Here is a 55,595-nt window from a genome sequence, read left to right on the forward strand (position 1 = left end):
CCACTTCGCCAGAATGAGCTGCCCAAGCTGCGCCCACAAGAACCCTGCGGGGAGCGTCTTCTGCCAGAACTGCGGCTTTCGACTGCCAGCGGAGCCGGCGCCCGTCGCTGTGGCGGCGCCCGCCACCATCGCCTGCAACCGCTGTGGGGCGCAGCAGTCGGCGCACATGCGCTTCTGCACGGAGTGCGGCAACTCGCTTCCGGGCTTGCCCGCTGGGCCGCAGCCGCAGCCCATGCCCCAGCCGGCGCCCATCATGCAGCCCGCGCCCATGCCGCAGCCCGCGCCGCAGGCCAGGCCCCAGCCGGCAGCGCAGCCGCCTGCGTCCATTGGTCAGGCCGTCGCCGAGCAGATCTCGGGCGCCATCGGTGGCCCGCTCTGCTGGCGCTGCCGTGGTGTGGGCGACAACGGCTCGGAGTTCTGCAAGTTCTGTGGCGCGCGCTATAGCGATGCGCCCGGACATGCGCCGGCGCCCCAAGCGGCCGCCCCGCAGCCCGCGCCCTACGCCGCCCCGCAGCCCGCGCCCGTGCAGGCTTATGCCCAGCCGGCGCCCGTCATGCATGCGCCGCAGTCGGCGCCCTTCGCCACGGCGGCCACCGTCGGCCCCGGCGTCAGCCCCGCGGCGTCTGTCGGGCGTCTGGTGTCCATTCTCAAAGACGGCTCCGATGGCCAGGCCTTCTCGCTCAAGGAGGGCAACACGGACATCGGTCGCACCGAGGGCGACATCGTGCTCGCCGACGACCCGTACCTGTCACCACGCCACGCCCGCGTGCGCTCGGGCAGCGGCCGCTTCTACGTGCGGGACCTCGACAGCGCCAACGGCGTCTACATTCGGCTGACTGCGCAGGTGGACCTGACGTCCGGCGACTTCATCCTCATCGGCCAGCAGGTGCTGCGCTTCGAGGTGCTGCAAGACGGCGAGCTGCCGCTCGGCCCCGCCAGCATCAGCGGCGTGCTCGCGTTCGGCACGCCCGAGGTGCCCCGCTTCGCGCGCCTGGTGCAGTACACCACCGAGGGCGTGGGGCGCGACCTGCACTACCTCTACCGTGACGAGACGGTGATGGGCCGCGAGAACGGCGACATCGTCTTCACCGACGACCCGTTCCTCTCGCGCCGTCACGCGGCCATCGAGATCGAGCGCAGCAGCAAGCGTTGCCGCCTCAAGGACGTGGGCTCGTCCAACGGCACCAGCCTGCGTGTCCGTGGCGAGCGCGAGCTCACGCACGGGGATCACTTCCGGGTTGGGCGACACCTCTTTCGCTTCGACGCGAACAGCGGGGCTGGCCGATGAGCGAACAAGGCCAGAATGCGGCGCCAGGCGCGCCGACAGATTCAGAAGGGCGCACAGGCAACGTGGAGCAATCACCGCAAGCGACGGGCGAGTCGATCCCCAGCGGCACCGAGGACGCCATGAAGACCCCGTCTTCCGTGTCGCCGTCTCCCGTGCCGAGCGGGCCCATCCACGTCCGCTTCTTCGGGGCCACCAACGTGGGCCTCATCCGCGAGCACAACGAAGACAACCTGACGGTCGGCAACCTCACCACCAAGGTGCGCGACCTGCCCGATGGTCAGGTGCAAGAGGCGGTGGTGCAGGCCGACGGCATCCTGTTGGCCGTGTGCGATGGCATGGGCGGCGCGGCGGCCGGCGAGGTCGCGAGCCAGATGGCCGTGGACACCATCTTCGAGATCATGGCCGGCGGCACCACGTGCGCCACACGTGACGACCTCGCGCGCCGGCTCGTCTACTCCATCGAGGATGCGGGCGGACGCATCTTCGGCTCGGCCAAGATGGACCGCACGCGCCGCGGCATGGGCACCACGGCCACGGCGGCAGCGCTCATCGACAAGGTGCTGTTCGTGGGCCAGGTCGGCGACAGCCGTGCCTACGTGCTGCGCAACGGGCAGCTCTCGCTCATCACCAAGGACCAGAGCCTGGTCAACCAGCTCATCGAAGCGGGCCAGCTCACCGAGGAGGAGGCCGAGTCCTTCGAGCACTCCAACATCATCCTGCAGGCCCTCGGCACTACCGAGGACGTCTCCGTGGACCTCACGTTCCTCGAGCTGCGCCAGGGCGACCGCATCATGATGTGCTCGGATGGCCTGAGCGGCATGGTGCACGCCGAGATCATCCGCGAGGTGCTGGCGGAGGTGAAGGACATCCCGGCGTGCTGCGCCCGCCTCATCGAGATGGCCAACGCCGGCGGCGGTCACGACAACATCACCTGCATCATCGCCGATTTCGATGGCCCTGGGCTCGGGCCCGCCGAGACCGCTCCGAAGGCCGCCTATCAGCAGTATCCGCTGCCGGACCTCGAAGACGACGACGAGCGCTCCGCGCGGCGCATCACCATGAAGACCGGGCCCAGCAAGCCCGGCAGCGACGTCAAGCGCGCCCCCATCGAATACGAGGACCCCGCGCCCACGCTGCCCACCGGCGCTTCGCTGCCTTGGTCGCTCATTGCCCTCGGCGCCGTCCTGTTGGGCGCGCTGGTGCTCTTCGCGTTCTTCATCGCCTACGGGCTCTCCACCTCCGCCGATGACGAGACGCTGCCATCGCCCGCGGCACCCATCGTGGGCACCGCTCCCGTGGAGCTGCGCATCCGCACCGACATCCCCAATGGGCACCTCTTCGTGGATGGCGAGGACTACGGCCCGGTGACCTCCGGGGCCGACGTGCAGCTCGAGCTCCCGCCCGGGCCTCATCGCCTCGAGATCCGCGTCGCGGGCGCCCCCGTGGTCAGCTCCGAGCTGACGCTGCGTCCCGGCATCCCCGGCGACGTGTTGCTGAGTGGACCCGAGGCTCCTCCCCCCGGCGACGACACCCCCGGCGCTGCGCCCGCCCCGAGCCCGAGCGGCGCAACCGAGATGTCTGCCTTCTAGGACTTTTCCGTTGCGAGCGACCGCTTGATCCGCCTTCACCAGACGTTCGGAGCCCACACAGGCAGAACGCTCACGTTCGACGGCGGGCCGATTCGCTGTGGGCGCCAGCCGGAGAACGAGCTGGCCTTCGACCCCAACGCGGACCTGGACGCTTCGGGCTTCCACGCAGAGCTGGTGCTGACAGGGACCACCTGGCGGCTGACCGACACCAAGAGCCGCAACGGCACGTGGGTCAATGGCGAGCGCGTCACCGAGGCCACCCTGGCGGACGGCGACGAGATCGAGTTCGGCGCAGGGGGCCCGCGCGTGCGCGTGGAGCTCTTCTCGCCGGACGCGCCCACCATGCGTCCCGCCAGCGGGCACGGCTCCATCCGGCCCCCGCCGCTGGGTGACCGCGCAGTGCTGTTCGTCCCCGTGTCTTCGCCCACGCCACCTCCGCCCGACGCGCCGGTGGCGTCCAGCGTGGTGCAGACAGCGCGCAGCCTGCCCGCCGACGAAGTGGCCAAGCGTCCTTCGTATCCAACGCCTCCGGTGCCACCTGCGCGCAAGGGCGTGCGTGGCTGGGTGGTGGCGTTGCTGGGCTGCAGTGGCCTGCTGGTGGCCGGCCTCGCCGTGGGTGTGGGGCTCTGGTGGGTCCAGCGCGTGCGCACGCCACCGCCCACTGCGGCCGACGCCACGCGCATCGCCACCGCCCACGCCGGTGCGCTCTTCACCGTGCTGCACCGCGACCCGCTCGGGCGCGAGCACGAGATCTGCGCGGGCTTCGCCGTGCGCCGGGACCTGATCGCCACGTCGGCGCGCTGCATCCACGCACTGCAGGCGGCGGCCGAGAGCGGGCATCGCGCCTTCGCGCGCCCGCCGGGCGGCGTGCTCCAGGACGTGGCCCACATGTACCGTCACCCCGGGATGCCCGCAGGCGCGCAGGTGGGCCCCGACGTGGGTCTCTTGCGGGTGACGGGGAGCGCGCCGGCGCTCACGTCGCTCGCGCCGGTGGACGAGGTGTCCGGGCTGCCCGACGGCACCGCCATCTTCGTGTGGGCAGCGGCCGGCAGTGGCGGTGGCCTGCGTGGTGGCCGCGTCACCAACGTGGCGGACCTGCCCGGTGCCGGCCCCGACCAGCAGCTGCTCCACGGGCTCGTGGGCACACCAGGCTCACCCGTGTTCGACCGTGAGGGCCGCGTGGTGGCCGTGCACGCAGGCACGGTGGGACAAGACGCCGTCCCGGGATACGGCGTGCGCATCGACGTGCTGCACGGGCTGCTGGCCGGGCTCTAGGCCCCGCGCCTGCTGCACGCACGGGTGGTCACGGGTCGTCGCGCAGGATGGCGTCCGCCACGGCTCGCCAGCGCACGGCGGCGTCGGCGTCGCGCTGGCCACGCTCACGCAGCTGGGCGCGCACGGCGCTCTCGGTGCGCGTGGGCGGCACCTCGGGCAGCTCCAGCAAGATGCGCTGAGCGCTGCGGCGGTGCTGCTCGGCGATGGCGCGCCCCACCACCACCACGCCGGCGGTGTCGATGGGCGCATGGAAGTCGTCGGGGAGCTCGATGTACCGGCGCACGCTCTCGAGGTCCGTGCCCGTCAGGAAGGTGGTGCGGCGCAGGTCGCCCAGGGTGCGGAAAGGCAGCACCTCACCGCGGTCGAGATCCACGCGAAAGCGCCGCGCGTCGAGGATGATCTCCCGCATGAGCTGGCCGTCTTCGAGGTCCAGCACCAGCTCGCGCACGGGCTCTTCGAGGCGCGCGCGGTCTCCGCCGCGGCGCTTGCCTGCTGCTGCCGTGAGCGCCGCGACCGCGCGTCGCCAGCGGAACTTGTCCGGATCGCGGCGGCGCACCACGCGCACCGCGCCGCGGTCCTGCCCCTGCTTCCCGTAGTATTCGATCGCGTCGGTGATGCGTGCGCCAAGCATAGGTCCTCGGCGAAGGTTGTCGGCCGACGCGGCCGGCGGGTCAAGAAAGCGGGGCGCCCCCCAGGTGCTCCACCAGGTCGTCGCGGATGGCCCGGGCCGCCACCTGGGCCCGCTTCCGCGCGTCGGCGATGCTCTCACCCACGCGTGGCTCGGCGCGGGCGTCGAAGTAGAGCTTGAGCTTGGGCTCCGTGCCGCTCGGGCGCAGCATGGCGCGCTGCCCACCGGTGAGCTCGATGACCAGCAGGTCGCTGGGCGCCCACCCGAGCGCCTCGGTGCGACCGTCCACATAGCGGCGCACGGCGTCGCGCCCGGAGAGGCGCGCCACGACGGGCACTCCGCCCAGCGACGTGACGTCCAGTCCATCGGCGCGCTCCACGAGCGCGCGGATGGTGGCCTGCCCGCTGCTCCCGGGCAGCACCCAAGACTCCTGCACGCTCACGTAGGCGCCGTGACGCCGCAGCAGCTCGTCGCGCGCGCCCAGCACGCTCACCCCGCGCGCCGCGCAGCGAGCCGCCAGGTCGCAGAACAGCAGCAGCGCCGAGATGCCGTCCTTGTCTCGCACCAGCGCGCCAGCGGCATAGCCCAGCGCCTCTTCATAACCGAACACGAAGCGCCTCCCGCGCGCCTCTTCCTCCATGGCGCGCGCGTGGATCCACTTGTGACCCGTGAGCGTCTGCGCGAAGGCCGCGCCGTGGGCGGCCGCGATCACACCCAGCAGCGGCGAGCTGACGATGGTGTTGATCACCACGCGCGGCTCGCTGGGATCGCCCGCCGCCAGCAGGTAGTCCGCCAGCAGGCAGCCGATCTCGTTGCCGCTCAGCGCCTCGTAGCTGCCGTCTTCTCGCGGCGCGACCACGGCCAGTCGGTCGGCGTCGGGGTCGTTCGCCACGCCGAGACTGGCGCCCACCTCGCGCGCCAGCGTGATCAGCGCGTCCAGCGCGCCGGGCTCCTCCGGGTTCGGAAAGCGCACGGTCGGGAAGCTGCCGTCCGGCTCGGCCTGCGACGCGACCACGTGCACGTCGTGGAAGCCCGCGCGCTCGAGCACCTCGTGCACGGTGGCGAGGCCCACGCCGTGCAGTGGCGTGTAGGCAATGCGCAGCGCGCGCGGGCCGTCGCCGGCTGGCAGGCTGGCCAACACCCCCTGCACGTAGCGCTCGCGCACGCTCGACCCGAGCGTGATCCGGTGCCCGTGCTCGCGCGCCTCCGCCTCCCCGGCGAGCTGCACCTCCGCGGCCGGTGGCGCGGCGTCGATGGCCGCCGCGATGCCGTGATCGTGCGGGGGGATGATCTGCGCGCCGTGTTCCCAGAACACCTTGTAGCCGTTGTACTCCGGCGGGTTGTGGCTGGCGGTGATGACCACGCCCGCCGCGGCGCGCTGGTCGAGGACGGCAAACCCCACCAGCGGCGTGGGCGCAAAGTCCTCGAACACCCGCGCCACGATGCCCGCGCCCGCGACCACGGCCGCCACGTCTTCTGCAAAGCGGCGGCTGTCGGGGCGCGCGTCGAAGCCGATGCACACGCCGCGCTCGGCCGCTCCCGGGACCTGCGTCTTCAGCCACGCGCACAGCCCGTGCGTGGCGCGGATGACGGTGGCGCGGTTGAGGCGCCCCGGCCCTGCGCCCACCAGCCCGCGCAGGCCCGCGGTGCCGAACTCGAGGCGCTCGCTCATGCGTACTGCGAGCGCGTGGTCCACGACACTGCCCGTGGTGAGCGCCTGCACATGAACTCCGCGCAAGTCGCGCAGCTCGTGCTGGGTGGCCGGGTCGGGGTCCCCCGCGATCCAGGCGTCGGTCGTGGCCAGCAGTGCGTCGTGGGTCATGAGACCGCCGGAGTGTACCGCCACGCGCGCCACCGGTCCCGCAGCCAGTCGCTCGCGCGCACCAGCGCGTAGGTCAGCGCCACCAGGCCCAGCACCCAGGGTGTGGCGGCGGCCACGCTGGTGTCGGTCAGCGCGCGCACGGGCTTGCCCAGCGCCCCATAAGCGAAGGGCAGGTGGAACGCATAGACCCGCAGCGACCGGGTGCCCAACGTGAGCAGCACGGGCACGGCGAAGCGCGTCGCGGCCACACGCGGGTACGCCACCAAGGCCGCACCGATGACGAACAGCGCGCGTGCTCCGAGGTCGAGCGCGTTCAACCACACCGCGGGGTGGGTGCGTGAGAGCGGAACGCCCGCGGCGCTCAGCCATGCCTGCATGCCCCAGCTCGAGACCACGGCGACGCCCAGCGCCACCAGCGCCACGCGCCCGGGCCAGCGGACACACACGGGCGTGATCGCCGCGCCCAGCGCGCACCAGACTGCCAGCGGGAAGACTGGCATCACGGTGAAGGGCGGAACGTCCACGAACGGCACCAGCGCGAAGCGCAGCGGGCTCTCGAGGTCCGCTGCGGCGCCGTTCAGCCACGGGCTGGGCAGAAGCACTAGCAGCGCCACCACGAGCGCTGTCCGCTGCGGCCGCGCGCGCCCGGGCAACACCAGCCCCAGCAGCATGGAGCTCGCGCCGATCACGTGCAGCACGTCGAAGCGCAGGTAAGACCCGAGCTCACGGGCGCCATCCATCAGGCCGTAGATCACGTTGAGTGCAAAGCCGGCCAGCACCACCCGAAATCCGCGCCACACTAGCTCACGGCGAACGTCGTGGGGCGCCTCTCCGCGCGCGAGCCCGCGCTGCACACGCAGCGCCACGCCCATGCCCGCCAACGTCAAGAACAGCGGCAGCGGCAAGAGCGCGATGAAGCGCGTGAGCGCGAACGCTGCCGTCACCCGATCAGGCGCGTCCACGTACGCGTCGTAGGCGTGCGCCTCGATCATGCCGAGACACGCGAGCCCGCGCGCCAGGTCGAGACCGCCCAGCCGCTTCATGCGCCGGGCAGGTAGCTGCGCTCGCGGACCTGGCGCGCGTAGGGCACGAACAGCAGCGCGCCCAGCAGCATGATCCCCGCGTACAGCACGAACGACGTGGTGGTGCTGACCGTGGCGTGGCCCTGCGCGTTGGTGGTCAGCCGCGTGATGCCCACCGTGAACAGGTTCCCGAGCGCGGCGCTGGCCAGGTAGAGCGACATGACCATGGACTTCATGCGGGGAGGGGACTGCGTGTACGCGTACTCGAGCGCGGTGACCGACACCAGCAGCTCGCCCGTGGTGAGGATGGCGTAGCCGATGAGCTGGAAGAAGATGGTGGGCTTCGCCCCCGCGTCCAGCTGGGCCTCGAGCCCCGCCGAGTACAGGAACGCCAGCGCGGCGATGACCATGCCGACGCCGATCTTGCGCATGGGCGTGAGGGCCACGTGACGCTCGAGGCGCGGATACACATAGAGCGCGAAGAGCGGCGTGAGCAGCAGGATGAAGATGGGGTTGGCCGACTGCATGTTGTCGGCGAGCCAGTTGTGACCGTGCAGGTCCATGCGGCGCCCCTGCGCGACCCAGCTGGACGCGGTCTGGTCGAAGAGCGTCCAGAAGAGCGCCACGAACGTGAAGAGCAGCACCAAGCGGCCGAACACGCGCAAGCCCTCTGCGCCCAGCGCCTCCTGCACGAAGGCCTTCCCACCTGGTGGGATGTGGGCGAAGCGGTGCCGGCCCAGCCAGAACACGAACGTGGCGATGACCATCAGCACGCCCGGTAGCCCGAAGGCGGCGTGAGGTCCGTAGGTGTCCAGCAGCCACGGTGTCAGGTTCATGGCGATGGCGGCGCCCACGTTGATGGCGAGGTAGAAGAACGCGAACGCCCGCGTGACGAGGTGCGCGTTCCGCTCGCCGAACTGGTCGCCCACGTGGGCCGACACGCACGGCTTGATGCCGCCCGCCCCGATGGCCAGCACCGCCAGCCCCAACACCAGGCCCAGCTGCGTGGTGTTCACCGCCAGGATGACGTGCCCCGCGCAGTACACGGCGGAGAGCGCCAAGATCACCCGGTACTTGCCGAGCCAGGCGTCCGCCGCGATGGCGCCCAGGATGGGCAGCGCGTAGAGGGCCGCTACGAAGGTGTGGATGAAGGCCTTGGCCTCCGGCTCGGTGAGGGTGTCGGGCGCTCCGGCCGCATCCACCATGTGCGTGGTCATGAAGGTGAAGAGGATCGCCTTCATTCCGTAGAAGCTGAAGCGCTCGGCGGCCTCGTTCCCCACGATGAACGGGATCCCGGAGGGCATCGTGTCGGTCGCTTCGGGCACGCTCCGGTAGGCCATGGCGCCATCTATAACAGGAAGGCCGTGCCTGCGATGCCCCACCCTTGATTTCCACAAGGAAGGAAGATTTAGCTGTATCTGGAATGCAAGTGTGTGGCAGACTTCGAGAAGATGTGGTAGCTGTCCCCGAATAAGGACACTCCGCATCGGTGTCCTATTTCACGTTGCGGGTGATATCCTCGCGACCGGAACAGCACGCAGACTGCACACGGCAAGCTGCGCGAATCCTCAGGAGGCTCAAGTGACAGACTCGAAGACACGCGCGACCACGCTCCAGCGACTCGCCATACGCCTGGCGGCGCTGACCATCGTGGGCGGGGCTTCCGTGGTGGGCGCGCAGCCCAGCGTTCAGCTCAGCCGGTTCACGCCCTCGGAGCAGACCAACGACGGCTTCGCCGTGAGCTCGGCCGAGGTCCAGGGGGACATGCGCTTCGGCGCACAGTTCTACATCGACTACGCGAACGACCCGCTGGTCTACGAGCTCACGCGCGGCGACGCCGGCAGCGAGCAATTCTCGGTCGTGGAGCACCAGCTCACCGGCAACCTCAACGCGTCGCTGGGCATTCGTGACCGGCTCACGGTGTCCATCGGCCTGCCCATCGTGTTCCTCCAGAACGGCGAGGACATCCCGGCCGGCCTCGGCGTCGTGGACGGGGATGGCCCTCCGAGTGCCACGGGCGTGCCCATCTACCTGGCGGACGGCTTCGCCCTCGGCGACCTCTGGGTCGGCGGTCGCGTGCGGCTCTTCGGGGATACCGAGAGCGTGTTCATGCTCTCCGCCGAGGGGCGCTTGATCATCCCCACGGCCTCCATCTTCGACGATGGCCAGCACTACGCGGGTGAGCGCGGTGTGGCTGGGGCCGCCGGCCTGATCGCGCAGATCAACGTCGGGCGCTTCCGCTTGATGGCGAACCTCGGCGCGCACTTGCGTTCCGACAACGCCGACTGCCGCGACCTCCCCGGTCCCTCCGGCCCCGGCGCCAACTGCTTCTACGGCGCGCGCCAGGGTGACGAGTTCACCTACGGCATCGGCGCCACCGTCCGCCTGCTGGACGATACCGACCTGCGCGCCATCCTCGAGGTGCACGGCCGCACCACGTTCCAGAACTTCTTCGATCGCGAAGAGACGCCCTTCGAGCTGCTCGCCGGCCTCAAGTACACCCACACCAGCGGCCTGACGGCCGGCATCGGCGGCGGCCCCGGTCTGGTGCGCGGCTTCGGCTCGCCCGACTTCCGCGTGTTCGCGATGGTGGGCTACACGGAGCCCACCGCGGGCACCGTCATCCGCCTCGACACCGACGGCGACGGCATCTACGACGACGAGGACCAGTGCGTCAACGAGCCCGAGGACGTGGACGGCTTCGAGGACACCGAGGGCTGCCCGGATCCCGACAACGACGGCGACGGCATCCTGGACGGCAGCGACCAGTGCCCGATGGAGCCCGAGGACGCCGACGGCTTCGAGGACGAGAACGGCTGCCCGGACCCGGACAACGACGGCGACGGCATCCTGGACGCGTCCGACGCGTGCCCGATCGACCCCGAGGACATCGACGGCTTCGAGGACGAGAACGGCTGCCCCGAGCCCGACAACGACGGCGACGGCATCCCCGACAGCGCCGACCGCTGCCCGAACGAAGCTGGCCCGACGGCGAACAACGGCTGCCCGTGGCCCGACCAAGACGGCGACACGGTGGTGGACCCGGTCGACAGCTGCATCACCGTGCCCGGCACCGTGGAGTTCCACGGCTGCCCCGAGCAGACGGACGTGGTCATCGGCGAGGGCGGCATCGAGATCCTCCAGACCATCTACTTCCGCACCAACCGTGACGTCATCGAGTCGCGCTCCTTCGGCCTGCTCGACAACGTGGCGCGCCTCCTGAACGAGCACCCCGAGGTGCGCCTGGTGCGCGTCGAGGGTCACACCGACACGCGTGGCCGCCTGGCCAACAACATGCGCCTCTCGCAGGCGCGCGCCGAGGCCGTCATGCGCTACCTCGTGGAGCACGGCGTCAGCGCCGCGCGCCTCGAAGCGCAGGGCTACGGTCCCACGCGCCTGATCGTCGAGAACGCCCGCACCCCGGATGAGCACGCGCGCAACCGCCGCGTGGTGTTCACCATCGTGGGCGACGACTCGGGCATCCAGCGCGAAGACAGCGGCCCCGGCGCCGACACCATCGACCGCTGAGCCGCGGCGGCACTTGCCGCGCGCACCCTAGAGCGAGAGCCCTGGCCCCTCACGGAGCCAGGGCTTTTTCGCGTTTGCGGGAAGGGGCTTGCCACGCCTCCCCGGACGCTGTAGAAAATGAATGCACATTCATTCAGCGCGCCGAGGGCTTCCCGGCGACGCGCCACCGGAGAGCACGAATGGTTTTCAATCCCTTCACCGAAGAGCACGAGCTCTTTCGCCAGCAGGTCCGCAACTTCGCCGAGAAGGAGCTCGCTCCCCACGCGGACGCATGGGAGGAGGCGGAGCTCTTCCCCAACGAGGTGTTCAAGTGGGCGGGCGACCGCGGCATCCTCGGCGCGCACTTCAGCGAGGAGTTCGGCGGCGGCGGCGGCGACTTCTGGATGAGCATCGTCAAGGCCGAGGAGCTCCCGCGGAACAACTCGGCGGGCGTCACCATGGGCCTCTTGGTTCAGTCGGACATGGCCACGCCGGTCATCCACGACATCGGCACGCGCGAGCAGAAGGAAGAGTTCCTGCGGCCTGCCATCGCCGGCGACCGCATCGCCGCCCTCGGCGTGAGCGAGCCCGGGGCCGGGTCGGACGTGGCCGGCCTGCGCACCACCGCGCGCCTGGTGGGCGACGAGTACATCATCAACGGCAGCAAGACCTACATCACCAACGGCACGCGGGCGAGCTTCGTCACGTGCATGGTGAAGACCAACCCCGAGGCGGGCGCGCGCGGCATCTCCATCATCCTCGTGCCCACCGACGTGGCGGGCTACAGCGTGAGCCGCAAGCTCAAGAAGGCGGGCAACTGGGCCAGCGACACGGCCGAGCTGTTCTTCGAAGACGTGCGCGTGCCCAAGCGCTACCTGCTGGGCCAAGAGGGCATGGGCTTCATCTACCTCATGCAGAACTTCCAGTCGGAGCGCCTGGTCGGCTGCGCCAGCGCCATCGCGGGCTCGAAGCTCGCGCTCGACCGCTCGGTGGCCTGGGGCCGCGAGCGGCAGGCGTTCGGCAAGCCGCTCATCAAGCGCGAGTTCTGGCAGCAGAAGTTCGTGGAGCTGTACACCAAGCTCGAGGCCGCCAAGGCGCTCACGTACAAGGCCGTTGACGCATACAACGACGAGAAGTACGTCAAGAAGACCATGCTCTCGATGGAGACCACCAAGCTCGTGTCCATGGCCAAGGCCTACGTCGGTGACGTGAACGGCGAGATCATGGACCAGTGCGTGCAGTTCCACGGTGGCATGGGCTACCTCGAAGATCTCTGGGTGGCGCGCGCCTGGCGCGACTCGCGCTTGCTCCGCATCGGCGGCGGCGCGACCGAGGTCATGCGCTACACCACCGCGAAGATCATGGGGCTCTGAGCCTGAGCGCGCCGGACGTCATCATCGTGGGCGGGGGCATCATGGGATGCACCGCCGCGCTGCGTCTGGCGCAAGCCGGGCTCTCGGTGTGCGTGCTGGAGCGCAGCGTGCCGGGAGCCGAGGCGTCCACCGCAGCGGCCGGCATCTTGGCGCCCTTGATGGAGGCCGAAGACGTGGGCCCCGCGCTGCGCCTGGGGCTGCGCTCGGCGGCGTTGTATGCGCAGCTGGCCAGTGAGTTGCGCGAGGGGCACGCGCTCGAGATCGGGCACCGGGTCACGGGGCTGCTGCGCCTGGCGCTCGCCCACGAGCACGACGGCGTGGCGGCGCTCGAAGAACACGCGGCGCGCCTGCTGGGTAGCGGCTTGCCGGCAACGCGCGGGGTGGCGCTCATCGATGGCGACGAGGCGCGCCGACGCGAGCCCGAGCTGTCGCAGGACGTGCAGGCCGCGCTCGAGCTGCCGGGGGAAGGGCAGGTGGACCCGCGCCTGCTGCTGCCCGCGCTGAGCATGGCCGCCGAACGCCTGGGCGTGCGCTTCGTGACCGACTGCGTGGTGCGCGAGGTGCTGACCGAGGGCGGCCGAGCGCGCGGCGTGCGGCTCGACGCGGAGGTCCTCCATAGCGAGCACGTGGTGGTGGCCGCAGGCTCGTGGACCAGCTTGGTGCCGGGCGTCCCGCTGCCCAGCGTGACCATCCTGCCGGTCAAGGGGCAGGTCATGCGCACCCACGCGCGGCCGCGTCTGCTGGAGCGCGTGGTGTTCGGTGCCGGCGGCTACCTGGTGCCGCGCGCCGCGGGCGATGTGCTGGTGGGCGCCACCACCGAGCGTGTGGGCTTCGTGCGCGGCGTCACGCTCGCGGGGTTGGCCGAGCTCATCACCATCGCCACGCGCATCGCGCCGCGCTTGGCGGGCTGCAACGTGTTGGACCACTGGGCCGGGTTCCGCCCGGGCACACCCGATGGGCTGCCCTTGGTGGGGCCCACTCCGGTCAGCAACTTGTGGCTGGCGAGCGGTCACTACCGCAACGGCATCCTCTTGGCGCCGGTCACCGCCGAGATCCTGTGTGCCCAGCTGCTGGGCCAGCCGCTGGGTGCGTTGGCCAGCGACGCACGCGCGCTCGACCCGCGGCGGTTTCCCCCAGGCGAAGCACGGAGCCAGGCATGAGCGACGAGAGCCACACGCGCAGCGGTCACGCTGCCTTCTTGGACATCGAGGCCGCCGTGGACGACGGTGCGCCGCGCTCGTTCTTCGTGGACGCGAACGGCATCCGCCACCACGTGCTCGAGTGGCTGCCGCCGGCGGGGGTCACGCCGCGCGGTGAGGCGGTGCTGCTGTGCCACGGCTTCCTCGACTTCGCGCACAGCTACGTGCTGGTGGCGGTGCCGCTCGCGGCGCTGGGCTACCGCGTGCTGGCCTTCGACTGGCGCGGACACGGGCAGAGCAGCTGGGTGGCTCCGAGCGGCTACTACCACTTCCCAGACTACGTGCAGGACCTCGAGCGCCTCTTGCCGCAGCTGGTGGCGGCCGACGAGCCCGTGCACCTGGTGGGCCACTCCATGGGCGCCACGGCCTGCGCCATGTTCGCGGGCGTGCGCAGTGAGCGGCTGCGCTCCGTGTCGCTTCTGGAGGGCCTCGGGCCGCCCAGCTCACCGCTCGAGAGCGCGCCGGACCGCTACAAGAGCTGGCTCACGTCGTGCGCGCGCGTGGAAGAGAAGCCCGAGACGCTGATCGCGGATCTCGACGACGCGTTGCGCCGCATGCGGGTGCAGAACAGCCAGCTGGGCGGCGCGTTCGGGCGCTTCCTGGCGGGCAAGGCCACGCAGCCGGCGGCGGAGGGGAAGCTCACGTGGCGCTTCGACCCGCGCCACCGGACCATGTCGCCGCTGCCCTTCAGGGCCGAGATGTTCTGTGCGTTCCTGGCACGCATCAAGGCGCCCACGCTGGTGCTGCTGGGCGAGAAGGGCTACCGCCTGGCCGACGAGGCCGCGCGCTTGGCGGTGATGCACGAGCCCACGGTGCGCGAGATCGCGGCCACGGGGCACATGCTGCACTGGTTCGCGCCGGAGGCCGTGCTCGAGTCGCTGACAGCGCACTTCGCGCGAGCCACTCAGGCTGCTCAGTCGTCCAGCTGACCGAGCGCGCTGCGCATCATGATCCGCAGGGCCGTGTAGGCGGCCAGCGTGCGGATCTGGTCGCGCTCGCCCGGGAAGAGGCGGTGGCGCGTGACCGTGGGCTGACCGTCCATGGCGATGCCGAACCAGACGGTGCCGATGGGCTTGTCCTCCGACCCGCCACCCGGGCCGGCGATGCCGGTGATGCTCACGGCCAGGCTGGCTCCCGAGATGCGGCGCGCGCCCTCGGCCATCTCGGCGGCGACCTCGGCGCTCACGGCGCCATGCGCGCGGATGACCTCGGGGTTGACGCCCAGCATGCGTGACTTGGCGGAGTTGGCGTAGGCCACGGCGGAGAGCAGCACGTAGTCGCTGCTGCCAGGAACGTTGGTGAGCATGGTGGCCGCCAGGCCTCCGGTGCACGACTCGGCCAGCGCCACGGTGAGGCCCTTGTCGCGCAGCGCGCGCCCCACGGCGTCGGAGAAGGTGTCGTCACGCTCGCCGAAGATGCAGTCGCCCAGGCGCTGCCGCACGGCGGAGGCGGCCTCGTTCGCGATGCGGACCGCGTCCCCCTCGGTGGCCGCGCGCGCGTGGATCTTGACCTCGATCTCCGGGAACGAGGCGCGGTAGCCCAGCGTGACGCCGAACTCTTCGGCGATGCCGCCGAGCAGGCCCGCCACGCGCGACTCGGTCTTGCCGAACGTGCGCAGGTGCACCTGGTGCGTGTTGCGCTCCGCCTGCGAGGCGATGGCCGGCACGATGGACTCGCGGAAGAGGTGCCGCATCTCGCGTGGCACGCCCGGCATGAAGTAGCAGGTGGCGTCGCCGAGAGGCAGCGCGAAGCCGGGCGCGGTGCCCACCGGGTTGGGGATGACGCTGGCGGTCTCCGGGCGGTCCGCTTGCTTCGCGTTCTCGTCCGGCATGACGCGCCCGAACGAGGCGTACTTCTTCTTGATGGCGTCCAGCACCACGGGGTCGCGCAGCAGTGGCTGGTTGGCCGCCTGCGCGGCCGCCGCTGCGGTGAGGTCGTCCGACGTGGGCCCGAGGCCGCCCGTCACGATGACCACCGAGGCCTTCGTGGCGAGGCGCCGCAGCGCGTCCACGATGAGCGGGATGTCGTCTTCCACGGTGGCGTGCTCGTGCACGTCGAACCCGAGCGTGATGAGCTGCTCGGCCAGCCAGGTGGCGTTGGTGTCGACGAGCTCGCCCCGGGTGAGCTCGGTACCGATGGACAGGATCGCGGCGGTCATTGGGGTCGCAGAGAGTGCCAGCCCGTCTTGGGTAGGGCAATAGCGGTGCTGGGCGGGGTCCGGGTGCCTCCTCCTGCTGTCTCCGGGTGGGATCACGGTGGCGTCGTCGATCGGAGGGGGACGGGCACCCTGGTCTGCGGGGCCGGTCGCGCTGGCGCTCCCTCGGGTGCCTCCCCCATTTCCGTGCGTCCTGCGGACGCTGAAATGGGGCCCCCCCCACCCCCGCTGCCCAGGGCGCCCGTCCCCCTCCTGCGGTGGCGTCTCGTGGGAGCACGCGGGTGGGCTCGACGGAGGAGGCACCGGGCCCTTTTTCGCCGTCGGGGCTCGACGGAGACGGGTGGCACCCGTCTAGCTCGGCGTGGGGTCAGCTGGGCTCGGGGTGCGGGTGTGCGTCCACCGGGGGCGTCCGCCTGGTCCGGTACGACGGGGCGCGGCGCTGCTACCGGCAGACCACTCCTGGGTACTGGTCCGTCGATTGCCTCCACGGTGTCCATCCAGGCGGAACCTGCACGCTGTGGCCTTCGATGTTGGACACCATCCGCAATCCAGGTGACGCCGCACGCTGATTTGGCCCGGTTCGCTCGTCCGCCTGGCAGTGGACCTGCGCGACCTGCGTTGCTGCACAACCGACGACGGCGCCGAAGAGCGCGATGAGAAAAGCCTGCCTCTTGTTCATTGTCTTCTCCTTGCTTGGACCCGGCATATTACACCACGCATCTTGCGCAGCCGAACCAGCGCGCCCGTGCCCGCCGCGACCCCTGCCCCGCCCCGGCGGATCGATCACGCGACCAAGCACACCCGGAGTGACCCGGGCCTTGTCGCCTGCCCACGCCGCGTGCTCTGATCAACCCATGGGCCTCCTCGGAAAGATCGTTCAGAACACCAAGTTCGTCGCCAAGGCCGTCCGCGCCGTCACGCGCGACCGCGTCTCTCCCCCGGCGCAAGCCCCGCTGCCGGTGGGCGAGGTGCGCGACTACACCGCCGCCGAGCTGACCGCGTACGACGGCAGCGACCCCACGCGGCCCGTGCTCCTCTCCATCGAGGGCCGCGTGTTCGATGTCACACCCGGCCGCAGCTTCTACGGGAAGGGCGGCCCCTACGAGATGTTCGCGGGCAAGGAGTGCGCCGTCGCCCTCGCCAAGATGAGCTTCGACGCCGCCGACGTGCACGGCGACACCAGCACCCTCGAAGCCGAAGAGCGCGAGAAGCTCAACGACTGGCGCGAGACCTTCGAAGGCAAGTACCGCGAGCTGGGCCGCCTGCTGCCGTAGGAGCTCAACCTCTCAAGCCGGCAGCGTGGGCGGCCGCACGCCGGCCATGTGCTGCACCAACCGCATCACCTGGCAGCTGTACCCGTACTCGTTGTCGTACCACACGTACAGCACGCAGCGGTTCTGGTCCGTGATGGTGGCCGTGGCGTCCACGATGCCCGCGTGGCGGTTGCCCACCAGGTCGCTCGAGACGATGTCCGGCGAGGTGAGGTAGTCGATCTGGTCCTGCAGGGGCGAGTCGATGGCCACCTTGCGCAGGTGGTCGTTGAGCGCGTCCTTCGTGATGGGCTGGCCCAGCGTGAGGTTCAGGATGGCCAGCGACACGTTGGGGGTGGGCACGCGGATGGCGTTGCCGGTGAGCTTGCCGGCCAGCTCGGGCAGGGCCTTGGCCACGGCCTTGGCGGCGCCCGTCTCGGTGATGACCAGGTTGAGCGGGGCCGCGCGCCCGCGCCGCGCCTTCTTGTGGAAGTTGTCGATCAGGTTCTGGTCGTTGGTGTACGAGTGCACCGTCTCCATGTGGCCCGACTGGATGCCGTACTGGTCGTTGATGACCTTGAGCACCGGCACGATGGCGTTGGTGGTGCAGCTGGCCGCCGACACGATGGAGGCGTCCGCCGCGAGCGTGCCGTCGTTCACGCCGAACACGATGTTGGGCACGTCGCCCTGGCCCGGCGCGGTGAGGATGACCTTGGCCGCGCCCTTGGCCTTCAAGTGGCGCCCGAGGCCGTCGCGGTCGCGCCAGATGCCCGTGTTGTCCACGATGATGGCGTCGCGGATGCCGTACTGCTCGTAGTCCACGTCTTCCGGGGCGTTCGAGTACAGCACGCGCACCATGTTGCCGTTGATGACCAGCGCGTTGTCCTCTTGGTCCACGCGGATGGTGCCGCTGAAGGGCCCGTGGATGGAGTCGCGGCGCAGCAGGCTGGCGCGGCGCTCGAGGTCGCCCTCCTTGCCCGGACGCACCACGATGGCGCGCAGGCGGAACTTGTCGCCGCCGCCGATCTTGTCGATGAGGATGCGCGCCATCAGGCGGCCGATGCGGCCGAAGCCGTAGAGCACCACGTCCTGGGGCTCGCGGCGCATGGGCTCGCGGCCCGTGTTCAGGCTGGCGAGCTGGCTGCGCACGTAGTCGGCGAAGCTGCCCTCCACCTGGTCACGCCCGAAGTTGCGGCGCAGCTTGCCCACGTCCACCTTGGCGGGCGCCAGGTCCATCGCGGTCATCGCCTCGATCGCGGTGAACGTGTCTTCGAGCGGGAGCTCGAGTCCGTCCAGGCGGCGCGCGGCGCGGTGGGCCTTGATGATCTCGAGCGGCGTGGCCTGCACCAGCGACACACCGTGGATCAACAGCACGATGCCGTGCCTGCGGTACAGCGCCCCCAGCAGCGGCAGCATCCGCTCGGCTAGGTCTTCGCGCTTCTGCCATTCGGCGAGGTAGGTCTCGGACTTGTCGGCCATCGCGCCGGAAGGTAGCCGAAAGCCTCGCTGACGCCAGTCGGACCGAGCGGGCTAGTGCGTTTCACGGCCGGCCCCCACGTGGGCTCTAGGGCCTTGGTGCCCGCTTCCGCGAGATCAAGGCGTCAGGCGGAGACAGGGTACGCGCGGGGCATGTGGAGGGCCTTGGCAATGGAACGCTGCGGAAGGTCTTGGATGGAACACACACGCCGATCGTCGCGACCCTATCTCCAGCCTGACAATGACCATTCTGGGGGACGCACGTTTCGGAGCGGTTTCAGTACCGCAACATCGTCGTCATCGCGCACGAGTTGCCCCGCGCGCGATGACCGGACGACCGCGTTCGCTCAGTAGCGGTAGCGCTCGGGCTTGAACGGGCCCTCGGGCGTGACGCCCAGGTAGTTCGCCTGCTCCACCGACAGGATGGTCAGCTTGGCGCCCAGCTGGCCGAGGTGCAGCGCCGCCACCTTCTCGTCCAGGTGCTTCGGCAGCACGTAGACCTCACCGCGCTCGTACTCGTCCTGGTCGTTCCACAGCGTGATCTGCGCCAGCACCTGGTTGGTGAAGCTGTTGCTCATCACGAAGCTGGGGTGACCGGTGCCGCAGCCCAGGTTCACCAGGCGGCCGCGCGCCAGCACGATGATCCGCTTGCCGTCCGGGAAGATGAAGTGGTCGACCTGCGGCTTGATCTCTTCTTCCTTCACGCCGTTCGCCGGGTTGGTCAGGTACGAGATCTCGATCTCCGAGTCGAAGTGCCCGATGTTGCAGAGAATCGCCTGGTTCTTCATGCGCTTCATGTGCTCGCCGGTGACGACGTGGAAGCAGCCCGTGGCGGTGACGACGATGTCGGCGATGGGCGCCACTTCGTCCATGGTCACGACCTGGTAGCCCTCCATGCACGCCTGCAGCGCGTTGATGGGGTCCACCTCGGTGATCATGACGCGCGCGCCCTGACGCGAGAGCGCCTGCGCGCAGCCCTTGCCCACGTCGCCGTAGCCGCAGACCACCGCGACCTTGCCGGCGATCATGACGTCGGTGGCGCGCTTGATGCCGTCCACCAGCGACTCACGGCAGCCGTAGAGGTTGTCGAACTTCGACTTGGTGACCGAATCGTTCACGTTGATGGCCGGGCAGAAGAGGCCGCCCGCCTTGCTCATCTCGTAGAGGCGATGGACGCCCGTGGTGGTCTCCTCGGAGATGCCCACGATCTTGTCCTCGCCCTCGAACCACGAGGGGTAGTGCTTGTGGATGATGGCCGTGAGGTCACCGCCGTCGTCGAGGATCATGTTGGGGCGCTTGCCGCCCTTGAAGGCCTCGAGCTGCTGGTAGATGCACCAGTCGTACTCTTCCTCGGTCTCGCCCTTCCAGGCGAAGACGGGCACGCCCGTGGCGGCGATGGCGGCCGCGGCGTGGTCCTGCGTGGAGAAGATGTTGCAGCTGGTCCAGGTGACCTCGGCGCCGAGCGCGGTGAGCGTCTCGATCAGCACGGCGGTCTGGATGGTCATGTGCAGGCAGCCCGCGATGCGCGCGCCCTTGAGCGGCTGCTTCTCGCCGAACTCGCGGCGGAGGGCCATGAGGCCGGGCATCTCGTGCTCGGCGATCTTGATCTCGCGACGGCCCCAATCGGCCAGCGACATATCGGCAACTTTGTACTTCAGCTGTTCGGTCATGAGCTCTTCTTCTCTCTGTTTCTCGGTGAGGCTTCTCGGGGGAAGTCGGGAAGGGGGGACACGGGGCGGCGCGCCACGAGCACCTGCCAGTCGAGGTGCGCGTCGGGGCCGTTCCCGCAACGGACATGGGGGATGCGATGGATGCTGGGGTCCGTGAGCTGCGCGCGCGTGGCCAGCTGGCGCAGCTCCTCGGGCGTGAAGCCCAGCCACAGGTCGGCCTGCTGCTCGCGCAGGGCCTCGTCCTCGTGGGCCAGGTAGTCCAGCACCACCAGCGCGCCACCCGGGGCCAGCAGCTCGGCCAGTCGCCGCACGGCTTCTTGCGGACGTGGGGCGTGGTGCAGCACGCGCGCGGCGAACACCACGTCGGCGCCACCCAGCGAGGCCACGTGCGCGGCGACCTCGGCGGCGTCGTAGGCGGTGTGCAGCAGGTCCACGTTCCGGTAGCCACGGCGCGCCAGGCGGGCCCTTGCCTGCGCCACGCGGGCGTCCGAGCGATCCACGGCCACCACGTGGTCGAACACGGGCGCCAGCACGTCCAGCAGGCTGCCGTCGCCGGTGCCCGCGTCCACGGCCACGCGCCGCTGCGCGATCAGGGGCGCCAGCGCCGACAGATAGGCAGGCAGCTCGGGCGGCAGGTCGGGCGTGCTGGCCTCCACCGGCTGGGCGAAGAACTCGCGGGCTTCGTCGTCGCGTGCGGCCACGATCTCGGCCACCCGCGCGAGGCTGCCGTCGGCCGTGCAGAGCCGCATGCCCGCACGCAGGGCGTCGTGCACCACGGCGTCGTCGGTCTGCCCGAGGGCCAGCGCCACCAGCGCGCGGGTTCCCTGCTTGCGCACGGCCAAGAGGCCGCCTTCCTTGAGCGCCTTCACCCGCCGCGACACGTTGGGCTGCGACTCGCCCAGCAGCTCGGCCAGCTCGCCCACGGTCAGCTCTTCGCTGCTGGCCAGCGCCAGGAGCCGCAGCCGCTCGGGCTCACCCAGGAGCTTGTAGAGCTCCCAGCGAGGCGTGCTGGACCCACTGAGCGAGTCCGGGCTGGCGACGGGGTCCGGCATGAGCCCCCTCTATATGCGAACATTCGTATATCTGCAAATAGCCTCGCCCAGGGCTTGCCCTCAGCCCTGCTGGATGCGCTTCTTCGAAGCCGCCCAGCCGCAGATGGGGCAGCCGGCCATGTCGTGCCGCTGCGCCGGGCAGTGCTCGCGCCCGAAGAAGATGATCTGCAGGTGCGCCCGGTTCCACGTGTCCTCGGGGAACAGCGCCTTCAGGTCCCGCTCGGTGGTCTCCACGTTCTTGCCGCTGCTCAGCCCCCAGCGCTCGGCCAGCCGGTGAATGTGGGTGTCCACCGGGAAGGCCGGCACCCCGAAGGCCTGCGCCATGACCACCGACGCGGTCTTGTGCCCCACGCCGGGCAGGGCCTCGAGGGCCTCGAAGCTGGCTGGCACCACGCCCGCGTGCCGCGAGACCAGCAGCTCGGAGAGAGCCTGGATGTTGCGGGCCTTGGTGGGCGCGAGGCCCACCTGCCGAATGTGCTCGAGGATGGTCTCGACGGGCAGCGCGGCCATGGCCTCCGGGGTGTTGGCGGCCGCGAAGAGCGCCGGGGTCACCTGATTGACCTTCTTGTCGGTGGTCTGGGCGCTGAGCAGCACCGCCACAAGCAGGGTGAAGGGGCTCTCGTGGTCCAGCGGGATGGGCTGGGTGGGGTAGAGCTCGTCCAGCTGGGCCAGGATGCGCGCGGCTTTCTCCTTTCGCGTCATGGGGTTGGTCGTAGCACAGGGGGCGCGCCGTTTGGCGCTTCCTTTGCCTTTGAATCCGCGTTCGTGGACAATCGAGATCGCATGTCGCACGTGATTGGAATTGACCTCGGAACCACCAACAGCTGCGTCGCGATCGTCGAGAGCGGCTCCCCCACCGTCATCGCGAACAAGCAGGGCTACAAGACCACCCCGTCCATCGTGGCCATCACCGAGTCTGGCGAGCGTCTGGTGGGCCAGGTCGCTGCCCGTCAGGCCATCACGAACCCGCTCGACACCGCCTATGCGACCAAGCGCCTGATCGGGCGCGACTTCGACAGCGAGGAGGTGCGTCAGAGCCCAGTCCAACGTGTCCTACCGCATCGTGGGTGGGCGGGCCGGTGACGTGCGCGTGGTGCTGCGTGGCAAGGAGTTCAGCATCCCCGAGATCGCGGCCATCATCCTGCAAGAGATGCGCATCGTGGCCGAGGACTACCTGGGCGACACGGTGGACCAGGCGGTGGTCACGGTGCCCGCCTACTTCAGCGACAGCCAGCGCCAGGCCGTGCGCGACGCGGGGCTCATCGCGGGCCTCGACGTGCTGCGCATCATCAACGAGCCCACGGCCGCGGCCATCGCCTACGGCTTCCACCGCGGCGAGGACAAGACCATCGCGGTCTACGACCTGGGCGGCGGCACCTTCGACGTGTCCATCGTGCGGGTCACGCGCGACGGCAACTTCCGCGTCATCGCCACCACCGGCGACTCGTTCCTGGGCGGCGAGGACTTCGACGAGCGCATCATGGAGTGGCTGCTCGAGGCGTTCGAGGCCGAGCACCACATCTCGCTGCGCGAGTCCCCCGTGGCCATGCAGCGCCTGAAGCAGGCAGCGCAGAAGGCCAAGTGCGACCTGTCGGCCGAGCTGCAGACGGAGATTCAGCTGCCGTTCATCGTGACCGACGGCCCCAGTGGCCCGCTGAACATGCACTACCGCATGTCGCGCGAGCAGCTGGAAGGCCTGACCATCGATCTCATCGAGCGCACCATCGAGATCTGCGCGCACGCCATGACGCACGCCAAGCTGGGCAGCAAGGGCGTGGACGAGGTGGTGCTGGTGGGTGGCCAGACGCGCATGCCTGCCGTGGCGCGTGCGGTCAGCGCGCACTTCGGCAAGGCGCCCTCGAAGAGCATCCACCCCGACGAGTGCGTGGCCGTGGGGGCCGCCATCCAGGGCGCCGCCATGCTGCGCCAGATCGAGAACGTGAACCTCGAGGACGTGACGGCACACTCGCTGGGCATCGCCACCGCGGGAGACATGTTCGACGCCATCATCGCCGCCAACACGCGCGTGCCCTGCCGCGTGCCGAGCCTCTTCACCACCAGCCGCGACAACCAGGACCGCCTCAAGATCGTGGTGCTGGAGGGCGAGTCGAAGCGCGCCAGCGAAAACCAGCGCCTGCAGGAATTCGCGCTGGCCGGGCTGCGCAGCGCGCCCGCCGGGAGCGTGGAGGTGGAGGTGGCCTTCACCATCGACGAGGACGGCATCTTCAGCGCGGCCGCCAAGGACCTCGAGACGGGCCAAGAGACGCGCATCGAGATCACGGGCGACAGCGGCCTGAGCCCGCAGGAGCTGCAAGCGCTGAGCGACGAGCACGCCGAGTACCTGGAGGCGCGCCGTGGCGAGGAGCTGCTGGAGGGCTTGCGGCAGAGCGCCGAGACGCTGCTGGCCGGCCTCGAGCGCTCGCTGGAGCGCCTGGGCACGCTGGTGAAGAAGAGCCCCGACGCGCAGGAAGCGGAGGCCAATGCCCGCGAGGTCGTGGGCCGCGCGCGCACGCACCTGGCCCGTGCGTCGCGGGGTGAGCTGGCCGAGCACCTGGTGCTGCTCGAGGACGCGGCGCGCCAGGTCGAACCCTACGCTCGTTGAGGACGCCCCATGGCTGACCGCTTCTTCTGGTGTCCGGTCTGTGAAGAGCCCCACGACGCAGAGGGCGATCTGCCAGCCTCTTGTCCACTCGGGGACGCGCAGTCCAGCCGCTCCGACTCGCACGACACCATCTCGGACGCGATGGCGCCCACGCGCAGAGAGGTGCTGCAGACCGGCACGCTCATCGACGACCGCTACGTGGTGGAGGGGCGCGTGGGCGAGGGCGGCATGGGCATGGTCTACCAGGTGCGCGACCTGCGCGTGGGCCGTGTCATCGCGCTCAAGACCGTGAACGGCGCGTTCGACCGCGAGTCCCGCGCGGCCAAGCGCTTCTTGCGCGAGGCGCAGGTCATGGCGGCGCTGAACCACCCGGGCGTGGTGCGCGTGTTCGACTTCGGCGTCATCGACGCTCAGGCGGCCTACCTCGCCATGGAGCTGCTCACCGGGCAGACGCTCGGCGCGCGCCTCGACCAGGCTGGCCGGCTGAGCACGGACGAGAGCTGCAGCCTTGCCTGCCAGGTGCTGGCCACGCTGAGCGTCATCCACCACTCGGGCTTCGTGCACCGTGACATCAAGCCCGCCAACGTGTTCCTGGCAGACATGGGCGCGGGCCGCTTGGTGAAGCTGCTGGACTTCGGCCTCAGCCGGGAGACGCGGCAGAGCGCGGTGCGCCTCACCAACCCCGGCACGGTGCTGGGCACGCCGCACTACATGTCGCCGGCGCTCATCCGGGAGCCGAGCCGTCTTCCCGCTCGGACGTCTTCTCGGTGGCGCTGCTGCTCTTCGAGATGCTCACGGGGGACCTGCCCATCGCGTTCGGCGACGAGCCCCTGATCCGCACCTTCAACAAGATCCTACACGCGCCGCGGCGTCACCCGCACGAGCTGAACCCGGACGTGCCCGCAGACCTCGCTGCGCTGCTGGTGCAGGCGCTCGAGGGAGACGGTCACTTCGAGCACGCCTTCGATCTCTTGATGGCCATCGACGCCACGCAGGCCGGCGCCTACATGGGCTCCGAGCTGTCACGCTTACTGCCTCCGGCCGCGCCCGAGCGCCGCGCATGAAGGAGATCTTCCGCGAGGTCTGGTGGTCCTACCGCATGCACGACGGGCGACTGCTGGCGGGCGCCGTGGCCTTCTACGTGATCATGGCGGCCACCCCCTTCGGCGTCATCGCGCTCTACGTGGCCAGCTTGGTGCTGGGCCAGGAGGAGGCGCGTCAGGTGCTGATGGAGCGCCTCGAGGTGGCCATGGGGCCCGAGGTGGCCGAGTACGTGAACGTGTCGCTGACCAACGCGCTCGCCCCGCAGCACGGCGCCTTCGCCACGGCCGTGAGTGTGAGCTTCATCTTCTACGTGACCACCCGCCTGTTCAGCATGCTGCGCGCCTCGCTGAACCACCTCTGGGGTGTTCGCCCGCTGATCCCGCCGGGCTTCACGGGGCGCGGCCGCGCGGTCTTGCGCAGGCGGCTGCTGGCGTTCGCCATGGTGTTCGTGACGGCGGCGGTGTTCACCGCGTTCGGCGTGCTGCGCGCGGTCATGACGGTGGCGTCCCGCTGGATGGAGCTGCCGCTCGTGTTGCGCGTGGGCGAGTACCTGGGCTCCATCGGGCTGCTCACGCTGGTGATGATGCTGGTCTTCCGCTGGCTCCCGGACGCGCTCGTAGCCTGGCGCGATGCGTTCGTGGGAGGCCTCGTGACCGCTTGCTTGGCGAGTCTCGGTGGGCTCGCCATCGGCACCTACCTAGCCAGCGCGGGCGTCTCGTCGTCCTACGGCGCGGCGGGTGCGCTCGTGGTCCTGACCATGTGGATCTACTACACGTGCCAGATCTTCTTCGTGGGCGCGGAGTTCACGGGGGCGTGGGCCAAGCATCGCGGACAGGGCATCAAGCCGCTCCCGTATGCGGCGCGCGTGGTGGCCACCGAGCGGCACACCATCGCCGAAGACATGGTGGAGTAGCCCCTCGGGCCGCGGGCTACCAGCCCGGGTTCTCGAGCAGGTAGGCCGACTCGTCTGGGGTGCTGGTGCGCCCCAGGATGGCGTTGCGGTGCGGGAAGCGCGAGAAGCGCAGCACCACGTCGCGGTGGTCCTTGGCGAACTGCACCGCGGGGGCAACGGCCTTGCGGGTGGGCTCCGGGGTGCGCGTGACCAGCGCCTCGAACTCCAACACGGAGCGCTCCTGGAGCGCCACGTCTTCGGCGTGCATGAGCGGCATGAGCGCGAAGTACTGGTACACGGCGGGCAGCTCCAGCAGGCCGTGTTCCAGCAGCGCGAGGGTGGCCTCTACGGCGAAGTCGTCACCCGCGTACATGCTCATGCTGTTGCGGAAGATGTTTCGGGCGAACTGGTCCAAGAGGATGATGCGCGCCAGCGTCCCCTGAGCGCTCTCGTCCCACTCGCGCAGCGCGCCGGCCTGGGCCTGCTTCACGAACGGCCCGAAGTGCACCCGCAGGTACTCGTCGAACTCGGGCGACTTGGTCCACCAGCGGGCCATCTTGGCGTTGCTCGGGAGTCCGTTGGCGTCCAGCTGGCCAAACCACTCGTCGAGGATCGGGAAGGGCGTCATCGGCCGGAGCCTACCACCGCTCCCCCCCGTTGATGAACCCTCTACTTGGCGACTTCACGCTATCTTGAGGCGTGCGCTTCCCGCCCCTCCCACTCCTCACGTTCTTCCTGTTCTGCCTGGCCGCCTGTGGAGGGCCGGCGGCCACCAGCGTACATCCCACAGGGCCCGGTGACCCCACGCAGGTGGACGAACTCGCGCAGGCCACCCCGCTCACGCCCGGCGTGCATCGCGGCGCGCTCGCCAGTGGCCACCCCGCGCTGGCCCAGGGTCAGCGCTTCGCGCTCTACCGCTTGGAGCTCAGCCCTGCGCGGCGGGTGCAGATTCGCATGCGCTCGGCGCAGGTGGACCCGCTGCTCGAGCTCACCGGCCCGGGCGGCTTCCGCGCCGCCAACGACGACGCGTTCCCCGGGACGCTCGACGCCATCCTCGAGCTGGTGCCCGAGGTGGCCGGCACGTACCTGCTGCGCGTTTCCACCGCGGTGGCAGGGCAGCTGGGGGCCTTCGAGCTCGACGTCCGCGAGGAAGAGCCTGTCGGGCGAGGGGATGCCCTCGCGCTCGGCGTGGCGCAGGACGGCAGCCTCGGGGCGCCCAACGTGCCCGGGATGCCGGGCCGCTGGCTCCACTTCCACGCGGACGCGGGCACCATATTCCACGTGCGCGTGACGTCCACGGCGTTCGACACCGTGGCCACGGTCATCGCCCCCGACGGCCAGCGCTGGACGAACGACGACGCGAACGACCTCGGTCCCGACGGCACCGAGCGTGGGCTCGACAGCACGGTCACGTTCGCCGCGCCGCGCGATGGCGTCTACCAGCTGGTGGTCACGGCCTTCGGCGGGCAGGGCATGGGGCCGTTTCGCGTGCGCAGCCGCCTGCGGCCTCCGCCGCGTCTGGGCGCCGATGGCAGCCGCCCCGATGGCCTCGCGGGGCCCGAGGGGGGCGGCCGGGTGCTGGGCTTGTTCGCGGGCATCACCGAGTACGGGGCGCGCGGAAACCTGTACGGCTGCGCCGACGACGCGCGCCTCTTGGCAGAGGCCTTCATGGGCAGCCACCTGCAACAGAAGTCCGACCACGTGCTGCTGACCGACGCGCAGGTCACGCGCGACGCCTTCCTCGGTGGCGCGCGCACGCTGGTGGCGCAGGCTCGCCCCGAGGACGTGGTGGTCATCTTCTACTCGGGCCACGGCGGGCAGGTGGCGCGCACCCCCACGTCACTCGGCGAGCTGGATGCCTTCGACGAGACGCTGATCCTGAGCGACGGAGCCGTGCGCGACGACGAGCTGTCCGAGGCGCTCGCGGGTCTTCGGGCGGGCACGCTCATCGTGGCCCTCGACAGCTGCAACAGCGGCGGCTTCGCGCGGGACCTGATCGACCGCCCCGGCCGCATGGGGCTCTTCTCGTCGGACGAGGACGTGCTCAGCGACACCGCCGAGCCCCGCCAGGCCGGCGGCTACCTGAGCTGGTACCTGCGGCGTGGCGTGCTGGGCGAGGCCGACGCCCGCCCGAGCGACGGCGTGCTCATGGCCGGCGAGCTGAGCGACTACCTGTACGACGGCTTCGTGCGGGACCACACGCTGATGAACCCCGAGGGCAGCTCGGACCCCGCGCAGCGCCTGATCGTAGAGCGCGGCAGCCTGGCCTGGGGCCACGTGCTGTGGGCCTATCCCCGCAGCGCGACAGGCCAGCGCATCCGCCTGCCGGACCTGGCGCTCACCAGCCTGCCGCCGCGCTGAAGAAGCGCTCCGTTGTGTCAGCCGTGTGCTGCCGGTCCGTCGCTCACGGGACCACGCAGGTCAGGTCGGCCGGGCAGTCCGTGTCGCAGGTGCCGCAGTCCAGGCGGTCGAGGCCGGCGTTGAGGCCCGTCTCGAGGGCCGGCTCGAGCCCGCCCAGCAAGCCGCTCACCTGGCCCGCGATCACGCTGTTCACCAGGCCGCAGATGATGCTGTTGAAGCCCGTGCCCGACAGCCGGATGCTCAGCATGGAGAGGTCCACATCGGCTTCGGTACTGACGTCGCGGTCGGTGCCGCACATCAGCTCTTCGGCCAGCATCAGGTCGGCGCTGAGCGGCAGGCCGCTGCCCACGCCGAAGGTCACGCTGCAGCTCAGCGGGATGGTGCCCCCGCCGCCGATGGGGCTCGGGACGTTGCCCGTGAACGGCACCGACCCGCCGATGCGCGTGATGCGCCCTTGCACGCGCAGCACGTTGGGCGCGGGCTCGCTCGAGGGCAGCCCCATGCTCTCGAACGTGATCAGGCAGCCGTCGCGCGTGTCCGAGGGGCTACAGCGCATCCCCTGACACAGCGACACGTTGCCGATGGTGGGGTTGTTGATGGCGAAGCCCGGGATGCAGAAGGTCTGCTCGATGGTGAGCAGGTCTGTGGCCAGGTCGCCAGCGCACTCTGCGCCCTCGAAGCGCTCGCACGTGGCCAGCGGGTTGAAGTTCACGCACTGCTCGTCCGCGCACGAGTCGGTGGTGCAGTCGCTGTCGTCGTCGCACTCCTCGTCCGTGCTGCACTCGGGGGGCGGCGGGCCCGCGTCCACGCCCACGTCCGGCGGGGTGCCCGAGTCCACGCTGCCGTCGGGCCGCGTGCCCATGTCGGCCATGCCCGCATCGATGAGGATGTCGCCGTCTTCTCGAACGTCCGCGTCTCCTGGGATCACGTCGCCGTCGAAGAGGACGGCGCCGTCCGGGAGGACCACGTCACCGTCGCGGGCTTCGAGGCGATGTGATTCCGCGCAACCGGAGACGGCGAGCAAGCAAGAGAGGGACGCAGAGGCCAATAGTCGCATCACGCGAGGATCCCGGCCCGCGGGCGGCCGGTCAAGTCCGCTGCGGGCCGGGCGGCGCCGGGCTCAGCTGAAGAAGCGGCGCAGCTTGGTGCCGAACACGTACTTCAGCGTGTACTCGAGGTTGCGCAGGGTCTTGTCCGTGAAGGGGTACCAGTGGTCCTCTTTGTCGAGGCCCCAGCGGTCGATGACGATGGGCAGCTCGTGGCTGTAGCTGCGCAGCGCGCCCGTGCCGTTCACGGAGCCGAGGCCGCTCTTCTTGAGGCCGCCGAAGGGCGCCTCGGGCACGCCGTAGGCCAGCGTGGCGTCGTTGATGCACACGGAGCCCGCCTCGATCTGCTTCGCGATGCGGATGCCCTTCTCCACGTCCTTGGTCCACACGCTGGCGCTCAGGCCGTACTCGCTGTCGTTGGCCAGGCGGATGGCCTCGGCCTCGCTGCCCACGCGCTGGATGGCGACGATGGGGCCGAAGGTCTCCTCGCGCATGATCTCCATGTCGTGCGTGACGTTGGTGAGCATGGTGGGCTTGTAGAACACGCCGTGCGTGCGATCGACCTCGCCGCCGATGTCGATGGTGGCGCCGCGCTTGCGGGCGTCCTCCACGTGGTGGCGGATGATGTCCAGCTGCTTGTCCCAGAACACCGCGCCCACGTCCACGTCTTCGCCGGGGCCGTAGCGCAGCGCCTTGACCTGCTCGCGCACCATGCGCTCGAACTCGTCGGCGATCTCCTCCACCACGTAGACGCGCTCGACGCCCATGCACACCTGTCCGGTGTTGAGCATGGAGTTGAACACCGCGCCGCGCGCCGCGCGCTCCACGTTGGCGTCCGCGCACACGATCATGGCGTCCTTGCCGCCCAGCTCCAGCGTGCACGGCATGAGCTGCTCGGCGCAGGCGATGCCGATCTTGGTGCCGGTGCGCACGCTGCCGGTGAACGAGATCTTGTCCACGCCGCCGCGCACGAGCGCCGCGCCCGTCTCACCGTCGCCGTAGAGCACCTGCACCACGTCCTTCGGGACGCCTGCTTCGTGGAAGCACTTGATGGCCCACGCGCTCGACTCGGGCGTGACCTCGGAGGGCTTCAGCAGCACGGCGTTGCCGGCCAGGAGTGCCTGCGCCGTGGGGTTGGTGGCCAGGCTGAACGGGCCGTTCCAGGGGGTGATCACGCCCACCACGCCGAGCGGGCGGTACACGATCTCGAGGCGCTTGAGCGGGCGCAGGTAGCCGTGGAGCTTGCGCTTGTGGTCCGCCAGATCCTTCGGCGCCTTCATGCTCCAGTAGTTCACGAAGTCGCAGGCGGGGAGGATCTCCATGAACACGCACTCGGCGCGCGTCTTGCCGGTCTCGGCGCGCAGCGTGGCGATGATGTCTTCCTGGTGCGCGAGGAACGCGTCGATGGCGCGGTTCACGATGGCGGCGCGCTCTTCCACCGTGCGGGCGCCCCAGGCCTTTTGAGCGATGCGCGCGCGACGAATGGCGTCGGCCACGTCTTCGGCGGTCGCGACCGTGATCTCGCCGATGGGGGTCTCCCCGAGGGGGCTGCGCAGTCCGAGACGGCGGCGTCCATCCGATCCGGGGGCAAGCGCTTCAACGATGGCCATGCTTCGCTCCTACGCCGATCAACGCGGCGATGTGTACTTCGTACACCTTCTAGCCGATTGGCGCCTGAGTGCAACACCTTGACGCACGCAAGGGCCCCTCACCGAATGAGGGTATGGTGGGCACGAGGCCACGCTGGTACGTTGGCGTTCGGGGGTAGCTCATGGAAACCAACAACGACACGATGACGACCGGCGTTCACGCGCGGACACCGAGGCTGCTGCTCGTGGACGACGAGCCGATGCTGCAGTTCACGCTGCGGCTCATGCTGGAAGAGTTCTTCGAGGTGGTGGTGGCCGACTCGGGGGACCAAGCGCGACTGGCCATCGAAGCCGCGCCACGCTTCGACGTGGTGCTGTCGGACCTGCAGATGCCGGGGGGCTCTGGTCAGGACCTGTACATCTGGGCCGTCCAGGCCCACCCGGAGCTGGCGGGGCGCTTCGTCTTCATGACGGGCGGCGCGTGCTCCGACTCCGCGCGGGCGTTCCTCGCGCGGCGCGACGTCATCAGCGTGGAGAAGCCTTTCGAATTCGACGCCCTGATGGCGGTCGTCGCGCGGGCCACGCGCGGCGGCAGTGGGCTGGCCGCGTCCGCGTAGCTCGCCAGCCCAGCCCACACGCCGCTCGGCGTGCGCGCGGCGTTCCAGCAAATCTGATATCACCGCGCTGATGCGCTCACCTCGCAGCATGCGCGAGCCGCGGTGGCTGTGCTCCATGCTTCTCGCTGGTGCGCTGCTGGCCGTGCTCGGCTGCGAGCCTGCGGCGTCTGCTCCGGACCCGTGGCCGCTCGCGGAAGACGCGTTCGCGCGCAACGACCCGCGCGCCTTCGAGCTGTGGGCCGAGCTGCCCACGGACCACCCTGCGAGCGGGAGTGTGCGCCAGCGCCTGGCCACGGCCGACACACACTATCAGGAGGGCATCCGACGCCTCGCGGCCGAGGACGACGAGGGCGCATACCGCGAGATCCGTCGCGGCCTCGACCACGGGCCCATGGACCCCGGGTACTACCCGATCATCGCGCGGCTCTACGTGGCGCGCGGCAACGACGCGGAGGCGGCGCGGCTGTTCGAGCGCTACCTTCTGGCGCGCCCTTCCGCCAGCGACGCGAATGATGTGCGGGACGAGCTGCGCTCGCTGTCGCCCGGGGCCAGCATCCTGACGGACACACCGCCCGAGCCTGCGCCCCTGCCGGTGCAGCCCGTGGCCACGAGCGTGCCGCTGGCCGCCTGGGTGGCGCTCGGTGTTGTGTCGGGCTTGCTGCTCGCGCTGAGCGGAGCGTGGCTGCTGGGCTGGTTCCGGCGGCGCGGGGTGTCACTAGCGCGCCTGGTGCGCGAGCAGCCTGAGCTGCACCCGGCCATCGCCTACCTGGTGGGATCGCTGCGGCACGAGCTGCTGAAGCACCGCGTGGGGGCCGCGCGCGAGGTGCTCAACCTGTTGGGCGCGGGCGAGAGCTCGCCGGCGCAGCACGCGTTCCTCGAGGCGCGTCTGTTGGGCACGGTGGGCAGCCTGCCGCTCGACCAGGCCTTCGACGCCTACCTGCGGGCCTTCGAGCGGGCGCTCGGGGGGCGCTTCGACGTGCGCAGCGACCGCGCGTTCCGGCGCGCGCGGGAGGCCATCCAGGCCATCGTGAAGCTCACGCCCAAGCTGGCGGCGCGGCACGCGCCTCGGCACGTGCGCCGGCTGCGTGCGGCTCACGCCGCCCTCGACGCCTTCGATGCGTCGCTGAAAGAGCTGGTGGACGGGCTCATTCGCACGGACGTGGACCTCGCGCTGCTCGAGCAGGTGGTGAGCGAGGTGCGCCAAGAGTACGCCCCGAGCGCGGTCGAGCTGGACTCGCTCACGGTGGACGCGGGTGAGGCCGCGGCGATCGAGGTGTTCCGCGTGGACCTGGTGCTGGTGCTGAAGAACATCCTGCGGAACGCGGTGCTGGCGGTGGGCCGGGCGCCTGCCCCGCGCAGCGTGCGGCTGAGCGTGCGCGTGGCCATGGAGATGACGGGGGAGGAGACCGTGCACATCGCCATCAGCGACACCAGCGACGCGCCGCTCACGCTCGAGATGATCCGCGACCGCGAGTTCGGCCGTGGCCTCGGGCTGGTGAGCGCGGCGGTGGACCGCTACGGCGGCGCCATCTCCATCGAGCCCGGCCCTATGGGCTTCGTGAAGTCGGTGGTGGTGTCTTTTCCGTGTGCCTACAACGCGTAGCCGCGCAGCCGGCGCGCGTGGCACTCTAGCGGCCGATGACCGCTGGCCTGCGCCGCTTGCTGATCGTGGAAGACGGCCACGAGTACGAAGAGTTCGTGCGGCTGTTCCTGGGCACGCGCTTCCAGGTGGCCGTGGCGCACGACGCGGCGGAGGCGGTGCGCGTGGCGGTCGAGTTCTCACCGGAGGCGCTGCTGCTGGACCTGCGCTTCGAGCGCACGCCCGCCGCGGCCCTCGAAGGAGACGCCGACGACCTGGCCACGCGCCGCTTCGGGGGAGACCGGGCGCGCGCGCTGCGGCACCTGCAGGACCAGCAAGGCACCGTGGTGCTCGCCCACCTGCGCGAGCGCGGCTGCCACGCGCCTGCGCTGTTCATCCACGACTTCCCGGCGCGCCGGCTCGACAACCTGCGGCAGCTCTACGGCGACGTGCACGCCATCCCGTCGTTCGACGCGAGCGCCATCGCCAAGGTGCTGGGCGCATGAGCCCCGGCGAGCTCGCCCGCTACGCGGAGCTGGCCCTCGCGCTGGCCCACGACGTGGGCAAGTACATCACGCGCGCGGCACGCAACCTGCCCCCGGGCGAGGTGCCCGCCGTGCTGGTGGACATGCTGGTGGCGGACCTCTACCTCACCGACGGGAAGCGCAACGCGCTCGCGGTGTACCACGCGCTGGCCGAGGCCTCGGGGGTGGGCGAGCCCACGCTGCCGGATGCCATTCGCGAGGGCCTCGAGGCGCTGATGGCGCTCGAGGCGGGCGTGCGCGCGCACGACCCCGAGGCCGTGGAGCAGGCGCGCGTGACGGCCCTGCGCGTGGACGAGGCCTGCCGTGCGTTCGTGCGCGCGCAGGGCAGGAGCGGCGCGTGAGCACGGCGCCACGACGGCTGCCCAAGGTGCTGCTGGTGGACGACGGCGAGCGCTACGCGGAGCTGGCCCACGCGCTCTTGCGTGACTACGAGTACGCCACCCGCTGCGAGCTGCCGGGGCCCTGCTGGACGTGCCCGCGGCGCCCGGGCTGTGCGCTCACGCACGCGCACGACTGGGGCGAGACCGAGCAGGCGCTGGCGCGGCACCCGGACCTGGACGTGGTGCTGTTGGACATGCACTTCGAGCTGCCCGAGGAGCGCTTGGTGCCGGCGCCACAGGAGGACACGGCGCCGAGCCTCGCCCGCCGGCGTGCGCTGCAGGGGCTGGCCATCTTGGGGCGCATCCGCGCGCTGCGGCCCGCGCTGCCGGTGGTGCTCATGACGTCCACCGAGGAGCTGCGTCTGCGCGGCGCCGACGCGGCCGCCGACGAGTACGTCACCCTGGCCGGCGCCGATGGCTTCGACGCGCGCGCACTGGGCCTGTTGGTGGAGCGCGTGGTGGCGCGGCAGGCGGCGCCCACCTTCGGCTCGGCCTACGAGTTCGGCAGCTCGCCCAGCATGGCGCGCTTGCGGCGCGACGCGCTCACGCTGGCGCGCACGTCGCTGCCCATCTTGATCACGGGGGAGCCCGGCACGGGCAAGAGCGCGCTGGCCGAGCAGGTGATCCACGCGAGCAGCGGGCGCCGAGGGCCCTTCGTGACGGTGGACGTGAGCGCGCTGCCCGAGAGCCTGGTGGGCGCCGAGCTGTTCGGCAGCGCCCGCGGCGCGTTCAGCGGGGCGGTGGACCGCGCGGGGCGCTTCGAGGCCGCGCAGGGGGGCACGCTGCTGCTGGACGAGGTGGGCAACCTCTCGCTCGAGACACAGCGCATGCTGCTGATGGTGCTGCAGGAGCGGCGCGTGACGCGGCTGGGCGAGCACCAGGCCCGCCCGGTGGACGTGAAGCTGCTGGCGGCCACCAACGCCGACCTGCGCGAGGCGGTGCGCAGCGGGCGCTTCCGGGCCGACCTGTATGCGCGCCTGAACCCGGCGGCGGGCCTGACGCTGCCGCCGCTGCGCGAGCGCCGCGAGGACCTGCCGGCGCTCATCACGCGCACCGTCACCGAGACGTTCGCGAGCGGGCCCGACGCGGGGCTGCTGGCGGACTACCTGCGCAGCGCCGGGCTGCCGGCTGGGCTGCAGGCGCGCGCGGGGCTGCCGAGCGGCGCGGGGAAGGGCAAGCGCGGGGCCACGTCCGCTTCGGCGGCGCTCACCTTCGCGTTCAGCGAGAGCGCGCTCGCGGCGCTTCAGCGCCACCCGTTCCCGGGCAACGTGCGCGAGCTGCGGCTGCTGGTGGCCAACGCCTGTTTGCTGTCGCTGTCGGATGCACTGACGGCCGCCGAGGCGGGCCGTGCGTCTGCTGGGGAGGCGCGCACCGTGCCCGTGCCCGAGCGCCTGGTGGACGAGCTGCTGGCGGGGAGCTGGCTGCCGCAGCGGCGCGTGGGGGCGGGCGCGGACGAGCAGGGCGCCCAGGACCTGCTGGGTGGTCTCGAGCCTCGCGACCAGCCCCGCGACGTGGCGCGTGACCTCGAGAAGCGCCTGTACGAGCGCCTCTACGCCGAGACGGATGGGGACTTCGAGGCGATGGCGCAGCGCCTGCTGCGGGGTGACCCGCGCGAGAACGCACGCCGCGTGCAGTTGCGCTTCAACCAGCTGGGGCTGCGGGTGCGCTCGTGATGCCTCGAGTAGATTGAATCTACTGTTCATAGATTTTGGGCGCATCGTGTTGTTGAAATCATTATGTTAATGGCTGGCACGCGTCGTGCGATGGGTTCTCTCAGAAGGAGAATCCAACATGACCAGCCCGACCCCCAGCCTCCCCGAGACCTCTCCCACCAGCAGCCACGCGCAGGCCACCAGCGCGGCCGACCAGCGCATCGCGGCCCTGCGTAGCCAGCTGGCCATGATGCAGGCCGAGCGGTCACTGCTGCACACGCGGTCCGCTTCACCCAGCGGCCCGCCACCGGCGCGCAGCCAGCACGGCCCAGGCGGCTGGATCTTCGCCGGGTTCTCGTTCGTGTTCTTCATCTCCATGATCGTCTTCGCGGCCACCCGCCCGCCGTCAGTTCGCTTCGTGGAGGTGGAGGTCACCCGCGAAGTGCTGGTGCCGCAGACGGTGGAGCCCGTGGCAGTGGCCGCTCCCGAGGTTCAGGCGCAGCCCGAGCCGGAGACCACCCGCCCGCGCGGCACCCGCAACCCGCGCGGCACCGTGGGCACCACGGGCACGGCCATGACCACTCCCATGATCGAACTCGACCGCTGCGGCAACGACCCCCTCTGCGGCTCGTGAGCGCGGGCCTTGCAGGGCCCCACGCAAGTCAGCGCACGTCGAAGCGCAGCGTCAGCGGCGCGTCGGTGACGACCGTGGCGCTGGACTCCACCTGAGCGCTCTCCACGCCGCTCAGCAGCACCAGCGTGAAGGGCTCTGCGTCACCCGCCAGGCGCGTGAGCACCACCAGGCGCACGCCGGCCTCGCTGCGGGCGGCCCACAGCATGCGCGGTGTGCCCGCGTGCAGCGGCAGGTCCAGCAGCGTGGCGGGCGCCAGCTCGAGGCCGGTCACGCTGCGCACGATGACGATGCCGTCTCCGGCCACGCCCATCAGGTCGCGCCGGCCATCGCCGTCGGCGTCCACCGGGTTCACGCTGCGCATGCCGGGCGGCACCTCCAAGATGGCGCTGCCGAGGCCCTCGGCGCGCGCACCCCGCACCACGCGAGCGGCCTCGGCGAAGGCCAAGAGGTCCGTGCCACCGTCGTCGTCGAGGTCCACGGTGAGCAGCTCCACGCCGGGCGCGTCGGCCACCTCGGAGCGGCGCTCGAAGTGCCCGGTGCCGTCACCGAAGTACACCCGCGCCGTGCCGGACTCCTTGCCGATCAGGATGTCCAGCTTCTCGTCGCGGTCGATGTCGCCCAGCGCCAGCGTGAGCGCGTTGCCCGCGTCCAGCCGGGCCGTGCGCGCGGGCGAGGCGCCCCCGCCGAACACCCACACCTCGGCGGGCCGGCGGCCGAACGCGTCGGGGCGGTGCAGCGCCACCACGTCGAGCGCGTCGTGCTCGTTCACGTTGCCGAGCGCCAGCGCGGTGACGGGGATGGGCGCGAGCTCGAGCGGCTCGGCGAAGCCACCTCCGGGCGCGGCGGCCACCAGGTAGAGCGCGCCGCCCACCGTGCTGCCCTCGGCGTTGCGCTCGAGGAAGCCCACCACCAGGTCCACGCGGCCGTCACCGTCCACGTCGCCGTGCGCGATGGCCGAGGCCGAGACGCGCGCGTTGGGCTGCGACGGCTCGCGATGCACCCGCAGTGTGCGGTACAGCTGGTCGCTCCCCTCGGGCCAGCGCACCAGCCACTGCACCTCGGCGCCGCAGCCCACGATGATGTTGCCCGGGTCCACCACGTCCACGATGGGCGGCGTGTCGCTGCCCTCGCACACGATGTGGCGGCGCCGCGCGGGGCCGGTGGGAGCAGCGCCCGGCGTGGCTGCCGCGGTCCCGCCGTCTGCGGTCTCGGCCGTGTCGGTGGTGCCCGGCGCGGTGGCTTCGGTGCCGGCCGCCGTGGTGTCGCTCGCTGCCGTCTCGCCAGAGGTCTCCTCCACCCCAGCGTCGCCGCGGTTCTCGGCGCCCATGGCCGCTTCCGGGTCGGCCGCCGTGCCCGCTCCCGCCGTGCGCCCGAAGGCGCCGTCCAGCGGCGGCAGCACGCCCGCGATGGCGCCCACCATGAAGAGCAGGCCCCACGTCCCGAGGAGGATCCCAAGCGCGCGCAGCGCGGCGGTGAACTTCTTCACGGGGCGGTTGTAGCAGTCGCCCGCCACGAGCGCATAGCCCGAACCGGGGTCAGCGCACGCGCGCCTTCTTCCCGCCCTTCCGCTTGCCCTGCGCCCTCTTGCCCGCCTGCCGCACCGGCGTGGGCGCGACACCCGCTTTGCGCAGCAGCTCGATGGGGTCCACGCGCAGCCAGGCAGAGAGCACGTCGTACAGCGTCGAGTGGCTGCGGCGCAGCAGCTCGGGGCGCTCGAAGAACACCTCGGTGGCCACGGCGAAGAGCTCGGCGCGGTTGGTGCCCGCGTAGTCGCGCAGCACGGAGCGGCCGCCGCGCACGCGCACCAGCTCGTGGTTGAGCATCTGTTGCTCTTCGGCGAGCGAGCCGGGGGCCAGGCCCGGGATGCCGTCGGCGAAGCCGTCCTCGAGGTCCAGCACGTGGGCCCACTCGTGCACCGACACGTTGTAGCCGTCGGAGTCGTGGTTCCAGCCGTCGCGCAGGGCGCGCTCCGAGAAGAGCACGGGCCCCTGGCGGTGCACCATGCCCGCGATGCGCGCGTCGTGCTGCACGGCGTACTCGTGGGAGAACGCGTCGGGGTAGAAGATGACCGAGCGGTGCTCGTCGATGCGCAGGTCGTCGCGCCCCACGTAGAGCAGGGCGGCCCCCGCCAGCGACAGGACGCGCATCTCGAGCGTGTCGCGCGCGCCCTTCACGGTCTCGAACTCGATGGTGGCCAGCAGGCGCGTGACGCGGCGCGCGAAGGCCTCTTGCCCGGCTGCGTCGAGCCCGTTGAAGTGCGGCACGTGGCGCTTCAGCAGCACGAGCACCTCGGGGTCGAGCGGCTGGCGGGCCGCCCGGTAGGCCTCGAGCGGCCGGCGCACCGCGAACGCCAGCACGCCCGTGACCACGAGCGGCCCCAGCACCATGACGGCCCACGAGTCGCCTGAGCGGCCCAGCGCGAAGAGCGCGGCCGCGGCCAGCGCCGCGAGGGTGACTCGCCACAGGACCGCGCGTGCTTCGGGGCTCATGCGCCGGACTCTACCGTTTCGGGGTGGGGCCACCGTCGGATTTCCGCCTCGCGGCGAGAGGATCAAGTAGTCTTCTGCGCCGTGACGCTCCGCTCTCTCCCTCTGGTGCTCGCCACCCTGCTCGCCGCGCTCGCGCTGCCCTTCACCGTGGGGGGCTGCGACAAGATCGGCATCGGCGGCGAGCCGCACCCGCCGCTCATGATGGGGCCCACCCCGCTGAGCGTCACCGACACGTTCATGACCGAGCCCAACGCGTTCACGCCGGCCGAGTCGGCCGCGCCGCTCGACTTCGCGCTGACCCTGGCCGTGCGTGAGGGCCGCCCCACGGTGGTGCTCTCGGGGCGCTACAACCTGCCGGCCACCGCGCGCGCGCGCTATGGCGACGACCCGCGTCACGCCATCTACGTCATCGCGCTGAACCCCGAGGCTCACCGCCTGCACGCCGCCCCCGTGGGCCCGCCGCTCTCGCCCACCAGCGAGCCGCCTGCATTCCAAGGCGACGTGTTCGCGGACCAGGGCAGCGGTGAGCCGCTGCGCGGGGTCTTCAGCGTGGACCTGCCCGTGGCGCTCGGGCTGCCGCAGCTGTCGGCGTCGTATCAGTTCTTCCTGTGGATGGACGAGCACGTCACCGCGCGTCAGGGAATTGTGTCGCCCACCAACCGCACGCCGCGCGAGGGCCACGAGGTGCTGCCCATCACGGGGCCGGCGATCCTGCTGCAGGGGACCGACAGCCAGCTGCCGTTTCCGGGCGTGACCATGACGCCCGACGAGGGCACGAGCGTGGTGCGCGGCATCGTGGCGCACGACCGCGACCTCCCCGAGCCCGTTCCGCTCCTGGTGCTGGCGGTGGAGCGCCCCGCCATGCGGTTCGGCTATGCGCGCGTGGTGCTGCCCAACGACGAGGACTCGGTGCGGCTGGCCTACGACTTCGACGTGCGGCACCTGTACTTCAACCACCAGCCCGAGGGGCGGGTGTGGGTGCTGGGCATCATGGCCGAGTCCATGGGAACGCCCGTGGCGGTGCGCATGCCCGAGCGGCCGGTGGTGCCCGTGGTGGACGGTGGTGTGCCCGCGCCGGCGGCTGCGCCGGCTGCACCGCCTGCGCCCGCCGCTCCTGCTTCCGCCGCGCCCGCGGCCGCTCCTGCGGCGCCAGCAGCAGCCGCACCCGCGGCCGCTCCCGCACCTGCGGGCCACGCGCACCACTGATTTCACCGCGGCGCGGCGTCAGCCCGGTGGGCTGGCGCGCCTACTCGGCGGCTTCCACGCTGTCCTGCGGGCGCTCGCTGTCGCTGGCGCCGGGCTCCTGGCCGCCCTTGGGCGCCCGCTTGGCGCGCGGCTTGGCGGGCGCCTTCGGCTTCGGGGCAGGCTTGGCGCTGGGCTTGCCCCGCGCGGGTTTCGACGGGGGCGGCTGCGTGACCCAGCGCTGCAGCGTGCCGATGGCCTCGAGGCGCGCCACCTGCACGCGAAGATAGGCGGGAGCCAGCGCCTCCAGGGCCTCGAGGGTGCGCGCAGCCACCGAGGGCGCGTGATAGCGGCCGGCGTGCGCGGGCAGCTCGGCCGTGGCCTGCGCCACCACCAAGCGCGCCGTGGCGTCGGCCGCCGCGTCTTGATAGATGGCCGCTGCGAGGCCGGTGACCGTCTCGCGCTCCGGCAGCAGCGGCTCGCCGCCGTTGTCTTCGAGGGGCGGGGGAGGCTGCGAGAGCCCGCGTGAGTGCGCCTCGTGGCTCAGGCGCTCGAGCCACGGCTGCACGATGGCCTGACGGGCCGCCACGCGGGTCTCGTCGTGGCGCTTGGCGGCGCGCGCCACCTCGTCGAAGCGGCCGTAGTGCAGCGCGCTGTCGAGGCGCTTGGCCGGGTCCAGGCCCTGCCGCGCGAGCTGCGCGTAGGTCTGGTCGGCCCGCTCGCGTGCCCGCGTGAAGGACTCCGACAGCGCCTCGAAGCGTGTGGCTGCCCGCTTCAGCAGGTGCGCGCGCCCAAGCCCATCGAGGCCCTCCGCCTTGCTCAGCAGCGTGCGCACCAGCGCCACGGCGGGCGCGTCCCAGACCTCGGCCCCGCGCACGACGAGATCGTCGAGCGCCGCGCGCAGCGCGCTGGGGTCGAGCTCGGGCGCGGTGGTCACGGCGCGCGCAGCTCCTGGGTGGCGTCGAGCGACGTCGGCGCGAGGGCTTCCGGAGCGCCGCCGGGCGCGTTCACGTCGGCGGACGGAGCGTCGACCACCTGCAACGGCGCGGCCTCCTGGGTGGTTCCCGCCGAGGCCTGCTCGGTGGCGTTGCCGATGCGGTGGATCAAGCGCGGCACCGGCGAGATCTCCCCGCGCCGCTTCATGGCGCGGTTCTCCTCCGTGTCGTTGGGCGCCACCGGGTGGTTGGCGCCGAAGCCGGCCGCGAAGATCCACTCGGCGGGCATGCCCGCGGCCACCAGCTCGCGCGTGACGGTGAGCGAGCGCTGCGCGCTGACCTCCCAGTTGTCCACGAACGAGCCGTTGGCGCGCAGCACCGTGTCGTCGGTGAAGCCGCTGACCATGAGCGACAGCTCGTTCTGGCCCAGGTAGTGCTGCAGCGGCGGCACCAGCGAGCGCAGGAGGTCACGCCCCTCGGGGCGCAGCTCGACCGAGCCCAGCGCGAACAGCAGGTTGCCGCGGATGCCGATGCGCCCGTCCACCAGGGTGATGAGCCCCGAGCTGAGCGGGCCGGCCAGCACGCTCTCGAGCGCCTCGAGGCGCGCGGTGGCGGCTTCGCGCGTGGCGCGCTCGGCCTCGAGGTCTTCGGACAGCGCCACCTGCACGGTGACCAGCCACACGAAGAACAACACGAACAAGCCCGAACAAGCACGCCATCAGGTCGCCGAAGGCGGCCCAGATGTTCGGCAGCTCGTCGCCGTCGTCGTCTGCGCTCTCGTCAGGCAGATACATCGTTCTCGATTCCGCTGAGCGCGCCCGCGCCGTGTGCCTCGCGGCCCTGTCCGTTCACGCGCCCGTGGCGCAGCTGCTCGAACAGCTCCTGCTGGAAGCGCAGCTGCCGGTCGAAGATCTCGTGGGTGCGCGCCAGGTGGTGCCCCAGCGCGTCGGCCGCGGCGCCTTCGCCAGCGTCGGCCACGGCACGCTCCACGTGGCCCAGGTTCTCGAGCCACTCGCGGGCCGCCTCGCGCTGCCGGTCCACGGCCTCGGCGAACATCTCGGCCACCGCGGTGAGCTCCGCGCCACCCGCCTGCACCAGGCCCGCGGCGTCCTGCACCAGCGCCGACGTCTGGCCCAGGCTGGCGCTGAGCTCCTGCGCGTGCGTGCCCAGCTGCTGGGCCAGCGTGAGGGCGGTCTCGGACTGCGACTCGCGCAGCCCGCGCTCCAGCTCGGCGAGGCGTGCGGCCTGCGCTTCGACCGTCTCGCGGATGCGGTCCAGCAGGGCCTCGAGGCGCTCCTGGCTGCGGGTCTCGAGCGCCTCGGTGCGGCCCTCGGTGGCGGCCACGAACTGCTGCAGCGCCGTGGACTGGACGCGCGCGGCCTCCGCGATCTGGATGCTGGCGCCCTTGAGCTCCTCGAACATGGCCTGCGCCTCGCGGGCCCGCGCCGCGTCGGCATCGGCGCTGGCGCCCAGGCGGTCGCGCATGACGTCGGCCGCGGCGGACAGCTCCGTGCGCAGCGTGCCGGCCACCTGCGCCAGCGTCTCGGCCCGCTCGGCGTCGCGCTCGGCGGCGGCGCTGAAGGCTCGGCGCATCTCCGCGCTCATGCCGTCCACATGCTCGGTGAGCAGGCTGGCGCGGCGCGTCTCTTCGCTGCCCAGGCGCTCGCTGGCGGTGGCCAGGCGCTCGCTCATGCTGCTCACGTGCGCTTGCAACAACGCGGCGCGCTCGGTCTCGGCGGCGGCCAAGCGGGCCACCGTCTCTTCGAGCGCGGCCGTCACGGTGCTCATGCGCTCCGAAAGGCGCTCGCCGCGGGCGTCTTCGAGAGCGCGCGCCTCGGCCGACTGCTCGCGCAGCGTGCCCACCAGCGCCTGCCCGGCGGCGATGAGCGACGCGTCCAGCGCCTCGGCCCGCTCGATCAAGCTGCGCTCCATGCTGGACTGCGCGGCCACCCACTGCTGCGTGCGCTGCGCCTCGAGCGCCAGCGCCTCTTCGCGCTGGGCGCGCTGGGCCAAGAGGTCACGCTCGGCCTGCTGCTGCAGCGCGCCGAGCACGGCCTCCACGTGGCGGGCACGCGCCTGCTCGGCGCCGCGCTCGAGCGCCTCGAGAGCCGCGCGGCGCTCGCTGTCGGACGCCTGGCTGGCCTGCACCTGCGCGTCGAGGCGCTTGGTCACGCTCTCGAGGTGCGCGCTCAGCTGCTGAGTGACCTGCTGCTCGGCCTCGCGGCGCGCCACGCTGGCCTGGTCCACCTTGGCCTCGATCTTGGCCAGGTGCGCGCCCGCGGCGGCCACGGTGCCGGCCACGGCCTGCTCCAGCAGCGGGGCCACGGCGCGGTGGGTGGCGCTGGCGCTCTGCTCCACGCCCGCCTGCACGGTGCGCTGCACGCTCTCGGTGGCCTCCACCAAGCGGCGCGACACGGCCTCGCTGGCCTGCGTGTGCGCGCTCAGCCACTCGCTGCGCAGCGCCATGATCTCTTTGCTGGCTTGCGTGAGCGCGGCGGCGGCGGCGGGCAGGGCCTCACCCTGCACGGCCAGCTGCTCGAGGGCCACCAGCTGACGGTGGCTGGAGGCAAAGCGCGCGAAGGGACCACTGGCGGCCGCGTGCAGCTGCACCCCCAGCTGGCCTGCGGCGCGCCGCGCGAACACCGCCGCGAGGCCCAGCATGGCCGACGACGACACACCCGCCGCCGACGTGCCGAAGCTGCGCATGAGGCCGCTCATGGGCGTGCTCAAGCCCTCGCGCAGGGCCTCCACGTCGCTGCTGGCCGTGAGCGCCAGGCGCGCGCCGCGCAGCGTCTCGAAGAGCCCCATGAACGTGCCCAGCAGGCCCAGCATGACCAAGAGGCCAATCAGGTAGGGCGTGAACGACGCCCGCGGCACCCCCAGCGACACGCGGTCGAGGCGCGCGCGCAGCAGCGCCCGCAGCACCGGGCTGGCGCTGTCCACGCCTTCGAGCGTGGGCTCGCGCGTGAGCTTGCTCAGCTCGGCGTCCAGCCCCTTGAGGCGCTGCGCGTGCATCAGCAGCTCGGCCACGCCGCAGAAAAGCGCCACCGCCATGAGCATGACCACGCCGAAGGCCAGCGGGTCTTCGCCCTGATAGAAGGCGGCCGTGCGCGCCAGGATCACGGTGCCCAGGGCGCCGGCGATGAGGATGGCAATGCGAGTCATGTGCGGTTCTCCGAGTGCGCCGTGCCGGCGGTGTGCGGGGCGGGGCTGCCTGCCCGTGCGGCGCTGTCGACCAGCGCCCGAAGCCCCGACGCTTCCAGCTCATAGAGGCTCAGCGCGAGCCGTCTGACGTCTTCCAAGTGGCCACGCAGCCACCCGCCCGGCCAGAGCCAGCGGCTCAGGTCCGGGGTGTCGTCCGTGGCGGACGGCAGCTTGCTCAGCGCGCGCCGCAGGCCACCCAGGAACGCGCGGTCCAGCTGCGTGAGCGTGTCGTCCACGCGCGCTGCGATGGCCAGACCCATGGCGGCCTCGAGGCTGGCGTCGATGGCGGCGAGCTGCGCGGCCTCGGGCCCCAGCAGGCGCACGCTGGCGCTCAGGTCTTGGCGCAGCCACGCCACCTCGCGCCGCATGAACGACACCTTCTGGTGGAAGTGGTCGCGCAGCGGGCCGCCCAGCGCGGTGGCCGCCGCCTGGAGCGACTTCTCGTGCACCGCCCTGGTGGCCCCGGCCGCCGCGCTGCCCAGCAGCCCGTGGTCGCGCAGCAGCGCCTGCAGCAGCACCGGGTCGGCCAGCGCCGCCGGGCGGGGCCGCGTGAGCGCCGACATGAGGCGCGCGCGCACCTGGGCCAGCTGGCGGGCCGTCTCGGCCACCACCTTGCTGCCGGCGTCGCTGAGCGGGCCGTCCAGCCGCCCCGTGACCACAGGCGTAGCGCCCCGCGCCGTGAGCATGTCGGCCAGCGCGATCGCACGCGGCACGTCCAGCGCCTTGGCGAGCGTGGTGGCGGGGTTGGGCGGTGGCCCTTCTGGGAGCGGATCGTCCGCGCGGCTCCTGAGGCGGCGCAGAACCCCCGAGAGATCCGCTTCCGGTGTGCCCAATGCGAGCATTATGAATTGGACGCGGGTGTTACCCAGGCACCTCCCCGGCGGCAAGAGGGAAAGGGGATCCCGGCTGGCTCGCGGACGCCTCGGGGAAGGGCCAAAACGCGCTCAAGCGGCGGAAATCAAACGGAAATGAAGCGAATGCGGCGGTCCATGGTTCGGGACGGAACGCGCGGGCAGGGGGCGATCTGCCCCGCGCGAGGCGATCGCCTTCGCTTCGTTAATCAGGTTACCCTGGGGCCCTCGATGGCGGACGGCGAACCCACCTTTCCTGGCTCCGACAGCCTCGGCCCGCGCGTGGACGCGTTCCTGCACACCCTCGAGATGAACGAGGACGTGACGCTGGTGCGGGCGCCGCTCTCCACCATCGAGCCAAAGCGGCCCGACACGGACGCCGCGCGCAAGGAGGGCTCGCTGCTGGACGCCGCGCCGCGCTCGTCCCGGGTGCGCCTCGAGTCGCTGCTGGGCGAGGGCGGCATGGGCGTGGTGTACCTGGCCGAGCAGGAGTCCCTGGGCCGCAAGGTGGCGGTCAAGAAGGTGCGCGCCGAGTCGCGCTCGCCCACGTCCATCACGCGGCTGCTGCAAGAGGCGTGGGTCATCGGCCAGCTCGAGCACCCCAACATCATCCCGGTCTACGACATCTCGGCGTCGGACTCGGGCGAGCCGCTCATCGTGCTGAAGCGCATCGACGGCGTGGAGTGGGGCCAGCTCATGGACGACGCGGCCACCGTGCAGAAGCGCTTCCGGGCGCCGGACCTGCTGGAGTGGAACCTGGACGTGATGGCGCGGGTCTGCGACGCGGTGCACTTCGCGCACGCGCGCGGCTTCATCCACCGCGACCTCAAGCCCGAGAACGTGCTCATCGGCGAGCTGGGCGAGGTCTACGTGGCCGACTGGGGCATCGCGGTGACCACACGCGACGACCAGCACATCGTGCCGCACGCGCGGGACGCGAAAGAGATCGCCGGGACGCCGGCGTACATGGCGCCCGAGATGCTGGGCGGCGAGGTCTCGCGCATCGGCGAGAAGACCGACGTGTATCTCTTGGGTGGCATCCTGCACGAGATCCTGAGCGGGCATCCGCCGCACCGCGGCAAGGACCTGCGCGAGATGATCACCAGCATCTTGATGGACGTTCTGCCGCTGCCGGACAGCGTGCCGCCGGCGCTGCGGGCCATCACGGCGCGCGCGCTCGACTGCGACCCGGACGCGCGCTTCGAGAGCCCGCTGCAGCTGCGCCTGGCGCTCGAGGGCTACCTGCGGCACCGCGGCTCCGAGCGTATCGCGCAGCGCGCCCTCGAGCGGCTGGCGGAGCTGGAGGCGTGCCTCGCGCAGCTCGACGGAACGGAAGAGCAGGCGCAGCGCATCCACGGGCTGGTGTCGGAGTGCCGCTTCGGCTTCCGCGAGGCGCTGGCCCAGTGGCCCGACAACGAGGCCGCGCGCGTGGGCTTGCGGCGCACGCTGACGGTCATCGTGGAGCACCTGGTCAGCACCGGAGACCCGAAGGCGGCGCGTGCGTACCTGTCGGAGCTGGACGTCTCCGATGCGGCGCTGACCGCGCGCGTGAGCGCCGCCGAGGCCCAGCTGCTGGAGCGCGAGGGGCGCCTGCGCGCGCTCGAACGGCAGAACGACCAGCGCACGGGCATGCGCACGCGCACGTTCATCGCGGTCATCACCGGCCTGGTCTGGACGCTCACGCCCATCGTGGGTGGCGAGCTCCTGGGGCCCGCGCTCGGCTACCCGCGCCCCACCTTCGGGCCGCTCTACGCCATCCCCACCATCTGCCTCTTCCTGCTCATGGGGGTGGGCTACTGGGCGCGCGAGTCGCTCATGGCCACGCCGCTCAACCAGCGCTTCGGGCTGTCCATCATGGCGCTCTTGGTGCTCCAGCCGGGGCTCATCTACATCGGCGAGCGCAACGGGCTCGACGTCGACGTGGTGCTCACGCTGCTGTTCGCCTACTGGACCTCGCTCTCCACCATGGCGGCTATCTCGCTGCACCCGCAGTTGGCGCTCATGGCCGTGGGCTACGCCATCACCACCGCGCTGTCGTTGCACTTCCCCGAGCACAACCTGCGCCTGGTGGCCTTCGGCAACTTCGTGTTCACGCTGAACCTGCTGTGGATGGGCCAGCCGGTGCTGCGCGAGGACCGGGCCCGGCGTCGTGAGCAGCGCCGGTCGTCGCTGCCGCCGCGCTGAGCCTCTCACGCGCGCTTCACCAGATGGTCTGGACCGGGTAGCTGGCGATCATGGGGTCGAGAGTCACGACGGGAATCCCTTCCTCCAAGGCCTGACAGACGAGCATTCGATCGAAAGGGTCTCGATGGATTGGCGGCAGCTTCGACAAGCGTTTGCAGTCGCCAAAAAGAACGAGTCGCTGAAGGAACCCTGCTTCTGCGACCACGCTCTGCAGGTTGTCGGGTGCCTCCAGCCTTCCAAGCGCACGTTTCACTGCGATCTCCCACGCGGAGACGACGCTGACGAGGACGTCGTTGGTTTCGTCCACGATGACCTCTCGAGCGGAAGGTGACAGTCTCTCGTCATCCGCGAGGGCCCAGAGGAGCGCGTGGGTATCGAGCAGGACTCTCACGACCGTCCCTCCCAAGCGTCGAGGTCTTGGCGGTCGAGGGGCTCATCGAACTCTTCGGACATCTGGACCTGCCCCCGCCACTGTCCCAGCTTGCGCTTGGCCGGGGGAAGCACGGGCACGAGACGTACGACGGGAACTCCTGCTCGCGCGATGATGACCTCCTCGCCGCGGAGCGCTCGCTCCACGAGCCGGGAGAGCTCCGTCTTTGCCTCATGCATGTTCACCGGGTCGGTCATGCTAGCTAGTCTAGCTAAGGGGTCTCGGGCTGTCACCCGGCCCTCGCGCTCGCGTTGTTGCACCCGCGTTTCGTGCCACAACCACCCGCATGACGGCCCTGCCGGAGAACGCCCCCATCTTCGACCTGATGCTGGGCATCCCCAGCGTGCACCAGAAGGAGTCGTACGACTTCATGCGGCCGCTCTTCCGGGACGCGGAGAGCCTGCGCTCGTTCGAGTTCCCGGCGGAGTACATGTTCAAGGACTACCCGCGCATTGGGCCCCAGGAGGACTACGCGGCCTACACGGTGGGGCTCATGGACGCGGTGGGCATCCGCGCCGCGCTGCTGGGGGTGAGCGCTCGCAACGAGGTGGCCCTGCGCGCGCTGCGCGACTACCCCACGCGCTTCGTGCCCGAGATGATGGTGCAGCCCAACGGGGGCATGGAGGCGGTGCGCGAGGTGCAGCGCATGGACGACCTCCATGGCCTGGCCGCCGTGAGCGCGTTCCCGAGCGGCTACTTCCCGCAGGTGCCCATCGCCGACAAGGCCTTCTTCCCGCTCTACGCGTGCCTGGTGGAGCGCAAGCTGCCGTTCTTCGTGTGCGTGGGCGTGCCGGGGCCGCGCATCCCCATGGAGCCGCAGCTGGTGGAGCAACTGGACGAGCTCGCCTGGTTCTTCCCGGACCTCACCATCGTGATGCGCCACGGGGCCGAGCCGTGGGCCGACCTGGCCGTGAAGCTCATGCTCAAGTACCCGAACCTGTACTACTCCACGAGCGCCTTCGCCCCGCGGCACTACCCGAAGGTCATCGTGGACTACGCCAACACGCGGGGGGCCGACAAGATCCTCTACGCAGGCTACTTCCCGGCCGGACTCACCCTCGAGCGCATCATCGGGGAGCTGCCGCAGGTGCCCTTCCTGCCGCACGTCTGGCCCAAGTTCCTGTACCAGAACGCCTGTCGCGTCCTCAAACGGGTACCCACAGATTTTCCTGTCTGAGCCGACATGGGGTAAAGAGGGCTTCCCACACGGAGTCATGAGATGAACCTGAACGACACAGTGGCGTTGGTCACCGGCGGCGCCTCCGGCCTGGGCGAGGCGACCGCCCGGCGCTTCGTCGCTGCCGGCGCGAAGGTGGTGGTGGTCGACCTGAACGACGAGCGTGGCAACGCGCTGCAGCGCGAGCTCGACGGGAGCATCACGTACGTGAAGGGCAACGTGGCCGACCCGGAGGACATCGGGCGCGCCGTGGCCGCCGCCGAGGCCATGGGCCCGCTGCGCGTGGCCGTGAGCTGCGCTGGCGTGGGCGTGGCCATGAAGGTGGTGGGCCGCGAGAACCAGCCCCACGACCTGGCCACGTTCCAGAAGATCATGACCGTGAACCTGGTGGGCACGTTCAACGTGCTGCGCCTGGCGGCGGCCTCCATGTGCAAGAACGAGCTCATCGGCGAGGAGCGCGGCGTGGTCATCAACACCGCGTCCATCGCCGCCTATGACGGGCAGATTGGGCAGATTGCCTACGCCGCGTCCAAGGGCGGCGTGGTGGGGCTCACGCTCCCGGCGGCGCGCGACCTGTCGAAGAACAACGTGCGCGTCATGACCATCGCGCCGGGCCTCTTCAAGACGCCGCTGCTGCTGGCGCTGCCCGAGCCGGCGCTCGTGTCGCTGGGCCAGAGCGTGCCCAACCCCAGCCGCCTGGGCGACCCTTCCGAATATGCGCAGCTGGCGCAGCAGATCGTCGAGAACCCCTACCTGAACGGCGAGGTCATTCGCATCGACGCCGCGCTCCGGATGCCACCGCGATGAGCACACACCACCACCCCCTCGCGAAGCTCGGCTTCGCCCTCCTGGTCCTCGGTGCCGCCCTCAGCGTGGGCTGCGGCGGAAGCGTGAGCGGCAGCCTGCGCGACGCCGAAGACGCGGGCAGCGCGCCCGCCGGCATGAGCGTGGTCTACGACGACCACTCGGCCGGCTTCGGCGGCGAGCGCATCGAGCTGGACGCCGAGGGCGTGCTCACGCTGCGCCGCTACCGGCCCGCGCTGGGCGGTGAGCCCGAGGTGGCCGCCACGGTGCGCGGGCAGCTCGCGCCCGAGCGGCGCATGGAGCTCATCACGCTGCTGGTGGAGATCGAGGCGTGGAGCCAGCACGACATGCCCGAGACGTCCATCAACGACGCGCGCGCCTCGCTCGAGCTGCGCGTGGGCAGCGACCGCTCGCGCATCTGGGAGTGGGCCGACGACCTGGATGCCAACGAGCGCCTGAGCCGCGTGGAGCGGCTGCTGATGCGCTTCGCGGCGGACCTCGAAGCCGAGACGGCGGGCGGCGAAGGCGCGCCCACCAGCGGCGGTGAAGCCCCGGTGGAAGGCGAAGAGCCGAACGACGAGCGCGCCGTTCCGGGGGTGGCCCCGGTGCAGATCACCGACCAGACGCGTCCGCGCCGATGAGCCCGCCGCTGCCGGACACCACGTCAGCAGGTGCTCGGCGGAGGCGGATCCTGACGCTGGCGCTCCCCATCATCGGGGGCATGGTCTCGCAGAACGTGCTCAACCTGGTGGACGCCTACATGGTGGGGCACCTGGGCGATGTGTCGCTGGCGGCCGTGGGCGCGGGCGGCTTCCTCAACTTCGTGACCACGGCGTTCATCCTGGGCGTGTCGGCCGGCGTGCAAGCCATGTCGGCGCGGCGTGTGGGGGAGGGCCGCGTACACGAGACCGCGGTGCCGCTGAACGGTGGCCTGCTGCTGTCCCTCGGGCTGGCGGTGCCCTGGTCGCTGTTCCTGTTCGCGCAGGCGCCCGCGCTGTACTCCGTGGTCACCACCGACCCTGCCGTGGTGGACGCGGGTGTGCCCTACCTGCGCTGGCGCCTGGTGGCCATGGCGCCGTTGGCCATGAACTTCGCGTTCCGGGGGTTCTGGAACGCCACCGATCGCAGCATGTACTACATGGGCTCGCTGGTGGTGATGCACTCCACCAACATCGCGCTCAACGCGGTGCTGATCTATGGCCTCTTCGGCGTTGCTCCCATGGGCGCGGAGGGGGCCGGCCTCGCGTCCGCCATCGCCACCTACCTGGGCTTCTTCGCCTACATGGCGCTCGGCTTCCGCGACGCACGACCGGAGGGCTTCCTGCGCGGCCTGCCCGACCGCGAGACGCTGCGCTCCATGGTGCGCCTGTCCATCCCGGCGGGCCTCCAGCAGCTGTTCTTCGCGGCCGGCATGACGGCCTTCGTAGCCATCGTGGGGCGCATGGGCACGCGCGAGCAGGCGGCCACGCACATCATCATGCAGCTGCTCCTGGTGGGCGTGCTGCCGGGCCTGGGCTTCGGCTTGGCGTCCGCTTCGCTCGTGGGGCAGGCGCTCGGGAGGCGCGACCCCGAAGACGCGCGGCGCTGGGCCTGGGAGGTCACGCGCATCGCCATGGGCGTGGTGTTCGTGGTGGCCCTGCCCGCCATGCTGTGGCCCGCGCGCGTGGCAGGGCTCTTCCTGCGAGACCCCGTCACGCTCGCCCTCGCCACGGGGCCGCTGCGCCTGATCGCGCTCACGCTCTTCGTCGACACCATCGGGTCCGTGCTCATGAACTCCCTGGTGGGCGCGGGCGCCACGCGCGCCGTCATGATCATCGCCACCGGGCTGCAGTGGGGCGTCTTCCTGCCGGCGGCCTACCTCATTGGCCCGGTGCTGGGCCACGGGCTGCTGGCGGTTTTCGCGGCGCAGGTGGTCTACCGCATGCTCCAGAGCGGCGCCTTCGCGTGGCAGTGGCAGCGCGGCGCGTGGCAGCACATCAAGCTCTGAGCCCGAGCCTCCAATCAGCGGGGCAGGTGCTCGGCGGCCACCTCGAGCGCGCGCTTGTCCTCGGGCTCCAGCAACACGCACTGGCAGCTCGCGCAGGCGTCCACGCCCACCACCGTGAAGCCCACCGTCAGCGTGGCGGGGGTCATGGCGTTGCCACACTGCGGGCAGCTCATGTTGGTGACCACGCGCACCCAGCCGCCGCTCGCGTCGGCCGCTGCGCCCAGTGACTCGGCCGCGTTGCTCAAGCTCAGCACCTGGCACTCGCACAGCGAGCAAAGCTGCCGTTCCGAGGCGATGCTGCGGTACGCCCCACCGATCATCTGCGTGGTGAGCGGGGTCTCGCAGCGTGGGCAGCAGCCCCGCGGCGCCGTCCCGTCGCGTCGCGTTCGCAGCACCGTGCAGTGCAGCGACACGTCGCCCAAGTCCACCATGGCGTAGGTGTCGATCTCCACGCCGGTCCCGCGGGCCTTCAGCAGATAGCCGCGCTTGTGCGCCTCCACTTCGAAGCGACCCACGCTCGGGTGGGTGAAGCCCAGCAACTCGTCCTCGCCCGAGGCCGCGTAAAAGCCGCTCACCAGCGCCTCCTGCAGCATCTTCCCATCCGAGGTCCGCACGAATCGCAGTCGCAGTGGCATGGCGCGAGACTACCTCAGAACGCCGCGGGTAGAACGCACTACGCAGACTGCTAAGGTCGCGCCCGTGAAGAAGGCTCTCCCCGGAAAGGCGTTCGCCGTTGGCCTCGTGCTGGCGCTGATCGGCATCATCGCCGCGCTGCTGTGGGGCTACCTGGCGGGCCGCACGCTGCGCGGCGAGATCCTGGTGGAGCTGCCCATCCCGCCGTCCACCCGCACCGACCAGGAGCGCGTCCTGGTTCGGCGCGGCTTCGACCAGCGCCGGCACCTCTTCCTGCTGCGCGAGCGCGATGGGCGCGAGGTGTGGCCCACGCGCGTGGTGCTGTACGGGCTGCAGGAGGGCACCACGCCGGTCATCGCGGGGGACCTGCTGCTGGTGCGCACGCGCCGCTCGAGCGGGCTGCACGAGACGCACGCGTTCCGCGTGGACACGGGCGAGTTCGTCTGGACGGGCGCCACCCCGCTCGCTCCGCTCGACTCCACCGGGGCGCCGGGGCCCACGCTCTTCCTCGATGACGTGGTGACCGAGGTCTACGAGGGCGATCCGGGCGAGCTGATTGGCGTGAACCTGAGCGATGGCGCCGAGGTCTACCGCCAGTCTGTGCGCATCGCCGTGGGCGCAGACGTGGTGCTGGACGGCCAGATCGTCCGGGTTCCGGGCAGCCCGCCGCTCTGTTTTTCGCAACGCTCTGGCGCGCCGACCGACTGCGCGCCATGACCTCCCGTCGGGTGGCCGAGCCAGCTGGCCACGGAGCCACCCGCGACCCTTGACATCGGGGCCCAGAGTTCTTCTGATCCCCGTCCCATTTCAACCCCTCCCCGCGAGCGACCTGTGTCCGGCGGGGAAAGAGAGAAGAGAAGCATGCTGACGATCGGCGATAAGTTCCCTGCGTTCAACCTCCAGGCGTGTGTGTCCCGCGAGAAGGGCAAGGAATTCCAGGAGCTCACCGAGAAGAGCTACAAGGACAAGTGGCTCGTGGTGTTCTTCTGGCCCATGGACTTCACGTTCATCTGCCCCACCGAGATCGCCGAGTTCGGCCGCAAGAACGCCGACTTCGCGGACCGCGACGCGCAGCTCCTGGGCGCCAGCACCGACACGCACTTCGTGCACCTCGCGTGGCGCAACAACCACGAGGACCTGAAGGACCTCCCGTTCCCCATGCTGGCCGACACCAAGCACGAGCTGTCGCGCGAGCTGGGCATCCTCCACAAGCAGGCCGGCGTCTGCCTGCGCGCCACGTTCATCGTGGACCCCGAGGGCATCATCCGCTGGGTGAGCGTCAACGACCTCTCGGTCGGCCGCTCCATCCCCGAAGTGCTGCGCGTCCTCGACGGTCTCCAGACCGACGAGCTCTGCCCCTGCAACTGGGAAAAGGGCGAGACGACCCTCGGCAAAGCATGAAAGCCCTCGAAGAGCTGAGGGCTGGGATCCCCGAGTACGCCAAGGATCTCAAGCTGAACCTGCAGTCGGTGCTGACCCAGTCCTCGCTCGACGAGACGCAGCGCTGGGGTGTGGCCGTGGCCACCGCCATTGCCACGCGCAACGCCAAGCTGCGCGAAGCCACCCTTCTGGACGCTGCCAACCACGTGAGCGCCGAGGTCATCGACGACGCGCGCGCCGTGGCGTCCATGATGGGCATGAACAACGTGTACTACCGCTTCCGCCACTTCATGGGCGAGAGCGAGTACAAGAACATGCGCGCCAACCTGCGCATGCACCGCGTGGGCAAGCCGCTGGCCGACAAGCTCGGCTTCGAGCTGATGAGCCTGGCGGTCAGCGCCATCGGCGGCTGCGAGATGTGCGTGAAGAGCCACGAGGCCGTGGTCACCGAGGGCGGGCTGACGCGCGAGCAGGTGCACGACGCGGTGCGCATCGCGGCGGTCATGCAGGGCGTCGCGGTCGCGCTCGACCAATAGGGGCGTGCGAGCGCCGGAGGTGGGCCGTCACGTGCACTCGGTCAACCGGTGCGGGAGCCACCCGCACCAGTTGGCTTCGCGCGGCGACTCCGATGGGCGGCGACGCCCAATGCGACCCATAGAGTGACGCGGCGGCTTGATGTGATCAACGAGCCGTCCCGTCGTGTTCCGTGGTACTCGGTCTCTGTCGACGAATGCTCTTCGTACCGTACGCGGTAGACAATATCGAACCCTGCAAGTGTCGCGCGGAGCTTTAACTCTTCAAGCGCCGCGCTCCTCTCACGGAACCGCCCCGAGCTCAGGTCCGCTGTCGACCGATCTGCGTCTACGGGGACTCTTCCCTGGTAGGTCGCCGGCCACGTATCCAGGGAGGAGACGGCGCTCGTGGCCCGGGCCAGGCGCTCTAACGCGGGCTCGACGATGCTGTTCATGCACGAACCGCAGTGGTCTCCAGGAGGGTACGGAGGGGATCCCCAAGCACTGGCTGCAGCGGGCACCGATTCCACGCAGGAGGCGCAGTGCGTCCCACCGCAGGACGTACATGGATGCCGCCACCGGAATAGACCGAACGCGACCCCACACGTCTTGCAGCTGCCGGGCTTGGCCATTGGCGTAAGGTAGTCCGGGTCTCGCGCAGATTCCATAGCCTACCTCCCGTTGCGCGCGGCCCTGCAGCGCCAAGGCGTCTGCCCGACGTGTGGCCAGCGAGCGGACGCGCTCTCCATCTGGGCGCCCGATCTCATCATCACGGAGACCGAGGTCACGTGTGCTGCGAACCACGCGTGGGATCCGTACTAGCGTCGGCGTGGACCGAGGCTTGGAGGTTCATCGACCCTTGACCCACGCTGCGCGATGACTCGGTTCATCTCCTCGATGCTGACCGCATCCGCAATGCACTTGCCAAACGTGCCCTTGAGGCCTCTCACGGAGCGCGTGGCCGCCGTGAACTCGTAGCGGCCTGGCGCGACTTCGATGAACTCCACCCGGTCCCCCGCCGTTAGCTGGAGCGCGTGGCGCACCTCTGCCGGGATGGTGATCCGGCCCCTGCTGGATACGGTGGCGGTGCTCATCGAGTCTCGAACTGCCATGGGTTCCTGAGCGGAACGCCGGTTGGCTCGAAGTCCGCCGTGTTGCGTGTCACCACCGTCATACCGTGGACCAGCGCGGTGGCGGCGATGAGGGCGTCCCGTTCAGCACGTGGGTCCGGCACGTGCAGATTCGCGCAGCGCAGCGCCACGATGGCATCCACCGACAGGGTCCGTTCGGCGAACTCGGGCTGGACTCGGGTCACCATCCACGAACGCAAGCGTGCACCCTGCGCACTGTCGCGCCGCTCCACGCGCAGCACCCCGATCTCTAGCTCCATCAAAGTCAGCGCGGAGATGAAGCAGCGGGCGGCGTCCACGCTCGTGAACCATCTCACCACCTGCGCATCGGCCTTGCCGTCCCCCATCTTGCGCAGCTCGGACAGGACGTTGGTGTCCAGCAGGTACATCAGGGGAAGTCCACCGTACTGCTCTTGATGTCAGCGCGCGGCGGCTCGAACTCGATGTCCG

52 protein-coding genes and 1 pseudogene (1 of these 53 only partly in view) are annotated in these 55,595 nt (G+C 70.8%); 29 read left to right on the forward strand and 24 right to left on the reverse strand.

What is annotated here, in order from left to right; all coding sequences use genetic code 11:
• Positions 1 to 13 precede the first annotated feature (13 nt).
• The 3 genes from IPI43_19365 to IPI43_19375 all read left to right on the forward strand — a co-directional run bounded on the left by IPI43_19365 (position 14) and on the right by IPI43_19375 (position 4,152).
• Positions 14 to 1,288, forward strand: a complete 1,275-nt coding sequence (locus IPI43_19365; GenBank protein ID MBK7776261.1) for an FHA domain-containing protein — start codon at positions 14 to 16, stop codon at positions 1,286 to 1,288.
• Positions 1,289 to 1,407: 119 nt separating this feature from the next.
• Positions 1,408 to 2,877 (forward strand): serine/threonine-protein phosphatase, encoded by a 1,470-nt coding sequence (locus tag IPI43_19370; GenBank protein ID MBK7776262.1) that lies wholly within the window; start codon positions 1,408 to 1,410, stop codon positions 2,875 to 2,877.
• Between the two features lie 24 nt (positions 2,878 to 2,901).
• Entirely contained in the window at positions 2,902 to 4,152 is a 1,251-nt protein-coding gene (locus IPI43_19375) for an FHA domain-containing protein (GenBank protein ID MBK7776263.1), read from the forward strand.
• A 28-nt stretch (positions 4,153 to 4,180) separates the two neighbouring features.
• Here IPI43_19375 and IPI43_19380 read toward each other — a convergent pair whose 3' ends face one another.
• The 4 genes from IPI43_19380 to IPI43_19395 are packed head-to-tail and all read right to left on the reverse strand — an operon-like array spanning position 4,181 to position 8,964.
• The gene (locus IPI43_19380) at positions 4,181 to 4,783 is read right to left on the reverse strand and encodes a hypothetical protein (GenBank protein ID MBK7776264.1); all 603 of its coding nucleotides are present in this window, start codon (positions 4,781 to 4,783) and stop codon (positions 4,181 to 4,183) included.
• Between the two features lie 40 nt (positions 4,784 to 4,823).
• Positions 4,824 to 6,602 (reverse strand): phospho-sugar mutase, encoded by a 1,779-nt coding sequence (locus IPI43_19385; GenBank protein ID MBK7776265.1) that lies wholly within the window; start codon positions 6,600 to 6,602, stop codon positions 4,824 to 4,826.
• On the reverse strand, positions 6,599 to 7,645 hold the full coding sequence (locus IPI43_19390) for a DUF1624 domain-containing protein (GenBank protein MBK7776266.1): 1,047 nt from the start codon (positions 7,643 to 7,645) through the stop codon (positions 6,599 to 6,601). The genes IPI43_19385 and IPI43_19390 overlap by 4 nt, the downstream gene beginning before the upstream one ends.
• Complete coding sequence (locus IPI43_19395) at positions 7,642 to 8,964, reverse strand: MFS transporter (protein ID MBK7776267.1); 1,323 nt, start codon at positions 8,962 to 8,964, stop codon at positions 7,642 to 7,644. Before IPI43_19395 ends, IPI43_19390 begins: the two co-directional genes overlap by 4 nt.
• A gap of 241 nt (positions 8,965 to 9,205) precedes the next feature.
• On the opposite strand from IPI43_19395, the gene IPI43_19400 reads away from it, so the two are divergent.
• From IPI43_19400 to IPI43_19415, 4 genes are all read left to right on the forward strand, one after another.
• Positions 9,206 to 11,152, forward strand: a complete 1,947-nt coding sequence (locus IPI43_19400; GenBank protein MBK7776268.1) for an OmpA family protein — start codon at positions 9,206 to 9,208, stop codon at positions 11,150 to 11,152.
• A gap of 179 nt (positions 11,153 to 11,331) precedes the next feature.
• Positions 11,332 to 12,504 carry an acyl-CoA dehydrogenase family protein gene (locus IPI43_19405; GenBank protein ID MBK7776269.1) on the forward strand — a complete coding sequence of 391 codons (1,173 nt, stop codon included), beginning with the start codon at positions 11,332 to 11,334 and terminating at the stop codon, positions 12,502 to 12,504.
• A 41-nt stretch (positions 12,505 to 12,545) separates the two neighbouring features.
• On the forward strand, positions 12,546 to 13,664 hold the full coding sequence (thiO, locus tag IPI43_19410; protein MBK7776270.1) for a glycine oxidase ThiO: 1,119 nt from the start codon (positions 12,546 to 12,548) through the stop codon (positions 13,662 to 13,664).
• Positions 13,661 to 14,632 (forward strand): alpha/beta hydrolase, encoded by a 972-nt coding sequence (locus IPI43_19415; protein MBK7776271.1) that lies wholly within the window; start codon positions 13,661 to 13,663, stop codon positions 14,630 to 14,632. Before thiO ends, IPI43_19415 begins: the two co-directional genes overlap by 4 nt.
• Here IPI43_19415 and IPI43_19420 read toward each other — a convergent pair.
• Complete coding sequence (locus IPI43_19420; GenBank protein MBK7776272.1) at positions 14,617 to 15,861, reverse strand: competence/damage-inducible protein A; 1,245 nt, start codon at positions 15,859 to 15,861, stop codon at positions 14,617 to 14,619. The genes IPI43_19415 and IPI43_19420 overlap by 16 nt on opposite strands.
• An 851-nt stretch (positions 15,862 to 16,712) precedes the next feature.
• Here IPI43_19420 and IPI43_19425 point away from each other — a divergent pair.
• The gene (locus IPI43_19425; protein MBK7776273.1) at positions 16,713 to 17,132 is read left to right on the forward strand and encodes a cytochrome b5 domain-containing protein; all 420 of its coding nucleotides are present in this window, start codon (positions 16,713 to 16,715) and stop codon (positions 17,130 to 17,132) included.
• A gap of 12 nt (positions 17,133 to 17,144) precedes the next feature.
• Here the strand turns inward: IPI43_19425 and IPI43_19430 are convergent, their stop codons facing one another.
• The 4 genes from IPI43_19430 to nth form a co-directional block, all read right to left on the reverse strand.
• Positions 17,145 to 18,587 (reverse strand): glyceraldehyde-3-phosphate dehydrogenase, encoded by a 1,443-nt coding sequence (locus tag IPI43_19430; GenBank protein ID MBK7776274.1) that lies wholly within the window; start codon positions 18,585 to 18,587, stop codon positions 17,145 to 17,147.
• Between the two features lie 344 nt (positions 18,588 to 18,931).
• The gene (locus IPI43_19435) at positions 18,932 to 20,254 is read right to left on the reverse strand and encodes an adenosylhomocysteinase (GenBank protein MBK7776275.1); all 1,323 of its coding nucleotides are present in this window, start codon (positions 20,252 to 20,254) and stop codon (positions 18,932 to 18,934) included.
• The gene (locus IPI43_19440; protein MBK7776276.1) at positions 20,251 to 21,306 is read right to left on the reverse strand and encodes a methyltransferase; all 1,056 of its coding nucleotides are present in this window, start codon (positions 21,304 to 21,306) and stop codon (positions 20,251 to 20,253) included. The genes IPI43_19435 and IPI43_19440 overlap by 4 nt, the downstream gene beginning before the upstream one ends.
• A gap of 60 nt (positions 21,307 to 21,366) precedes the next feature.
• The gene (gene nth, locus IPI43_19445) at positions 21,367 to 22,008 is read right to left on the reverse strand and encodes an endonuclease III (protein MBK7776277.1); all 642 of its coding nucleotides are present in this window, start codon (positions 22,006 to 22,008) and stop codon (positions 21,367 to 21,369) included.
• A gap of 81 nt (positions 22,009 to 22,089) precedes the next feature.
• On the opposite strand from nth, the gene IPI43_19450 reads away from it, so the two are divergent.
• From IPI43_19450 to IPI43_19470, 5 genes are read left to right on the forward strand one after another with little or no spacing between them, the layout of a single operon-like run.
• A complete protein-coding gene (locus IPI43_19450; protein ID MBK7776278.1) occupies positions 22,090 to 22,389 on the forward strand; it encodes an Hsp70 family protein in 300 nt (99 codons plus the stop codon).
• Entirely contained in the window at positions 22,355 to 23,908 is a 1,554-nt protein-coding gene (locus IPI43_19455) for an Hsp70 family protein (protein ID MBK7776279.1), read from the forward strand. Before IPI43_19450 ends, IPI43_19455 begins: the two co-directional genes overlap by 35 nt.
• A 9-nt stretch (positions 23,909 to 23,917) precedes the next feature.
• Entirely contained in the window at positions 23,918 to 24,742 is an 825-nt protein-coding gene (locus IPI43_19460; protein ID MBK7776280.1) for a serine/threonine protein kinase, read from the forward strand.
• Entirely contained in the window at positions 24,676 to 24,972 is a 297-nt protein-coding gene (locus IPI43_19465; protein ID MBK7776281.1) for a hypothetical protein, read from the forward strand. Before IPI43_19460 ends, IPI43_19465 begins: the two co-directional genes overlap by 67 nt.
• Positions 24,969 to 25,865 carry a YihY/virulence factor BrkB family protein gene (locus IPI43_19470; protein ID MBK7776282.1) on the forward strand — a complete coding sequence of 299 codons (897 nt, stop codon included), beginning with the start codon at positions 24,969 to 24,971 and terminating at the stop codon, positions 25,863 to 25,865. The genes IPI43_19465 and IPI43_19470 overlap by 4 nt, the downstream gene beginning before the upstream one ends.
• A gap of 16 nt (positions 25,866 to 25,881) precedes the next feature.
• Here the strand turns inward: IPI43_19470 and IPI43_19475 are convergent, their stop codons facing one another.
• Entirely contained in the window at positions 25,882 to 26,472 is a 591-nt protein-coding gene (locus IPI43_19475) for a DUF924 domain-containing protein (protein MBK7776283.1), read from the reverse strand.
• A 71-nt stretch (positions 26,473 to 26,543) separates the two neighbouring features.
• On the opposite strand from IPI43_19475, the gene IPI43_19480 reads away from it, so the two are divergent.
• On the forward strand, positions 26,544 to 28,205 hold the full coding sequence (locus tag IPI43_19480) for a caspase family protein (protein MBK7776284.1): 1,662 nt from the start codon (positions 26,544 to 26,546) through the stop codon (positions 28,203 to 28,205).
• A 43-nt stretch (positions 28,206 to 28,248) separates the two neighbouring features.
• Here the strand turns inward: IPI43_19480 and IPI43_19485 are convergent, their stop codons facing one another.
• Complete coding sequence (locus IPI43_19485; GenBank protein MBK7776285.1) at positions 28,249 to 29,172, reverse strand: hypothetical protein; 924 nt, start codon at positions 29,170 to 29,172, stop codon at positions 28,249 to 28,251.
• Between the two features lie 153 nt (positions 29,173 to 29,325).
• Positions 29,326 to 30,861 carry an aldehyde dehydrogenase family protein gene (locus tag IPI43_19490; protein MBK7776286.1) on the reverse strand — a complete coding sequence of 512 codons (1,536 nt, stop codon included), beginning with the start codon at positions 30,859 to 30,861 and terminating at the stop codon, positions 29,326 to 29,328.
• Positions 30,862 to 31,022: 161 nt separating this feature from the next.
• Here IPI43_19490 and IPI43_19495 point away from each other — a divergent pair, with 161 nt between their 5' ends.
• From IPI43_19495 to IPI43_19520, 6 genes are all read left to right on the forward strand, one after another.
• A complete protein-coding gene (locus IPI43_19495) occupies positions 31,023 to 31,457 on the forward strand; it encodes a response regulator (protein MBK7776287.1) in 435 nt (144 codons plus the stop codon).
• 70 nt (positions 31,458 to 31,527) lie between these two features.
• On the forward strand, positions 31,528 to 33,060 hold the full coding sequence (locus IPI43_19500; GenBank protein MBK7776288.1) for a GHKL domain-containing protein: 1,533 nt from the start codon (positions 31,528 to 31,530) through the stop codon (positions 33,058 to 33,060).
• A gap of 35 nt (positions 33,061 to 33,095) precedes the next feature.
• Positions 33,096 to 33,542, forward strand: a complete 447-nt coding sequence (locus IPI43_19505; protein MBK7776289.1) for a hypothetical protein — start codon at positions 33,096 to 33,098, stop codon at positions 33,540 to 33,542.
• Positions 33,539 to 33,922, forward strand: coding sequence for a hypothetical protein (locus IPI43_19510; protein ID MBK7776290.1), 384 nt, complete (start codon positions 33,539 to 33,541; stop codon positions 33,920 to 33,922). Before IPI43_19505 ends, IPI43_19510 begins: the two co-directional genes overlap by 4 nt.
• On the forward strand, positions 33,919 to 35,634 hold the full coding sequence (locus IPI43_19515; GenBank protein MBK7776291.1) for a sigma-54-dependent Fis family transcriptional regulator: 1,716 nt from the start codon (positions 33,919 to 33,921) through the stop codon (positions 35,632 to 35,634). Before IPI43_19510 ends, IPI43_19515 begins: the two co-directional genes overlap by 4 nt.
• A gap of 118 nt (positions 35,635 to 35,752) precedes the next feature.
• Positions 35,753 to 36,247: a hypothetical protein gene (locus tag IPI43_19520; protein ID MBK7776292.1), complete on the forward strand. Its 495-nt coding sequence runs from the start codon at positions 35,753 to 35,755 to the stop codon at positions 36,245 to 36,247.
• Between the two features lie 28 nt (positions 36,248 to 36,275).
• On the opposite strand, the gene IPI43_19525 is transcribed toward IPI43_19520, so the two are convergent.
• Positions 36,276 to 37,733, reverse strand: coding sequence for a hypothetical protein (locus tag IPI43_19525; protein ID MBK7776293.1), 1,458 nt, complete (start codon positions 37,731 to 37,733; stop codon positions 36,276 to 36,278).
• Positions 37,734 to 37,782: 49 nt separating this feature from the next.
• Positions 37,783 to 38,736: a zinc-dependent peptidase gene (locus IPI43_19530; protein ID MBK7776294.1), complete on the reverse strand. Its 954-nt coding sequence runs from the start codon at positions 38,734 to 38,736 to the stop codon at positions 37,783 to 37,785.
• Positions 38,737 to 38,817: 81 nt separating this feature from the next.
• Between IPI43_19530 and IPI43_19535 the strand changes: the two genes are divergently transcribed.
• Complete coding sequence (locus tag IPI43_19535) at positions 38,818 to 39,942, forward strand: hypothetical protein (GenBank protein ID MBK7776295.1); 1,125 nt, start codon at positions 38,818 to 38,820, stop codon at positions 39,940 to 39,942.
• Positions 39,943 to 39,982: 40 nt separating this feature from the next.
• On the opposite strand, the gene IPI43_19540 is transcribed toward IPI43_19535, so the two are convergent.
• The 4 genes and pseudogenes from IPI43_19540 to IPI43_19555 all read right to left on the reverse strand — a co-directional run bounded on the left by IPI43_19540 (position 39,983) and on the right by IPI43_19555 (position 44,890).
• On the reverse strand, positions 39,983 to 40,855 hold the full coding sequence (locus tag IPI43_19540; GenBank protein ID MBK7776296.1) for a hypothetical protein: 873 nt from the start codon (positions 40,853 to 40,855) through the stop codon (positions 39,983 to 39,985).
• Positions 40,852 to 41,647 (reverse strand): annotated as a pseudogene (locus IPI43_19545) (OmpA family protein). Before IPI43_19545 ends, IPI43_19540 begins: the two are co-directional and overlap by 4 nt.
• Complete coding sequence (locus IPI43_19550; GenBank protein ID MBK7776297.1) at positions 41,634 to 44,018, reverse strand: hypothetical protein; 2,385 nt, start codon at positions 44,016 to 44,018, stop codon at positions 41,634 to 41,636. The pseudogene IPI43_19545 and the gene IPI43_19550 overlap by 14 nt, the downstream one beginning before the upstream one ends.
• Positions 44,015 to 44,890 carry a DUF3348 family protein gene (locus IPI43_19555; GenBank protein MBK7776298.1) on the reverse strand — a complete coding sequence of 292 codons (876 nt, stop codon included), beginning with the start codon at positions 44,888 to 44,890 and terminating at the stop codon, positions 44,015 to 44,017. The genes IPI43_19550 and IPI43_19555 overlap by 4 nt, the downstream gene beginning before the upstream one ends.
• 249 nt (positions 44,891 to 45,139) lie before the next feature.
• Here IPI43_19555 and IPI43_19560 point away from each other — a divergent pair, with 249 nt between their 5' ends.
• Complete coding sequence (locus IPI43_19560) at positions 45,140 to 47,092, forward strand: protein kinase (GenBank protein ID MBK7776299.1); 1,953 nt, start codon at positions 45,140 to 45,142, stop codon at positions 47,090 to 47,092.
• 16 nt (positions 47,093 to 47,108) lie between these two features.
• Here IPI43_19560 and IPI43_19565 read toward each other — a convergent pair whose 3' ends face one another.
• On the reverse strand, positions 47,109 to 47,498 hold the full coding sequence (locus IPI43_19565; protein ID MBK7776300.1) for a type II toxin-antitoxin system VapC family toxin: 390 nt from the start codon (positions 47,496 to 47,498) through the stop codon (positions 47,109 to 47,111).
• Positions 47,480 to 47,719, reverse strand: a complete 240-nt coding sequence (locus IPI43_19570) for a type II toxin-antitoxin system prevent-host-death family antitoxin (GenBank protein MBK7776301.1) — start codon at positions 47,717 to 47,719, stop codon at positions 47,480 to 47,482. The genes IPI43_19565 and IPI43_19570 overlap by 19 nt, the downstream gene beginning before the upstream one ends.
• Before the next feature lie 89 nt (positions 47,720 to 47,808).
• Here IPI43_19570 and IPI43_19575 point away from each other — a divergent pair, with 89 nt between their 5' ends.
• Genes IPI43_19575 through IPI43_19590 form a run of 4 tightly spaced genes read left to right on the forward strand, consistent with a single transcriptional unit; the run spans position 47,809 to position 51,490 of the window.
• Positions 47,809 to 48,699: an amidohydrolase family protein gene (locus IPI43_19575; protein MBK7776302.1), complete on the forward strand. Its 891-nt coding sequence runs from the start codon at positions 47,809 to 47,811 to the stop codon at positions 48,697 to 48,699.
• A 42-nt stretch (positions 48,700 to 48,741) separates the two neighbouring features.
• Positions 48,742 to 49,506, forward strand: a complete 765-nt coding sequence (locus IPI43_19580) for an SDR family NAD(P)-dependent oxidoreductase (protein MBK7776303.1) — start codon at positions 48,742 to 48,744, stop codon at positions 49,504 to 49,506.
• Positions 49,503 to 50,144 (forward strand): hypothetical protein, encoded by a 642-nt coding sequence (locus IPI43_19585; protein ID MBK7776304.1) that lies wholly within the window; start codon positions 49,503 to 49,505, stop codon positions 50,142 to 50,144. The genes IPI43_19580 and IPI43_19585 overlap by 4 nt, the downstream gene beginning before the upstream one ends.
• Positions 50,141 to 51,490, forward strand: a complete 1,350-nt coding sequence (locus tag IPI43_19590) for an MATE family efflux transporter (GenBank protein MBK7776305.1) — start codon at positions 50,141 to 50,143, stop codon at positions 51,488 to 51,490. The genes IPI43_19585 and IPI43_19590 overlap by 4 nt, the downstream gene beginning before the upstream one ends.
• A 14-nt stretch (positions 51,491 to 51,504) precedes the next feature.
• Here the strand turns inward: IPI43_19590 and IPI43_19595 are convergent, their stop codons facing one another.
• Positions 51,505 to 52,125, reverse strand: coding sequence for a hypothetical protein (locus IPI43_19595; GenBank protein ID MBK7776306.1), 621 nt, complete (start codon positions 52,123 to 52,125; stop codon positions 51,505 to 51,507).
• A gap of 64 nt (positions 52,126 to 52,189) precedes the next feature.
• On the opposite strand from IPI43_19595, the gene IPI43_19600 reads away from it, so the two are divergent.
• The 3 genes from IPI43_19600 (at position 52,190) to IPI43_19610 (ending at position 54,039) form a co-directional block, all read left to right on the forward strand.
• Positions 52,190 to 52,840, forward strand: coding sequence for a PQQ-binding-like beta-propeller repeat protein (locus IPI43_19600; protein ID MBK7776307.1), 651 nt, complete (start codon positions 52,190 to 52,192; stop codon positions 52,838 to 52,840).
• Positions 52,841 to 52,984: 144 nt separating this feature from the next.
• A complete protein-coding gene (locus IPI43_19605) occupies positions 52,985 to 53,524 on the forward strand; it encodes a peroxiredoxin (GenBank protein MBK7776308.1) in 540 nt (179 codons plus the stop codon).
• Positions 53,521 to 54,039: a carboxymuconolactone decarboxylase family protein gene (locus IPI43_19610; GenBank protein ID MBK7776309.1), complete on the forward strand. Its 519-nt coding sequence runs from the start codon at positions 53,521 to 53,523 to the stop codon at positions 54,037 to 54,039. Before IPI43_19605 ends, IPI43_19610 begins: the two co-directional genes overlap by 4 nt.
• Before the next feature lie 794 nt (positions 54,040 to 54,833).
• On the opposite strand, the gene IPI43_19615 is transcribed toward IPI43_19610, so the two are convergent.
• The 3 genes in view from IPI43_19615 to IPI43_19625 are tightly spaced (each overlapping or abutting the next) and all read right to left on the reverse strand, a layout consistent with a single transcriptional unit that may run on beyond the window.
• Positions 54,834 to 55,109, reverse strand: coding sequence for an AbrB/MazE/SpoVT family DNA-binding domain-containing protein (locus IPI43_19615; GenBank protein ID MBK7776310.1), 276 nt, complete (start codon positions 55,107 to 55,109; stop codon positions 54,834 to 54,836).
• Positions 55,106 to 55,534 (reverse strand): type II toxin-antitoxin system VapC family toxin, encoded by a 429-nt coding sequence (locus IPI43_19620; GenBank protein MBK7776311.1) that lies wholly within the window; start codon positions 55,532 to 55,534, stop codon positions 55,106 to 55,108. Before IPI43_19620 ends, IPI43_19615 begins: the two co-directional genes overlap by 4 nt.
• Positions 55,534 to 55,595, reverse strand: partial view of a type II toxin-antitoxin system Phd/YefM family antitoxin gene (locus IPI43_19625; GenBank protein ID MBK7776312.1) — the 3' end only. Its footprint extends 193 nt past the window's final position; 62 of the gene's 255 nt are visible here — the last part of the coding sequence; the start codon falls outside the window, past its right edge — the gene reads right to left on this strand; its stop codon occupies positions 55,534 to 55,536. Before IPI43_19625 ends, IPI43_19620 begins: the two co-directional genes overlap by 1 nt.

This window comes from Sandaracinaceae bacterium (genome assembly GCA_016706685.1).
Lineage (GTDB): Bacteria > Myxococcota_A > Polyangia > Polyangiales > Houyiibacteriaceae > JADJJE01.

What these genes read in the sequence shown, in the direction of transcription:
- IPI43_19510 (MBK7776290.1), top strand. Translation starts at nt 33,539, where the DNA reads ATGAGCCCCGGCGAGCTCGCCCGCTACGCGGAGCTGGCCCTCGCGCTG.
- IPI43_19570 (MBK7776301.1), bottom strand. Translation starts at nt 47,719, where the DNA reads ATGACCGACCCGGTGAACATGCATGAGGCAAAGACGGAGCTCTCCCGG.
- IPI43_19395 (MBK7776267.1), bottom strand. Translation starts at nt 8,964, where the DNA reads ATGGCCTACCGGAGCGTGCCCGAAGCGACCGACACGATGCCCTCCGGG.
- IPI43_19415 (MBK7776271.1), top strand. Translation starts at nt 13,661, where the DNA reads ATGAGCGACGAGAGCCACACGCGCAGCGGTCACGCTGCCTTCTTGGAC.
- IPI43_19520 (MBK7776292.1), top strand. Translation starts at nt 35,753, where the DNA reads ATGACCAGCCCGACCCCCAGCCTCCCCGAGACCTCTCCCACCAGCAGC.
- IPI43_19620 (MBK7776311.1), bottom strand. Translation starts at nt 55,534, where the DNA reads ATGTACCTGCTGGACACCAACGTCCTGTCCGAGCTGCGCAAGATGGGG.
- IPI43_19420 (MBK7776272.1), bottom strand. Translation starts at nt 15,861, where the DNA reads ATGACCGCCGCGATCCTGTCCATCGGTACCGAGCTCACCCGGGGCGAG.
- IPI43_19495 (MBK7776287.1), top strand. Translation starts at nt 31,023, where the DNA reads ATGGAAACCAACAACGACACGATGACGACCGGCGTTCACGCGCGGACA.
- IPI43_19435 (MBK7776275.1), bottom strand. Translation starts at nt 20,254, where the DNA reads ATGACCGAACAGCTGAAGTACAAAGTTGCCGATATGTCGCTGGCCGAT.
- IPI43_19390 (MBK7776266.1), bottom strand. Translation starts at nt 7,645, where the DNA reads ATGAAGCGGCTGGGCGGTCTCGACCTGGCGCGCGGGCTCGCGTGTCTC.
- IPI43_19590 (MBK7776305.1), top strand. Translation starts at nt 50,141, where the DNA reads ATGAGCCCGCCGCTGCCGGACACCACGTCAGCAGGTGCTCGGCGGAGG.
- IPI43_19370 (MBK7776262.1), top strand. Translation starts at nt 1,408, where the DNA reads ATGAAGACCCCGTCTTCCGTGTCGCCGTCTCCCGTGCCGAGCGGGCCC.
- IPI43_19580 (MBK7776303.1), top strand. Translation starts at nt 48,742, where the DNA reads ATGAACCTGAACGACACAGTGGCGTTGGTCACCGGCGGCGCCTCCGGC.
- nth (MBK7776277.1), bottom strand. Translation starts at nt 22,008, where the DNA reads ATGACGCGAAAGGAGAAAGCCGCGCGCATCCTGGCCCAGCTGGACGAG.
- IPI43_19490 (MBK7776286.1), bottom strand. Translation starts at nt 30,861, where the DNA reads ATGGCCATCGTTGAAGCGCTTGCCCCCGGATCGGATGGACGCCGCCGT.
- IPI43_19405 (MBK7776269.1), top strand. Translation starts at nt 11,332, where the DNA reads ATGGTTTTCAATCCCTTCACCGAAGAGCACGAGCTCTTTCGCCAGCAG.
- IPI43_19585 (MBK7776304.1), top strand. Translation starts at nt 49,503, where the DNA reads ATGAGCACACACCACCACCCCCTCGCGAAGCTCGGCTTCGCCCTCCTG.
- IPI43_19500 (MBK7776288.1), top strand. Translation starts at nt 31,528, where the DNA reads ATGCGCTCACCTCGCAGCATGCGCGAGCCGCGGTGGCTGTGCTCCATG.
- IPI43_19380 (MBK7776264.1), bottom strand. Translation starts at nt 4,783, where the DNA reads ATGCTTGGCGCACGCATCACCGACGCGATCGAATACTACGGGAAGCAG.
- IPI43_19460 (MBK7776280.1), top strand. Translation starts at nt 23,918, where the DNA reads ATGGCTGACCGCTTCTTCTGGTGTCCGGTCTGTGAAGAGCCCCACGAC.
- IPI43_19505 (MBK7776289.1), top strand. Translation starts at nt 33,096, where the DNA reads ATGACCGCTGGCCTGCGCCGCTTGCTGATCGTGGAAGACGGCCACGAG.
- IPI43_19595 (MBK7776306.1), bottom strand. Translation starts at nt 52,125, where the DNA reads ATGCCACTGCGACTGCGATTCGTGCGGACCTCGGATGGGAAGATGCTG.
- IPI43_19385 (MBK7776265.1), bottom strand. Translation starts at nt 6,602, where the DNA reads ATGACCCACGACGCACTGCTGGCCACGACCGACGCCTGGATCGCGGGG.
- IPI43_19550 (MBK7776297.1), bottom strand. Translation starts at nt 44,018, where the DNA reads ATGACTCGCATTGCCATCCTCATCGCCGGCGCCCTGGGCACCGTGATC.
- IPI43_19615 (MBK7776310.1), bottom strand. Translation starts at nt 55,109, where the DNA reads ATGAGCACCGCCACCGTATCCAGCAGGGGCCGGATCACCATCCCGGCA.
- IPI43_19430 (MBK7776274.1), bottom strand. Translation starts at nt 18,587, where the DNA reads ATGGCCGACAAGTCCGAGACCTACCTCGCCGAATGGCAGAAGCGCGAA.
- IPI43_19440 (MBK7776276.1), bottom strand. Translation starts at nt 21,306, where the DNA reads ATGCCGGACCCCGTCGCCAGCCCGGACTCGCTCAGTGGGTCCAGCACG.
- IPI43_19605 (MBK7776308.1), top strand. Translation starts at nt 52,985, where the DNA reads ATGCTGACGATCGGCGATAAGTTCCCTGCGTTCAACCTCCAGGCGTGT.
- IPI43_19365 (MBK7776261.1), top strand. Translation starts at nt 14, where the DNA reads ATGAGCTGCCCAAGCTGCGCCCACAAGAACCCTGCGGGGAGCGTCTTC.
- IPI43_19470 (MBK7776282.1), top strand. Translation starts at nt 24,969, where the DNA reads ATGAAGGAGATCTTCCGCGAGGTCTGGTGGTCCTACCGCATGCACGAC.
- IPI43_19560 (MBK7776299.1), top strand. Translation starts at nt 45,140, where the DNA reads ATGGCGGACGGCGAACCCACCTTTCCTGGCTCCGACAGCCTCGGCCCG.
- thiO (MBK7776270.1), top strand. Translation starts at nt 12,546, where the DNA reads ATGGGATGCACCGCCGCGCTGCGTCTGGCGCAAGCCGGGCTCTCGGTG.
- IPI43_19610 (MBK7776309.1), top strand. Translation starts at nt 53,521, where the DNA reads ATGAAAGCCCTCGAAGAGCTGAGGGCTGGGATCCCCGAGTACGCCAAG.
- IPI43_19575 (MBK7776302.1), top strand. Translation starts at nt 47,809, where the DNA reads ATGACGGCCCTGCCGGAGAACGCCCCCATCTTCGACCTGATGCTGGGC.
- IPI43_19530 (MBK7776294.1), bottom strand. Translation starts at nt 38,736, where the DNA reads ATGAGCCCCGAAGCACGCGCGGTCCTGTGGCGAGTCACCCTCGCGGCG.
- IPI43_19475 (MBK7776283.1), bottom strand. Translation starts at nt 26,472, where the DNA reads ATGACGCCCTTCCCGATCCTCGACGAGTGGTTTGGCCAGCTGGACGCC.
- IPI43_19450 (MBK7776278.1), top strand. Translation starts at nt 22,090, where the DNA reads ATGTCGCACGTGATTGGAATTGACCTCGGAACCACCAACAGCTGCGTC.
- IPI43_19425 (MBK7776273.1), top strand. Translation starts at nt 16,713, where the DNA reads ATGGGCCTCCTCGGAAAGATCGTTCAGAACACCAAGTTCGTCGCCAAG.